The 57671-nt window shown below is 71.7% G+C and carries 52 protein-coding genes (1 of these 52 only partly in view); 28 read left to right on the top strand and 24 right to left on the bottom strand.

Annotation, left to right across the window (positions count from 1 at the left end; all coding sequences use genetic code 11):
• The 4 genes from trmB to Aut01nite_RS08415 all read right to left on the bottom strand — a co-directional run.
• Window positions 1-270, bottom strand: the 5' end (the start) of a protein-coding gene (gene trmB / locus Aut01nite_RS08430; RefSeq protein WP_043526046.1) for a tRNA (guanosine(46)-N7)-methyltransferase TrmB. It extends 411 nt beyond the left edge of the window; 270 of the gene's 681 nt are visible here — the first part of the coding sequence; it begins with the start codon at window positions 268-270; the stop codon falls past the left edge of the window.
• Between the two features lie 359 nt (window positions 271-629).
• Window positions 630-1349, bottom strand: coding sequence for a TolB family protein (locus Aut01nite_RS43325; protein ID WP_236642752.1), 720 nt, complete (start codon window positions 1347-1349; stop codon window positions 630-632).
• A 1076-nt stretch (window positions 1350-2425) separates the two neighbouring features.
• Entirely contained in the window at window positions 2426-3391 is a 966-nt protein-coding gene (locus Aut01nite_RS08420) for a DMT family transporter (RefSeq protein WP_052163846.1), read from the bottom strand.
• A 381-nt stretch (window positions 3392-3772) separates the two neighbouring features.
• Window positions 3773-4387 (bottom strand): hypothetical protein, encoded by a 615-nt coding sequence (locus tag Aut01nite_RS08415; RefSeq protein ID WP_052163854.1) that lies wholly within the window; start codon window positions 4385-4387, stop codon window positions 3773-3775.
• Window positions 4388-4648: 261 nt separating this feature from the next.
• Here Aut01nite_RS08415 and Aut01nite_RS08410 point away from each other — a divergent pair, with 261 nt between their 5' ends.
• Window positions 4649-5290, top strand: coding sequence for a DUF4240 domain-containing protein (locus Aut01nite_RS08410; RefSeq protein WP_161790651.1), 642 nt, complete (start codon window positions 4649-4651; stop codon window positions 5288-5290).
• Between the two features lie 450 nt (window positions 5291-5740).
• Here the strand turns inward: Aut01nite_RS08410 and Aut01nite_RS08405 are convergent, their stop codons facing one another.
• Window positions 5741-6646, bottom strand: a complete 906-nt coding sequence (locus tag Aut01nite_RS08405) for a proteasome assembly chaperone family protein (protein WP_043526042.1) — start codon at window positions 6644-6646, stop codon at window positions 5741-5743.
• A 259-nt stretch (window positions 6647-6905) separates the two neighbouring features.
• Between Aut01nite_RS08405 and Aut01nite_RS08400 the strand changes: the two genes are divergently transcribed.
• The 5 genes from Aut01nite_RS08400 to Aut01nite_RS08380 are packed head-to-tail and all read left to right on the top strand — an operon-like array spanning window position 6906 to window position 10913.
• Complete coding sequence (locus Aut01nite_RS08400; RefSeq protein ID WP_083999118.1) at window positions 6906-7511, top strand: EcsC family protein; 606 nt, start codon at window positions 6906-6908, stop codon at window positions 7509-7511.
• 31 nt (window positions 7512-7542) lie between these two features.
• Window positions 7543-8127: a fibronectin type III domain-containing protein gene (locus Aut01nite_RS08395; RefSeq protein ID WP_043526039.1), complete on the top strand. Its 585-nt coding sequence runs from the start codon at window positions 7543-7545 to the stop codon at window positions 8125-8127.
• Window positions 8128-8161: 34 nt separating this feature from the next.
• Window positions 8162-9745, top strand: a complete 1584-nt coding sequence (locus Aut01nite_RS08390) for a Na+/H+ antiporter (protein ID WP_043526037.1) — start codon at window positions 8162-8164, stop codon at window positions 9743-9745.
• Entirely contained in the window at window positions 9742-10005 is a 264-nt protein-coding gene (locus Aut01nite_RS08385; RefSeq protein WP_043526035.1) for a UBP-type zinc finger domain-containing protein, read from the top strand. Before Aut01nite_RS08390 ends, Aut01nite_RS08385 begins: the two co-directional genes overlap by 4 nt.
• A complete protein-coding gene (locus Aut01nite_RS08380) occupies window positions 10002-10913 on the top strand; it encodes a ketopantoate reductase family protein (protein WP_043526034.1) in 912 nt (303 codons plus the stop codon). The genes Aut01nite_RS08385 and Aut01nite_RS08380 overlap by 4 nt, the downstream gene beginning before the upstream one ends.
• A 167-nt stretch (window positions 10914-11080) precedes the next feature.
• Here Aut01nite_RS08380 and Aut01nite_RS08375 read toward each other — a convergent pair whose 3' ends face one another.
• From Aut01nite_RS08375 to Aut01nite_RS08365, 3 genes are all read right to left on the bottom strand, one after another.
• Window positions 11081-11440: a hypothetical protein gene (locus Aut01nite_RS08375; protein WP_043526032.1), complete on the bottom strand. Its 360-nt coding sequence runs from the start codon at window positions 11438-11440 to the stop codon at window positions 11081-11083.
• Between the two features lie 71 nt (window positions 11441-11511).
• Window positions 11512-12765 (bottom strand): glycosyltransferase family 4 protein, encoded by a 1254-nt coding sequence (locus Aut01nite_RS08370; protein WP_043526030.1) that lies wholly within the window; start codon window positions 12763-12765, stop codon window positions 11512-11514.
• A gap of 88 nt (window positions 12766-12853) precedes the next feature.
• Window positions 12854-14722 carry an amylo-alpha-1,6-glucosidase gene (locus Aut01nite_RS08365; protein ID WP_083999116.1) on the bottom strand — a complete coding sequence of 623 codons (1869 nt, stop codon included), beginning with the start codon at window positions 14720-14722 and terminating at the stop codon, window positions 12854-12856.
• Between the two features lie 205 nt (window positions 14723-14927).
• Between Aut01nite_RS08365 and glgX the strand changes: the two genes are divergently transcribed.
• The 8 genes from glgX to Aut01nite_RS08325 all read left to right on the top strand — a co-directional run bounded on the left by glgX (window position 14928) and on the right by Aut01nite_RS08325 (window position 27461).
• Window positions 14928-17039: a glycogen debranching protein GlgX gene (gene glgX, locus Aut01nite_RS08360; protein WP_043526028.1), complete on the top strand. Its 2112-nt coding sequence runs from the start codon at window positions 14928-14930 to the stop codon at window positions 17037-17039.
• Window positions 17039-19306, top strand: a complete 2268-nt coding sequence (gene treY, locus Aut01nite_RS08355) for a malto-oligosyltrehalose synthase (protein WP_043526027.1) — start codon at window positions 17039-17041, stop codon at window positions 19304-19306. The genes glgX and treY overlap by 1 nt, the downstream gene beginning before the upstream one ends.
• Window positions 19303-21030, top strand: coding sequence for a malto-oligosyltrehalose trehalohydrolase (treZ, locus tag Aut01nite_RS08350; RefSeq protein ID WP_043526025.1), 1728 nt, complete (start codon window positions 19303-19305; stop codon window positions 21028-21030). Before treY ends, treZ begins: the two co-directional genes overlap by 4 nt.
• A gap of 97 nt (window positions 21031-21127) precedes the next feature.
• Window positions 21128-21511, top strand: a complete 384-nt coding sequence (yidD, locus tag Aut01nite_RS08345) for a membrane protein insertion efficiency factor YidD (RefSeq protein WP_236642751.1) — start codon at window positions 21128-21130, stop codon at window positions 21509-21511.
• A 45-nt stretch (window positions 21512-21556) separates the two neighbouring features.
• Complete coding sequence (locus Aut01nite_RS08340; RefSeq protein WP_052163844.1) at window positions 21557-22741, top strand: transporter substrate-binding domain-containing protein; 1185 nt, start codon at window positions 21557-21559, stop codon at window positions 22739-22741.
• The gene (locus tag Aut01nite_RS08335; RefSeq protein WP_043526022.1) at window positions 22738-23778 is read left to right on the top strand and encodes a hypothetical protein; all 1041 of its coding nucleotides are present in this window, start codon (window positions 22738-22740) and stop codon (window positions 23776-23778) included. Before Aut01nite_RS08340 ends, Aut01nite_RS08335 begins: the two co-directional genes overlap by 4 nt.
• 81 nt (window positions 23779-23859) lie before the next feature.
• Window positions 23860-24582: a PP2C family protein-serine/threonine phosphatase gene (locus Aut01nite_RS08330; RefSeq protein ID WP_043526020.1), complete on the top strand. Its 723-nt coding sequence runs from the start codon at window positions 23860-23862 to the stop codon at window positions 24580-24582.
• 47 nt (window positions 24583-24629) lie between these two features.
• The gene (locus Aut01nite_RS08325) at window positions 24630-27461 is read left to right on the top strand and encodes a putative bifunctional diguanylate cyclase/phosphodiesterase (protein WP_239124597.1); all 2832 of its coding nucleotides are present in this window, start codon (window positions 24630-24632) and stop codon (window positions 27459-27461) included.
• Between the two features lie 819 nt (window positions 27462-28280).
• Here Aut01nite_RS08325 and Aut01nite_RS08320 read toward each other — a convergent pair.
• Window positions 28281-31112, bottom strand: coding sequence for an ATP-dependent RNA helicase (locus Aut01nite_RS08320; RefSeq protein ID WP_173476691.1), 2832 nt, complete (start codon window positions 31110-31112; stop codon window positions 28281-28283).
• 321 nt (window positions 31113-31433) lie between these two features.
• On the opposite strand from Aut01nite_RS08320, the gene uraD reads away from it, so the two are divergent.
• The 7 genes from uraD to Aut01nite_RS08285 all read left to right on the top strand — a co-directional run bounded on the left by uraD (window position 31434) and on the right by Aut01nite_RS08285 (window position 38204).
• Window positions 31434-31940: a 2-oxo-4-hydroxy-4-carboxy-5-ureidoimidazoline decarboxylase gene (gene uraD / locus Aut01nite_RS08315; protein WP_043526018.1), complete on the top strand. Its 507-nt coding sequence runs from the start codon at window positions 31434-31436 to the stop codon at window positions 31938-31940.
• Window positions 31930-32292 (top strand): hydroxyisourate hydrolase, encoded by a 363-nt coding sequence (gene uraH / locus Aut01nite_RS08310; protein WP_052163842.1) that lies wholly within the window; start codon window positions 31930-31932, stop codon window positions 32290-32292. The genes uraD and uraH overlap by 11 nt, the downstream gene beginning before the upstream one ends.
• Window positions 32293-32305: 13 nt before the next feature.
• Entirely contained in the window at window positions 32306-33157 is an 852-nt protein-coding gene (gene pucL / locus Aut01nite_RS08305) for a factor-independent urate hydroxylase (RefSeq protein ID WP_236642756.1), read from the top strand.
• Window positions 33154-34506, top strand: coding sequence for an 8-oxoguanine deaminase (locus Aut01nite_RS08300; RefSeq protein ID WP_043526015.1), 1353 nt, complete (start codon window positions 33154-33156; stop codon window positions 34504-34506). Before pucL ends, Aut01nite_RS08300 begins: the two co-directional genes overlap by 4 nt.
• A gap of 89 nt (window positions 34507-34595) precedes the next feature.
• Entirely contained in the window at window positions 34596-36143 is a 1548-nt protein-coding gene (aceB, locus tag Aut01nite_RS08295; RefSeq protein ID WP_043526013.1) for a malate synthase A, read from the top strand.
• A gap of 205 nt (window positions 36144-36348) precedes the next feature.
• Window positions 36349-37485, top strand: a complete 1137-nt coding sequence (locus Aut01nite_RS08290) for a DUF6986 family protein (protein WP_043526011.1) — start codon at window positions 36349-36351, stop codon at window positions 37483-37485.
• Window positions 37486-37526: 41 nt separating this feature from the next.
• Entirely contained in the window at window positions 37527-38204 is a 678-nt protein-coding gene (locus Aut01nite_RS08285; RefSeq protein ID WP_063958783.1) for a hypothetical protein, read from the top strand.
• A gap of 34 nt (window positions 38205-38238) precedes the next feature.
• Here the strand turns inward: Aut01nite_RS08285 and Aut01nite_RS08280 are convergent, their stop codons facing one another.
• The gene (locus Aut01nite_RS08280) at window positions 38239-38574 is read right to left on the bottom strand and encodes a hypothetical protein (protein ID WP_152628753.1); all 336 of its coding nucleotides are present in this window, start codon (window positions 38572-38574) and stop codon (window positions 38239-38241) included.
• A 265-nt stretch (window positions 38575-38839) separates the two neighbouring features.
• On the opposite strand from Aut01nite_RS08280, the gene Aut01nite_RS43320 reads away from it, so the two are divergent.
• Complete coding sequence (locus Aut01nite_RS43320) at window positions 38840-39019, top strand: hypothetical protein (RefSeq protein WP_236642749.1); 180 nt, start codon at window positions 38840-38842, stop codon at window positions 39017-39019.
• A 47-nt stretch (window positions 39020-39066) separates the two neighbouring features.
• Here Aut01nite_RS43320 and Aut01nite_RS08270 read toward each other — a convergent pair whose 3' ends face one another.
• Window positions 39067-39486, bottom strand: a complete 420-nt coding sequence (locus tag Aut01nite_RS08270; protein WP_043526008.1) for a glutaredoxin family protein — start codon at window positions 39484-39486, stop codon at window positions 39067-39069.
• A 93-nt stretch (window positions 39487-39579) separates the two neighbouring features.
• Between Aut01nite_RS08270 and allB the strand changes: the two genes are divergently transcribed.
• The 4 genes from allB to Aut01nite_RS08250 are packed head-to-tail and all read left to right on the top strand — an operon-like array spanning window position 39580 to window position 44132.
• Complete coding sequence (allB, locus tag Aut01nite_RS08265) at window positions 39580-40890, top strand: allantoinase AllB (RefSeq protein ID WP_043526006.1); 1311 nt, start codon at window positions 39580-39582, stop codon at window positions 40888-40890.
• Window positions 40890-41861, top strand: coding sequence for an allantoicase (alc, locus tag Aut01nite_RS08260; protein WP_043526005.1), 972 nt, complete (start codon window positions 40890-40892; stop codon window positions 41859-41861). Before allB ends, alc begins: the two co-directional genes overlap by 1 nt.
• Window positions 41858-42988: a phosphotransferase family protein gene (locus Aut01nite_RS08255; protein ID WP_043526003.1), complete on the top strand. Its 1131-nt coding sequence runs from the start codon at window positions 41858-41860 to the stop codon at window positions 42986-42988. The genes alc and Aut01nite_RS08255 overlap by 4 nt, the downstream gene beginning before the upstream one ends.
• Before the next feature lie 49 nt (window positions 42989-43037).
• Window positions 43038-44132 carry a protein-L-isoaspartate O-methyltransferase family protein gene (locus tag Aut01nite_RS08250; protein ID WP_043526111.1) on the top strand — a complete coding sequence of 365 codons (1095 nt, stop codon included), beginning with the start codon at window positions 43038-43040 and terminating at the stop codon, window positions 44130-44132.
• A 51-nt stretch (window positions 44133-44183) separates the two neighbouring features.
• Here the strand turns inward: Aut01nite_RS08250 and Aut01nite_RS08245 are convergent, their stop codons facing one another.
• The 3 genes from Aut01nite_RS08245 to Aut01nite_RS08235 all read right to left on the bottom strand — a co-directional run bounded on the left by Aut01nite_RS08245 (window position 44184) and on the right by Aut01nite_RS08235 (window position 47861).
• Window positions 44184-44825: a response regulator transcription factor gene (locus Aut01nite_RS08245; RefSeq protein WP_043526001.1), complete on the bottom strand. Its 642-nt coding sequence runs from the start codon at window positions 44823-44825 to the stop codon at window positions 44184-44186.
• 79 nt (window positions 44826-44904) lie between these two features.
• Complete coding sequence (locus tag Aut01nite_RS08240) at window positions 44905-46185, bottom strand: sensor histidine kinase (RefSeq protein ID WP_043526000.1); 1281 nt, start codon at window positions 46183-46185, stop codon at window positions 44905-44907.
• A 92-nt stretch (window positions 46186-46277) separates the two neighbouring features.
• Window positions 46278-47861 carry a phospholipase D family protein gene (locus tag Aut01nite_RS08235; RefSeq protein WP_043525998.1) on the bottom strand — a complete coding sequence of 528 codons (1584 nt, stop codon included), beginning with the start codon at window positions 47859-47861 and terminating at the stop codon, window positions 46278-46280.
• 98 nt (window positions 47862-47959) lie between these two features.
• Here Aut01nite_RS08235 and Aut01nite_RS44235 point away from each other — a divergent pair, with 98 nt between their 5' ends.
• The gene (locus Aut01nite_RS44235; protein WP_268871712.1) at window positions 47960-48085 is read left to right on the top strand and encodes a hypothetical protein; all 126 of its coding nucleotides are present in this window, start codon (window positions 47960-47962) and stop codon (window positions 48083-48085) included.
• 109 nt (window positions 48086-48194) lie between these two features.
• On the opposite strand, the gene Aut01nite_RS08230 is transcribed toward Aut01nite_RS44235, so the two are convergent.
• The 5 genes from Aut01nite_RS08230 to Aut01nite_RS08210 all read right to left on the bottom strand — a co-directional run bounded on the left by Aut01nite_RS08230 (window position 48195) and on the right by Aut01nite_RS08210 (window position 52692).
• Window positions 48195-49499 (bottom strand): hypothetical protein, encoded by a 1305-nt coding sequence (locus Aut01nite_RS08230; protein ID WP_204037473.1) that lies wholly within the window; start codon window positions 49497-49499, stop codon window positions 48195-48197.
• Window positions 49496-49996: a hypothetical protein gene (locus Aut01nite_RS08225; protein WP_201775530.1), complete on the bottom strand. Its 501-nt coding sequence runs from the start codon at window positions 49994-49996 to the stop codon at window positions 49496-49498. Before Aut01nite_RS08225 ends, Aut01nite_RS08230 begins: the two co-directional genes overlap by 4 nt.
• An 88-nt stretch (window positions 49997-50084) precedes the next feature.
• Window positions 50085-51281, bottom strand: coding sequence for an aminopeptidase (locus tag Aut01nite_RS08220; RefSeq protein WP_043525995.1), 1197 nt, complete (start codon window positions 51279-51281; stop codon window positions 50085-50087).
• Window positions 51282-51295: 14 nt separating this feature from the next.
• Window positions 51296-52246 carry a pirin family protein gene (locus tag Aut01nite_RS08215; RefSeq protein ID WP_043526109.1) on the bottom strand — a complete coding sequence of 317 codons (951 nt, stop codon included), beginning with the start codon at window positions 52244-52246 and terminating at the stop codon, window positions 51296-51298.
• Window positions 52247-52251: 5 nt separating this feature from the next.
• Window positions 52252-52692, bottom strand: coding sequence for a MarR family winged helix-turn-helix transcriptional regulator (locus tag Aut01nite_RS08210; protein ID WP_043525994.1), 441 nt, complete (start codon window positions 52690-52692; stop codon window positions 52252-52254).
• A gap of 71 nt (window positions 52693-52763) precedes the next feature.
• On the opposite strand from Aut01nite_RS08210, the gene Aut01nite_RS08205 reads away from it, so the two are divergent.
• Window positions 52764-53231 (top strand): GNAT family N-acetyltransferase, encoded by a 468-nt coding sequence (locus tag Aut01nite_RS08205; RefSeq protein ID WP_043525992.1) that lies wholly within the window; start codon window positions 52764-52766, stop codon window positions 53229-53231.
• Between the two features lie 149 nt (window positions 53232-53380).
• Here the strand turns inward: Aut01nite_RS08205 and Aut01nite_RS44230 are convergent, their stop codons facing one another.
• From Aut01nite_RS44230 to Aut01nite_RS08180, 5 genes are all read right to left on the bottom strand, one after another.
• On the bottom strand, window positions 53381-54037 hold the full coding sequence (locus Aut01nite_RS44230) for a Clp protease N-terminal domain-containing protein (RefSeq protein WP_043525991.1): 657 nt from the start codon (window positions 54035-54037) through the stop codon (window positions 53381-53383).
• Between the two features lies 1 nt (window position 54038).
• On the bottom strand, window positions 54039-54275 hold the full coding sequence (locus Aut01nite_RS08195) for a hypothetical protein (RefSeq protein WP_043525989.1): 237 nt from the start codon (window positions 54273-54275) through the stop codon (window positions 54039-54041).
• A 105-nt stretch (window positions 54276-54380) separates the two neighbouring features.
• Window positions 54381-54584 (bottom strand): DUF3072 domain-containing protein, encoded by a 204-nt coding sequence (locus tag Aut01nite_RS08190; protein WP_043525988.1) that lies wholly within the window; start codon window positions 54582-54584, stop codon window positions 54381-54383.
• 984 nt (window positions 54585-55568) lie between these two features.
• The gene (locus Aut01nite_RS08185) at window positions 55569-56285 is read right to left on the bottom strand and encodes a VOC family protein (RefSeq protein ID WP_236642748.1); all 717 of its coding nucleotides are present in this window, start codon (window positions 56283-56285) and stop codon (window positions 55569-55571) included.
• Between the two features lie 144 nt (window positions 56286-56429).
• On the bottom strand, window positions 56430-57668 hold the full coding sequence (locus Aut01nite_RS08180) for a cation:proton antiporter (RefSeq protein WP_236642747.1): 1239 nt from the start codon (window positions 57666-57668) through the stop codon (window positions 56430-56432).
• Between the last annotated feature and the right edge of the window lie 3 nt (window positions 57669-57671).

Here is a 57671-nt window from a genome sequence, read left to right as displayed (position 1 = left end):
CACCTCGACCCCGAGATAGCCGCGCTGCGGATCCGCCGCCGCCATCGCCGCGGTCGCATCCCCCATCCCGAAGCCGATCTCCAGCACCACCGGCGCCTCCCGCCCGAACAATCCGGCGAGATCCAGCGGAGTCCGATCACCATCGGTCACGGTCAGCCCGTACCGCGGCCACAACAGCGCGTGCGCGTCCGCATGCCGGCTGCTCATCCGCCCACGACGCGGATGAAAAGTGCGAATGGGCCTGGTTGCGGCAATCTCGGTCTCACTCATGGCGGCCCCACGATAGAACCCCGACCCCTCAACAGCGAAATCCTCCGGTACGCAGTGAGCCGCCCCTCGCCGGACCACAACGCCCGTGACCACCGCGCGCGGCAGGCGCGACACCGGACCGACCGGCGACCACCGGGCGGTAGCGGCTCTCACCGCTACTTCCTCCGGTCCCTCACCGCGCTCACACCACCGCCCAGGCTCACCGGGCCACCCCTGCTCACACCGCCGCCGCCGGAGCACACCGGGTCACCCTGCTCACATCACCGCCTTTCCCGCCGCCCCGCCCGGGGCCACCTGGTCTCCTGCCGCCCTGCCCAGGCGCACCGGGGTTCCTCGTCCTCCGCTGCCGGCGGCCAGGTTCAGCGAGTGACCGGTTGGACGCTGGGCTGAGACCCGGATCGGAACGGTGTGCGCTTCCCCGTCGTCAGGCACAGCACGGTCACCCAGGAACCGCCGGCGTTCTGCCCGGTCACGACGGCCCGGTTCGCATCGACGTAGGAGAGCTCCCGGTCCAGCGCCGTGCCGACGGTCCGCTTCCTCCCGCTCGCGACGTCATACTCCACCAGATGCACCGGCTCGTTCTCCGCCGCCGTCTCACCCTCCTGGTAGGCCGTCCAGGACAACTTCGCCGAATCCGCCCGCCAGCTCGGCACCACCGCGAACCCGCTGTTCTGCAGGCCCCCACCCCCGTAGGCGGCGACGGTCTTCTCCGCCCCGTCCCCGACGGTCCCGATACTGAGACAGGCGTCGTACGTGGATTCGCAGTCCCCACCCCGGAACGCGATCCGGGTCCCGTCCGGCGACCACGCCACCGCATCGTCGTACCGGAGCCGTTCGCTCAGTGACGCCTCGGCGTCCCCCGCCGGCGCCTCCTCCTCCGGCAGTTCCTCACCCCGGCAGTCCCGCGGGAACAGCACCTCGGGTTTCGCGCCGGCCCCCGTCGCCGCGATCCGGTAGACCCCCGGCCCACCCGTGCACGACAGTGACGCGAACGCGACCCACTTCCCGTCCGGCGACCAGGACGGCCCCGCCGCGTACCGGCTGCCGACCTGCCGCTGCCCGCTGCCGTCCGCGTTCATCACCCAGAGCCGCCGCCCTTTCAGAAACGCGATTCGCCTCCCATCCGGCGCCCACCGCGGCCGGCTGTGCCCCCCACCGCTGGTCAGCCTCTTCTCACCGGTTCCCTGATCGACGTACACATCCCCCCGCCGCACATAGGCCACCCGCCCCCGAAGGCCCACCGCCGCCCCATCGACCCCGCCGATTCCCGCCCCAGTCCGATCTTCTCCGCCCACTCCCACCAAACGCCCATCCACCCCGCTCAAGCCCGCGGCAGTCCCGTTCACCCCCCTCACGCCCGCGGCGTGAGCCATCGCCTTGCTCATGTCCACGGCGTGCACCGCCACCGCTGGAAGAACCGAACCCCCGGCACCCAGCGCCACTGCCAGTGCCACATTTCCCGCAACACGACCGATCGTCATGGCCGAACGCCCCCCGAGGTCCCGCCTTCATCACCTACACCTGGAGTCATCGTCGCAACCGGTCTGCACCTAAGCCGTTCCCACGCCGATACCCACAGAATCTGCCCTCCCGGAGTGACCCGACCCCGGAAGCCAAGCCAAAGGCCCCGATCCGACCCGCCCGCTCGCTGCAGCGGAGGATCCTCGGTCGACGGGCAGAAACCCCGGCTGGTCGTCACGGCTGTCTCAAAGGGCGGGAGACAGCCGTGAGAACCAGCCGGAAAGCCCGGCTGGTCGTCACTGCTGACCCCGCTGGCTGATGCGCCGACCCTCTTGTCGATCGTGGAGATTGCGCTGTCCGCGCCACCACGCGTTTACCGGATCCAACCCAGCGGACGAAAACCCACCCGCCCGCGACGGATTCACCCTTCCACCCTTCCGCGCGAGATCTTGTGAGTTTCGGGCGAACCGATTCACCACAACCTCACAAGATCGACAACCGGCGGGCAAGCAAATTGGCCGGCAGGGTGACTGCTGCCTCGAAGCCTGTGGGACAGCTCTGACGACCGGCCGGAAAACCTCGGCTGGTTCTCATGGCCGGCTCAAGCGGCGCGAGACGGCAGTGCGAACCAGCCGGGCAGGATCCGCCGCTGCACGGACGGTCCGGCGGCGGCGGAACGGTGCCGTCTGCGGGCCTATCCGCGTTCGGACGCCGCCGGGATGGCGGGCTGCTCCGTGGCGGGGCCGGCGTTCAGGTACAACGTGGCGACCGCCCCGAGGAGCAGCAGACCACCGACGATCGTCATGGTTCCGAGCGGTTCGTCGATCAGCAGTACCGCCAGGAGGGCGGCGGTCAGAGGCTCGAGCAGGGTGACCACCACGGCGACACTGCCGGAGAGACGGCGCAGGCCGGTGTAGAACAGCGCGTACGCCAGGGCGGTGGTGATCGCTCCCGCGTAGAGCAGCAGCGCGATCGGCGTGAGCCGGGGAGTGAACGTCAAACCCTCGACCGCGGCGAGCGGCAGGATCGCCACCGCCCCGACCGTGCAGGACAGCGTGGTCAGGGTCAGCGGTTCCATGCCCTGGGTGGTGTGCCTGCTCAGGCCGGTGGATGCGGCATAGACGACACCCGACCCGATCGCCGCCAGCAACCCGAGACCGGCCGCGGCGGTGACGCCCGGTCCGGTGGTGGCCCCGGCGATCAGCACCAGGCCGGCGATCGCAGCCGCCGACGCGATGATCGAGGGTGTGCCGGGCCGCTGCCGGGTGTGCAGGGTCTCCCAGGCGCTCAGCAGCACGGGAGCGATTCCGAGGCTGACCACGGTGGCGATGCTGACGCCGCCGAGCCGTACCGCCAGAAAATAGAGCGCCTGATAGGACGCGAGCCCGACACCCGCCGCGATCACCGCCACCGGCGCGGCCCGGAACGCGGCACCGATCCGTTTGCCCGCCGGAACCCCGATGAGCAGCAGAACCACGGCTGCCACCGCGAGCCGATAGAACCCGATGGCCAGCGCCCCGAGCCCGGTGCTCCCGGCAACCACCTGAACGACGACTCCCGTGGTGCCCCAGAGGATCCCGGTGACGGACACCTGCAGCAGGCTCAGCCGGGCACCGGCGGACGCAGGGGAGAGAAGAGACGAGAGATACGAGTTGAACACGTGCGCTCCGAAAGAAGTGAGTCGTCGACAACCGGCGACGGAGCGCAAGACGGAACAGCCGATCGAGTCATGCCCGATCAGCGCGACAGCGCTCCGCTCAGGAGCGCGGCGGCGGTAGTACGCCAGGAAACGGACTCACGCCAGGCAGCTTAACGTGCACCCCCGGCCGGCCTCGCCACCCCAACGGGGGTGCCTGCTCGCGTGGCAGTGCTGCGCGTGGTGGGGAGGGTGGCGGCACAGTGCGGCGTGTGGCGGCAAGGCGCCGCGGTGGGAGGTGGCGGCACAGGGCGGTGTGGCAGTGCTGCGCCGTGGTGGGGAGGGGGCACAGGGTGATGTGGCGGGAAGGCGCCGTGCCCCCGTGGAGGGCACGGCGCGAACGGGTCAGGCGGCTGGTCTGGCGGTGGCGGCCCACATCGCGGTGAAGGCTGCGGCCTCGCCGGCCAGCCAGCTCTCGATGTCGGCGGGGCGGGCGGCCTGGTCGATGCGGTGGGCGACGCCGCGGCGCAGGTCGACCAGGACCGGCTCGGCGTTGGGCAGGATCTGGTCCATGTGGCGGGCCATCAGGTGGAGCATCGCGGTGGTGGCCTCCGGGCTCGGCGGCTCCTCGTCGAAGTGCAGGCGGACGGCTTCCCGGCGCCCGTCGGCGAAGCGCAGGCCGAAATGCGGGTTGATCTTCACGGCGAGCGGGCCGACAGTGGCGATGGCGTCCCGGGTCTGGGCGAGGTCGACCTGCTCGGGGTCGCCGAGCGAGGTCAGGTAGGTGCGAGCGCCGGAGCGCAGCGCCTCGTAGAGCGGCTTCCAGCGATCTTTCACCACATCGACCACGCCGCCGAGGTAGCTGCCGCCGGTGCGGAACGCGATGTCCGCCTTGAGTGCTTTCACCAGCTGGCCGTGCGGGTTGAAACCGCTCCGCCGCTCCCGCTGCCGCCGGAGCCCGCCGACGAACGTGGCCTTGGCCGGACCGGTGCGGGAGACATACCGGGTGAAGCCCAGCATCGTCGCATAGGGAGGGATCACAGGCACGGGGGTGGTGGTCGAGATCGTCACGTCGTCTCCTCACTCGCACTGCGGAAATCCGGGCAGGACCGGACCTCCAGGGCCCGAAGATCCGCAGCTCAGGTCCCCTGTTTCGTACATACATTCTAATCGACGGGTACGACATTCCCAACGCGAATGCGCGCCGTCCGTGGTCCCGTCCGTCGATGGACGGCCAGTCCGATCGAAGGCGGCCATCGGCGTCGCCGTGTCCGCTCGACGGTGGCCGGCGATCCGGCGAACGGCGTATCCCGGGCGCCGGCGGCGAGGCTTACGATCATGCGATCGGGGACGGGGGCGTGCATGGACATCGACGGTTTCTGGGCGGTCATCGAAGGCTCGGGGCGGGGCACCGATCCCATGGAGCGGGGAGAGCGGATCGAGAGGGTGCTGGCCGGGCTGAGCGTGGAGGATCTGCTCGACTTCCACGATCACCTCGACGAGCAGATGAGCCGGGTCAGCGGCGACTTGATGGGCGAGGCTGCCACCCTGATCCTGTGTGGCTGCGGCGACGACAGTTTCTTCCGGTTCCAAGCGTGGCTTGTCGGTCTGGGACGGGACACCCTGGGCCGGGTGGCCGGCGACCCGGACCTGCTGGCTGACGAACCCGAAGTGCGACGGCTGGCCGAACGGCATCCGCGAGACTGGACGAACGAGGAGTACCCCTGGTTCGAGGAACTCGAGTTCGCCGCCGTCCACGAGTACGAGCGGCGCGAACTGGATCCGGGCGATATCTACCACGCGCTGAGGGCCCGCCACGACGCAGACGCCACGCCACGCCGAGACCGCGAGTCGGACGACCGTGACCCGGATGAGGCGCTGCCCCGGCTGACCGCCATGTTCGGGGGCCGGATATGGGATTGACCCGGTAACCGTCGGCGTTCACCGACGTCGGTCCACCTGTCGCTCGACACCGACTGAACCCGGCCATCGGCGGGGCCGCGTTCAGTCGAAGACGGCCGGATGCGCCAGGCCGCCACGGAGACCGACAGCTTTCACTCGCGGCCGAAGTCGGCCGGGACCTCGATCGCCTTCGCTCTGAAAGCACTGTCCAGCACGTCACCGTCGAGCAGGCCGTCGAAGTCGTCGCCGGTCGGCCACGAGTCGGAGTCCTCGCCCTTGAGCTACGGCCGAGGATCTCTTCCAGAAGGCCGGCAGCCGGAGTCGGCCCGAAATAGCGCAGGGCTTCGACTGCCCGCCTGAACCGGAAAGGTTCGTTGACCTCCAAGGCGAAGGCCAGGCCTCTGCCCGGGCCGGTGCAGGGCCTGGCCGGTGTCCCGGGCGGCGAGGCCACCCGGGAAGTGGCGGCTGGGGCTAGCCGTCGTCGCGGCTCTGTTCGGCGAGGAAGCGTTCCAGTTCGGCGCCCAGCTCCTCGGCGGTCGGCAGCGGGGTGTCCGTGCCGGCGAGCAGGTTTCCCTGCCGGCCGCGGAGGAACGCGTCGTACTGCGCCTCCAGTGAGGTCACCAGGCGGGCCGCCTGCTCGTCGTCCGCGATCTGCTTGTCGACCTCCTCGCGGACCAGTTTCGCCGACTCCCGGAGCGTCCCGGTCGGCAGCGCCAGTCCGGTGACCGTCGACACCGAGTCGAGCAGCACCTCCGCCGCGGACGGATATCCGGTCTGGGCGAGGTAGTGCGGGACGTGGGCCGCGTACCCCAGAGCGTCTCGCCCGGACTGACCGAGCCGGAACTCCAGCAGGTTCCCCACGCTGGCGGGCACCTGCACCCGCTGCAGCCAGGACTCGTGCTCGCCGAGGAGTCGCTTGTCGGTGGCGTGCGCGGTGACGCCGACCGGCCGGGTGTGCGGCACGGCCATCGGAATCGCGTTGAGCCCCACCGTGACGCTGACGCCGAGGTCGTCGATCAGGGCCGTCACCGCTTTGATGAACCGCTCCCAATGGAGGTCCGGTTCCGGTCCGGCGAGCAGCAGGAACGGGGTGCCGAGCTGGTCCTTGACCAGGTGCAGCGCGAGGACCGGCTCCTCGTAGCTCTCGAAGTGGTCGGCCACGAAGATCATCGGAGGCCGGCGGGACCGGTAGTCCAGCAGTTGGTCGAGGTCGAACGTGGCGATGACCTCGCTCTCCAGGTTGTCCAGCAGATTCTCTCTGGCCAGCTGGATCGCGCTTCCCGCGTCGACGAAACCGGTCAGCGCCTGGATGAGCACCGGGCCGTCCAGAGCCGGCAGGTCACCGGTCACCTCGTAGAGCCCGTGTGGGTCGAGCACGCTGCGAACCTCCCTGTGAACGGCGGCCCGCTGTCGCGGGCCTCTCCGGCGGTAACAGCCGGCCGGCGGCCTTCATTCCGGCAGGCTCCCATTTTCCCGTACGGCAGGGGCCTGTGATGCTGACCACCCCGTACTGCCGGGGGACGTGCGCGCACCCCGCACAATGGCGATCAGATCTATCCCCGCCCCCTCGGAGTGATCTTTGACGAAGGAACTCGCAACAGAGACCTCGACCCCTCCCGGCACGCTGTGGGCCCGGATGAAAGCCGACCCGCAGTACGCCCCTGAGCACCTCGCTCTCGAAGCGGTCCGCCGGCTCGGCCCGGAGGCCGCCGAGTGGCACGCCCGGATGCGCGCGGAACGTCCCGGCGCCACCGCGGACGAACTGGCCACGCTCGCCGTCCGGCACTTCACCACCCTGGCCCGGGTGTCCGGCGCGGTGTCCGGCGCGGCCGGCCTGCCCGGCGCCGTGCTCGACGTGGGTGTGCTCGCCTGGACCCAGGCCCGGATGGTGCTGCACGTGGCGGCCGCCTACGGCGCCGACCCGGCGGCCTCCGAGCGCGCCACCGACCTGCTGGTGCTGCAACGGGTGCACCGGGCCGCCGAGACCGCCCGGACCGCGCTCGGCGTCGCGGCCGGACGGGAGCGCGCCAGCCGCGTCTTCACCGGTGACTCCGGCCGGCCGCTCGGTGGCGTGCTGGTCCGGTTGAGCCTGAAACTGGCGCAGATGGCCGGCGTCCGCGCCGCGAAGAAGGTGTTCGCCAAGATGGTGCCGGGTGCCGGCATCGTCCTGGGCACCTGGGCCAACTCGGCGGCGACCAAGGAGCTGGCCCGGCGCGCGGGCGAGCATTACCGCAAGGGCTAAGAATCCGCGGCGGCGGCCCGAAACACCAGTCGTGCTGGGATATCGGAAGTCCGCCGCCCTGACCCTGATCGCGCTGCCGCTGCTGCTGGGCGCGTGCTCGTCCTCCTCGGGGCGCACCGAGGAGGACACCGACAGGTCGGGCGCGAACTGGATCGTGGTCTCCGAGGGCAACGCGACCCCGTCGCCCTCGGAGACGATGGGCACGGCCTCGCCGACGCCGTCGACGACCCTGCCCGCGCTGCCGACGGGGACCGCCACCCCGACGGCGGCGCCCGATCCGAGCTGCACCCCGCGCCGCCAGACCACCATGATCAACGGAGTGGGTGTCGTGCCGTCCAGCACCAGCGCGGTGGTCACCTGGTACCACCCGGGCGGCTCGGACATCGTCGACTACCGGATCACCGCGATCAGCCAGGACCTCCGGGTCGGCGCGCAGGAGGAGGTCGGCTGGACCCGCAGCGCCCCGGAGGTGTGCGGGGAGGTCAGCGCCACCGTCTCCGGGCTGTCGGCCGGTACCCCGTACGTCTTCTCGGTCGACGTGGTGAAGACCCGCAAGGGGATGGACGGCACCTACACCACCACGGTCGCGCGATCCGGCGTGGTCAGCACCACGTAGGGAACCGGCCGGGGCAGTCTCTAAGCTTCCCGGCATGGAGACCATCGTCGACACGGTCGTTCTCGTCGGGATCTCCGTGGTCGGAGCGGCACTGGCCCGGCGACTCGGGTTCGTGGCGCCCCTCGTCCTGCTCGTCGCGGGGCTCGGCCTGTCGTATGTGCCCGGGTTCCCGGAGGCGCATCTCGAGCCGGAGCTGGTGCTGATCGGCATCCTCCCGCCGCTGCTGTACGTGGCGGCCCTGCAGACCTCGGTGCCCGCGTTCCGGCTGGCTCTGCGGCCCATCCTGCTGCTCGCGGTGGGCCTGGTGGTGCTGACCGCGCTGGTGGTCGGCTCCCTCGTACATCTGCTGCTCCCCGCGGTGCCGCTCTCCGCCTGTGTGGCGCTCGGCGCGATCGTCGCGCCGCCGGACGCGGTCTCCGCGACCGCGATCGCCCGCCGGGTGGGCCTGCCGCGCCGGGTCGTCACGATCCTGGAGGGCGAGAGCCTGCTGAACGACGCGACCGCCCTGGTGATGGTGCGGGTCGCGGTCGGTGCGCTGGCCGGCGGCGCGATCGGGTTCTGGGACATCTCCGTCGCCGTGGTCCGGACGGCCGGCGGCGGCCTGCTGATCGGGCTGGCGTTCGCGGTCGGCGCGGCCTGGCTGCACCGGAAGATCGTCGACCCGCTGCTGGACGACGCGGTGGCGTTGCTCACCCCGTTCGTGGTGGTGGTGGTGGTCGCGGAGAGCCTGCACACCTCCAGCGTGGTGGCGGTCGTCATCGCCGGCCTCTATCTCGGGCACCGCTTCCCCTACCTGTTGTCGGCGTCGTCCCGGCTGCAGATGGACGCGGTCTGGCGCCTGGTCAACTTCCTGCTGGAGGGTGTGGTCTTCCTCCTGGTCGGCCTGCAGTTGCGGACGGTGGTCAGCACCATCGAGACGGACATGGCCACGACCGTGCAGGTAACCGCCGTGGTCTTCGGCTCGTTGCTGCTGATCCGGTTCCTCTGGATGTACCCGGCGACCTATCTGGCGAGGCTCATCCCGCGGATCCGTAACCGGGAGGAGCGGCCGCCGGCGAGCGTGCCGACCGTGATCGCCTGGGCCGGGATGCGCGGCGTGGTGACCCTGGCCGCCGCGCAGACCCTGCCGGAGCCCACCGCCGACGGCACCGTCCCGGAGTACCCGCGTGAGCTGTTCGTCTTCGTCGCCTTCGCGGTCATCGTGCTGACCCTGCTGCTCCAGGGCACCACGCTGCCGTGGCTGGCCCGGCGTCTCGGCGTGCAGGAGGACAGCAGCGCCCAGGACGCCCTGGCCGAGGCCGGGGTGCAGCATCAGGCCGGCCGGGCCGCGCTGGAGGCGCTCGACGCGCACGCCGGGAGCGCCCCGCCGTCGGTGGTGGACCGGCTGCGCGGACTGGTGGAGAGCCGGGGCAACAACGCCTGGGAACGGCTCGGCAGCCAGGAGCGGGAAACCCCGTCGGCGGCGTACGGTCGTCTCCGCCGGGAGATGATCAGAGCGGAACGGCACGTCTTCAAGATCGCCCGGAACGAGGGGCGGATCCCCGAGGAGGTGCTGACCCGCGCCCAGCGCGAACTGGACCTGGAAGAGTCCCAGCTGCAACGGAGTGAGGACCATTGATCTGCCAGCACCTCAAGGACGCGACCGAGCCGGCGCCGCTGAGCGCCTACGAGGACGGCTGCCGGCAGTGCCATGACATCGGCAACCACAACTGGGTGCACCTGCGCCTCTGCCTGAACTGCGGGCTGGTCGCCTGCTGCGACTCGTCGCCGGGCCGGCACATGTCCGCGCACCACGCCGCGGAGCGGCATCCGGTGATGCGCTCGTTCGAGCCGGGGGAGACCTGGCGCTGGTGCTACGACGACGAGCAGCTGGGATGAGGATCCTGGTGGTCGGCGCCGGGGCGACCGGCGGATACTTCGGCGGCCGCCTCGCGCAGGTCGGCCGGGATGTCACCTTCCTGGTCCGGCCGGGCCGGGCCGGGGTGCTCGCCGACCGTGGCCTGCGGATCAAGGGGCCGGACGGTGAGACGGTGCTGCGGCCGCGCACGATCACCGAGGCCGACGGGCACTACGACGTGGTGCTGATCGCGGTGAAGAGCTATTCGCTGGAGCCGGCGCTGGCCGCCGCGCTGCCCGCGGCCGGCCCGCGGACCGTGGTGATCCCTCTGCTCAACGGCATGCGGCACATCGAGGCGCTGGTCCGGCGGTTCGGTTCGGACCGGGCCTGGGGCGGTGTCTGCATGATCAACGCGACGCTCGACGAGGAGGGCGACGTGGTGCAGATGAACGGCCTGCACCGGCTGTCGTTCGGCCCGCTCGGCGGCGATGCCGACGCCGACGATCGTCTGCTCGCGGTCACCGATGCGCTGACCGGCGCCGGATTCGACGCCCGGGCCAGCGCCACGATCGTGCAGGAACTGTGGGACAAGTGGGTGCTGCTGGCCACCCTCGGCGCGGCCACCACGCTGATGCGCGCCTCGATCGGGGCGATCAACCGGGCGCCCGGCGGGCCGGAGTTCCTGCACGCGCTCGCCGCCGAGGCCACCGCGGTCGCCGAGGCGTCCGGCCATCCGATCCGCGGCAAGGGCGCGGCCATGCTGGAGGCCACGATCGCGACGACCGAGCCGGCCACCTCGTCGATGTACCGCGATCTGACCCAGGGGCTCCCGGTCGAAGCCGACGCGATCGTCGGCGACCTGGTCACCAAGGCGGCCGGCCACGGCATCCCGGTCCCGCTGCTCGCCGCGGCCTACACCGGCCTCTCCGCCTACGCGGCGGGCCGCTGACCGGCCGGTCCGCCGCGATGGTCGATGCGGGCTTCTCGGCTTCCGGTCACTTCTCCCGATGCGGTACGGCAAGTAGAGGGCGCCGTGGCGGTCCGTGCGAGGTGGGCGGTTCACCGGACCGTTGCGCGGCGAGCGGGCTGAGGCGGTGGCCGCGGCCCGTGGCGGGGTCAGCTGTGGGCGATGATGACGCCGGTCAGTGCGCAGCCGAGGTTGACGAGGTAGCCGAGGGTGAGGCCGAGGGCACGGAAGCGGGGACCCGCGATCATGCCCGCTCCGCCCACCACGATGGCGGCGATGCTGCCGTAGATCGGGATGTTGCCGGCGAGTTGCTGCCCGTGCGCGGAGCAGATCAGGTCGGGGTCGTCCGGGCCGCACGAGTCGCTCGAGATCACCAGCAGCCAGGACAGCATGGTGGCGCCGCAGGGCCACACCATCAGGCCGCCCAGGGCCAGCGCGAGGGCGGTCTCCCGGGCCGCGCGGGGCATGCCGAGTTCTTCCTCGTCGTCTCTCTCCAGGGGTTCGGTCACATCGACCGACCTTAAAGAGTGCGCGCCACCCGCCGTCCCGGCGCGACCGGGACGGCGGGGAGGAGGGCCGGTCAGCCGGCGGAGTGGGCGGTGCTGGGGGAGGGGATGCGGGCGAGGACGTGTTCGGCCTCGCGGGAGACGCGGCCGGCGTCGTGGGCGCGGGCGCCGGCGTAGACGGTGGCGGTTCCGGCGGCGATGGCGGGCCAGTTGAAGTCGTCGCGGACCCGGTCCCGGGCACGCAGGGCCAGCGACCGGGCGTAGTCGCGGTCGGCGAGGACGCTGTCGACCGCCTCGGCCAGCGCGTACGGGTCGCCGGGTGGGAAGGTCACGCCGGTCACGCCGTGGTCGACGATCTCGGCGAGACCTCCGGTGGCGGCGACCGCGACCGGTGTCCCGGCGGCCGACGCCTCCAGGGCGACCATGCCGAACGGCTCGTAGATGCTCGGTACCACGTAGCAGTCGGAGGCGCCCATCAGCGCGGTCAGCTCGTGGCCGCCGAGGAACCCGGCGAAGCTCACCTCGGGTGCGCCGGCGGCCAGGGCTTCCAGCTCCGCCCGGTACGGGCCGTCGCCGGCGATCACCACGCGCAGGCCGGGGAACCGGTCGCGCAGCGCGGGCAGGGCCGCCAGCAGCAGTTGCACGCCCTTCTCGTAGACGAGCCGGCCGGCGTAGCTGATCAGCGGGCCGTCCCCGGCGTACCGGGTGCGGGCCGCGGCGACCGCCCGGGGCCGGGCTCGCCAGCGCAGCGTGTCGACGCCGTTGTAGACCACGTCGACACGGTCCGCGGGTACGCCGAACAGGCGGGTGATCTCCCGTTTCATGTAGTCCGAGCAGACGATCACGCGGTCGGCCTGGTCGGCGAGCCAGCGTTCGATGTCGTCGATGGTGCGGTTGTGCGGGTGCGGCAGATGGCCCTGGTGGCGGCCGGACTCGGTGGCGTGGATGGTGGCGACCAGCGGCACGTCCAGGTGGTCGCGCACGGTCATCGCGGTGTGCGCGACCAGCCAGTCGTGGGCGTGCACCACGTCGAAGCCGCCGGTCCGGCAGGCGCGCAGGGCGGCCCGGGTCAGCGTGTGGTTGAAGGCGACCGCCCAGGCGAGCAGGTCACCGCCGGTCACCGGGAAGGCGGGCGGGTCGTCGGGGGCGCGGACCACCCGGACGCCCTCGCTGTACTCCTCCAGCAGCGCGCCCGGGGTGTGCCGGGTGACCACGGTGACCTCGTGCCCGGCCCGTGCCAGGGTGGTGGCCAGCGCGTGCACGTGCCGGCCCAGGCCGCCCACCAGCAGTGGCGGGTATTCCCAGCTCAGCATCAGGATCCGGGTCATCGGGCGGCGCCTCCTCGTGCCTTCCGGCGGCGTGTGGGGTTCGGCCGTCGTGCGCGCCCGGAACCCACCCGCGGTCGGTGTCGACTGTTCACTCGTAGCGCCGTTTCACGCGCAGCACCTCGGCGACCGAGCGGGCGGAGAACGGCGGGCCGGCGGCCCGGTGCGGGGCGTCGCCGTGGGCGGTCTCGCCCAGCGACCCGAGGCCGGCTTCGCTCAGGTGCGCGTCCAGGCCGGTGAGCAGGCCCTCCACCGGGAGGCCGGCGGCGACGCAGGCGTCGGCGTACGGGCCGATCAGCCACGTCCAGACGGTGCCCTGGTGGTGGGCGATGTCCAGGCCGGCGGGCTGGCGGGGCTGATAGCCGTACTCGGCGGGGGCCAGGGTGCGCAGGCCGAGCGGGGTGAGCAGGGACTCACCGGCGGCCCGGACGGCGTTCGCGGCGTGGCCGCGCATCGGCGCGTGCGGCAAGGACCAGGCCAGCAGTTGGTGCGGGCGCAGCGACGGGTCGTCGTGGTGGGTTCCGGCGCCGAGCGGATAGATCGCGGCCGGGCCCTCGACGACGTCGTAGAGCCAGCCCTCGGGGGCCGGGAAACGGGACCGGAAGGAGGCGTGGGCAAGGGTGTGCCGGGTCCGTGGCTCGGTGTCGTCCCGGCCGGTCTCGGCGAGCAGGTCGCACATCGCGGCCAGAGCGTTCACCCACAGCGCGTTGATCTCCACGGGTTTGCCGGCCCGCGGAGTCTCGACGTCGGGGGCGGTGGCGGGGGACAGGCGCAGCAGGCCGTCGGCGGGGTCGATGGTGAGCGGGCCGGTGCCGCCGAGGTGGTGGCGCAGCAGCCGGCCGAGCGGTGCGGCGAGCCGGTTGGCCAGGTCCCCGTCACCGGTCCGGGTCACGTGCCGGTCCACCGCGTGCACCAGCCACAGCGGAGCGTCGAGCGCGTCGTGCCGCAGCCACGGCCCGGCCGGGACGCGCATCGCCCGGGTGGCCGCGCGGGTCCGGGCGATCAGCAGTTCACGGCCCTCGTCGACGCGGCCGGTGTCGAGGAACAGCCCCTCGTACGCGGCCATCGTGTCGGCGAGGTAGCGGCCGTTGCCCGGATAGCCGGAGACCACATCGGGTCCGTCGGCGGCCCGGACGATGAACCGGTCGGCGGCGAGAGCGAGCGTGGCGGCGTACCCCTCGGTCTTGGCCAGGGTGATGAGCCGGTGAGCGCGCTCGCGCTCGGCGGCGACGACCACGGACGGCGCCGGCGGCTCCGCGGCGAGGTCGCCCGCCCAGGCCGAGATCTCGCACATGCCGCCGGCCTCCACCTGCCGGGAGAAGGTGCCGGCGTGCCAGAGGTCCTCGATGTCGTCGCCGGTGCGCACGCCGAGGTGCCAGAGGCCGGCGGGCTGCCAGCCGGGTCCGTGCAGCCGGTAGGCGCGGTCGATCACCGCCCCGCCGGAGACCTGTTCGACGGTGAGTGGGGCGTGCGCCGCACGGCGAGTGCTGTGTGTGGTTCGCCACGTGCACATCGCGGCGACGGCGAGGCCGACGGGCGCGGGAGCGGAGACGACCCGGTCCACGACGGCGAGGCAGTGGTGGCCGTGGCGCATCGCGAGCTCACGTTCGACGACTACGTCGCCGATCCGCCACCGCCAGCGTGGCAGGCCGTCGACCAGGGCGAACGTCTCCAGATGGCGGTGCCCGGCAGGGTCGGTGGCGCCGGCCTCCCAGCGGTGTGTGCCGAGCGCGACCTTGGTGCCGGAGGGGAGGGTGACGGTGAGGTCGAGCGACACGAGGCCGACGTGATCAGAAACGGTCAGAAGGGCGTGCTCGCGGCGGGTGCGCAACCCGCTGACAGTGCCACTGGCGTACCCACCGAGACCGTCCGTCACCAGCCATTCCCGGCCGCCACCTGCATCGACGGCAAGCGAGCCGCAGACCTGCGGCCCAAAGATGATCTGATCATTCCGCGGCACGATGCCTCAAATGCTCAATTTTGATCGCCTTAAACCCCCGGAGGGGGAGATGTCAACGGCTAACCGGACAGTCGGGCCGCCTCCGGCGGCGGCGTCCGAGAGAATGACCTGACGCGGCCGGGCAGGGTTAATCCGTCCCTCCGATGGGCATGCACGGCCCGCAAGGCCGCGGACAACTGGACGGCCGAGGGGGCAGGAGCACGGTATGCAGGTCTGGCCTGGTCATCGGTACCCGCTGGGCGCTACGTACGACGGAACTGGCACGAATTTCGCGATCTTCTCCGAGGTGGCAGAAGCGGTCGAGCTGTGTCTGTTCGACCCGTCGGGCAACGAGCGGAAGGTGCTGTTGCACGAGCAGGACGCGTTCGTCTGGCACGCGTACCTGCCGGGGGTGGAGCCGGGGCAGCGGTACGGCTACCGGGTCTACGGCCCGTACGAGCCGCACCGGGGACTCCGGTGCAACCCGCACAAGCTGCTGCTCGACCCGTACGCGCGGGCGGTCGACTCGGACATCGACTGGCATCCGTCGCTGTACGCGTACGACTTCAACAACCCGGATCAGATGTCGGAACTGGACTCGGGCCCGTACATGCCCAAGGGCGTGGTGGTGAACCCGTACTTCGACTGGGGCAACGACCGCCGCCCGGACATCCCGTACCACCACTCGGTGATCTACGAGACCCACGTCAAGGGACTCACCCAGCGGCACCCGGAGATCCCGCGGGACATGCGCGGCACGTACTCGGCGATCGGGCATCCGGCGATCATCGAGCACCTCAAGAGCCTCGGCGTGACGGCTGTCGAGCTGATGCCGGTGCACTCGTTCGTGCACGACAACCGGCTGCACGACCTGGGGCTGCGCAACTACTGGGGTTACAACACGCTCAGCTTCTTCGCGCCGTACCACGGTTACTCCGCGATGGGCTCGCTCGGCCAGCAGACCCAGGAGTTCCGGGGCATGGTCAAGGCCCTGCACGCGGCCGGCATGGAGGTCATCCTCGATGTGGTCTACAACCACACCGCCGAGGGCAACCACCTGGGGCCGACGCTGTCGCTCAAGGGCATCGACAACCGGACCTACTACCGGCTGGTGGACGATCAACCCCAGTTCTACATGGACTACACGGGTACGGGTAACAGCCTGAACGTGCGCAGCCCGCAGAGCCTCCAGCTGATCATGGACTCGCTGCGCTACTGGGTGACCGAGATGCACGTCGACGGTTTCCGGTTCGACCTGGCGTCCACCCTGGCCCGCGAGTTCTACGACGTGGACCGGCTGAGCACGTTCTTCGAGGTGGTGCAGCAGGACCCGATCGTCGGCCAGGTGAAGCTGATCGCCGAGCCGTGGGACGTCGGGCCGGGCGGCTACCAGGTCGGCAACTTCCCGCCGAACTGGACCGAGTGGAACGGCAAGTACCGGGACACGGTCCGGGACTTCTGGCGCGGCGAGCCCGCCACCCTGGCCGAGTTCGCGTCCCGGATCACCGGGTCGGCCGACCTCTACCAGGACGACGGCCGCAAGCCCTTCCACTCGATCAACTTCGTGACGGCGCACGACGGATTCACGCTCAACGACCTGGTCACGTACAACGACAAGCACAACGAGGCCAACGGCGAGGAGAACCGGGACGGCGAGAGCCACAACCGGTCCTGGAACTGCGGCATCGAGGGCCCCGCCAAGGACGAGGCGGTGCTCGCGCTGCGGGCCCGGCAGCGGCGCAACTTCCTGGCCACGCTGATGCTCAGCCAGGGCGTCCCGATGATCTCGCACGGCGACGAGCTGAGCCGCACCCAGCAGGGCAACAACAACGCCTACTGCCAGGACAACGAGATCTCCTGGATCGACTGGGAGAACGCCGACGAACAGCTGCTGGAGTTCACCCGCAAGCTGACCGCGTTCCGGCACCGGCACCAGGTGTTCCAGCGCCGCCGATTCTTCACCGGCCTGCCGGTGACCGCCCGCGGCGGCGGCGACCCGCTCCCGGACCTGGAGTGGTTCACCCCGGACGGCAGGCAGATGGCCGGTGACGACTGGGGCAACGACTTCGGCCGGGCGGTCGCGCTGTTCGTCAACGGCGAGGGCATCCGCGAGCGCGGCCAGTACGGCCAGCGTCACGTGGACAGCTCGTTCCTGCTGTTCTTCAACGCGCACGACGCGCCGCTCGAGTTCACCACGCCCCCCGCCGAGTACGGGGAGAAGTGGGAGAAGGTCATCGAAACCGCCGACCCGTCCCCGGATCATCCGTCCGTCGTCGAGGCCGGACACACGATCTGGGTGCCGGACCGTTCCCTCATCGTGCTCGACAGGACGGTGTAATGCGCCCGAGCAGTACTTACCGAGTCCAGGTCCGTCCCGACTTCCCTCTGAAGGCCACCGCTGAGATCGCCGACTACCTCGCCGATCTCGGGGTGAGCCACCTCTACTCGGCTCCGCTGCTGACCGCGGCGCCCGGCTCCGAACACGGCTACGACGTGGTGGACCACTCGCGGGTCAGCCCGGCGCTCGGTGGCGCCGAGGGGCTGTCCACGCTGCACCAGGCCCTGAAGTCGGCGAACCTCGGCCTGGTCGTCGACATCGTCCCCAACCATGCCGGGGTGGCGGTGCCGCACACCAACCCGAGCTGGTGGGACGTGCTGAGGAACGGCCGGGAGTCGGAGTTCGCCGGCTACTACGACATCGACTGGGAGCGCGGGCGGATCCTGCTCCCGGTCCTGGCGGACAGCCCGGACGCGCTCGACGACCTCCGTGTGGAGGACGGCGAGCTGCGCTACTTCGACAAGCGCTATCCGATCGCCGACGGCACCGGCGAGGGGACGGCCCGCGAGGTCCACGACCGGCAGCACTACGAGCTGGTCAACTGGACCCGCGGCGACACCGAGATCAACTACCGGCGGTTCTTCGCCATCACCGACCTGGCCGGGCTGCGCGTCGAGGACCCGGACGTCTTCGCCGCCACCCACGCCGAGATCCTTCGCTGGTACCACGAGGGCATCGCGCAGGGCATCCGGGTCGACCACCCGGACGGGCTGCGCAACCCCGGTGAGTACTTCAACCGGCTCCGCAACGCCGCCCCGGACGCCTGGATCGTGGTCGAGAAGATCCTCGAACCGGGCGAGCAGATGCCCGCCTGGCCGGTCGCCGGCACCACCGGGTACGACGCGATGGCCGAGGTCAACGGCGTCTTCGTCGACCCCGGCACGGAAGCCTTCTTCGACACCCTCGACCACTATCTGACCGGCGGCACCACGTCCTGGCAGGACCTGGTGCACCAGGCCAAGCACGACGTCGCCACCAAGGTGCTGGCGGCCGAGCTGGGCCGGCTCGCCCGGCTGGCGCCCGAGATCGAGGGCGCCGACCGGGCGCTCGCCGAACTCGCCGCCTGTTTCCCGGTCTACCGCTCCTACCTGCCGGCCGGCAGCCGGCATCTGGCGGTCGCCCGGTCCGAGGCGGGACGCCGGCGGCCCCACCTGATCACCGCGCTGGACCAGGTCACCAGTCGGCTGCGCAACCCCGCCGACGAGCTGGCCGTCCGGTTCCAGCAGTTCACCGGCGCGGTGATGGCCAAGGGCGTGGAGGACAACGCGTTCTACCGGTGGACCCGGTTCGTGGCCCGCAACGAGGTCGGCAACGACCCGGCCAAGTTCGGCGTCACCGTCGACGAGTTCCACGACTTCGCCGACCAGCGGTCGTCGGAATGGCCGGACACCATGACGTCCCTCGCCACCCACGACACCAAACGCGGCGAGGACGTGCGGGCCCGGCTCGCGGTCCTCTCCGAGGTGCCGGGCGACTGGACCGAGGTGGTACGCCGGTGGGTCCGCTTCGCTCCGCTCCCGGACCCGGCGCTGGCCCATCTGATCTGGCAGGTCGCGGTCGCCGCGTGGCCGGTCTCCCGAGAGCGGCTTCAGGCGTACGCCCAGAAGGCCGCCCGGGAGGCCGGAACCGGAACGTCCTGGCTGAAGCCCGACGAGGTCTTCGAAACGGCCCTGCGGCAGATGATCGACAAGATCTACGACGACCCGGCCCTGCACCGGGAGGTCGCCGACTTCGCCGCCTCCATCACGCCGCCCGGCTGGTCGAACTCGCTCAGCCAGAAGCTCGTGCAGCTCACCATGCCCGGCGTCCCCGACGTCTATCAGGGCACCGAGCTGTGGGACCACTCGCTCGTCGACCCGGACAACCGCCGTCCCGTCGACTTCGCGCAGCGCCGTGAGCTGCTCGGCCGCATCGACGACGGCTGGCTGCCCCCGGTGGACGAGACCGGCGCGGCCAAACTGCTGGTCACCAGCCGGATCCTGCGCCTGCGCCGGCAGCGTCCCGAGCTGTTCGCCGGATACCGCCCGGTCTACGCCGAGGGACGCGTGCCGGAACACGTCGTCGCCTTCGACCGTGGCGGGGTGGTGGCGGTCGCCACCCGGCTGCCGGTGGGATTGTCACGGCACGGCGGTTGGGGGGACACCGCGCTGTCACTCGACGGACACAGTTGGACGGAAGTGTTCACGAATACCAGCTACGGTGGGAATCGTCTGACGGTGGCCGAGCTGCTCCACACCTATCCCGTCGCTCTCCTGGTGAAAGAATGACTGTCTTCTCGGTCTGGGCGCCGGAAAAGCCCGTCAAGCTCCGCCTGGGCGACCGGGACTTCGCGATGGAGGCCGGCGAGGACGGCTGGTGGCACGTCGACGTCCCCGACCCGGACGTCACCGACTACGGGTTCATCCTCCCCGACCAGGAGAAACCGCTTCCCGACCCGCGGTCGCCCTGGCAGCCGGACGGTGTGCACGGCCTCAGCCGGGTCTACGACCACTCCGCGTTCGCCTGGACCGACCAGGGGTGGACCGGACGGCAGCTGCCCGGCTCGGTGCTCTACGAGCTGCACATCGGCACGTTCACCCCGGAGGGCACCTTCGACTCCGCGATCGAGCGCCTCGACCACCTCGTCGACCTCGGTGTCGACCTGGTCGAGCTGCTGCCGGTCAACGCGTTCAACGGCACCTACAACTGGGGTTACGACGGGGTCTGCTGGTTCGCCCCGCACGAGGCGTACGGCGGGCCCGACGGTCTGAAGCGGTTCGTCGACGCGGCGCACGCCAAGGGCCTCGGCGTGGTGCTCGACGTGGTCTACAACCACTTCGGGCCCAGCGGCGCCTACGCGCCGATGTTCGCGCCCTACCTGAGCAGCGGCAGCAACGCCTGGGGCAGCTCGGTCAACCTGGACGGGCCCGGCTCGGAGGAGGTCCGGCGCTACATCGTGGACAGCGTGCTGATGTGGCTGCGCGACTACCACATCGACGGCCTGCGGCTGGACGCCGTGCACGCGCTGCACGACGAGGGCGCCGTCCACCTGCTCGAGCAGATGGCGGTCGAGGTGGAGACCCTCTCCACCGAGCTGCGCCGGCCACTGTCGCTGATCGCCGAGTCGGACCTCAACGACGCGAAACTGATCACCCCACGCGAAGCCGGGGGGTACGGGCTGCACGCCCAGTGGGACGACGACGTCCACCACGCCCTGCACACGCTGCTCACCGGGGAGCGGCAGGGCTACTACGGGGACTTCGGGTCGCTCGACTGCTTGCGTACGGTGCTCGAAGGCGCCTTCTTCCACGCCGGCACCTGGTCGTCGTTCCGGGGACGGCGGCACGGTCGGCCGGTCGACCGGCAGCGCACAGCCGGCCACCGGTTCGTCACCTTCCTGCAGAACCACGACCAGATCGGCAACCGGGCGATCGGCGACCGGCTCACCGCCACCCTGTCGCCCGGCCTGCTCAAGGTCGGCGCCACCCTGCTGCTCACCTCGCCGTTCACCCCGATGCTCTTCATGGGTGAGGAGTGGGCCGCCAGCAGTCCCTGGCAGTACTTCACCTCCCACCCCGAGCCCGACCTGGCCGCCGCCGTGCAGAACGGGCGGCGCAAGGAGTTCGCCGCACACGGCTGGTCCGAGGCCGAAGTGCCCGACCCGCAGGACCCGGCGACCTTCGAGCGGTCCAAGCTGGACTGGTCCGAGCCGGGCAAGCCGGGGCACGCCGAGATCCTCGAGCTGTACCGCAAGCTGATCAGGCTGCGCCGGAGCACGCCCGGGCTCAGCGATCCCTGGCTGCACAAGGTCGAGGTGTGGCACGGCGACCAGCACGTGGTGATCCGGCGCGGGCCGACCGTGGTCGCGGCGAACCTCGCGGAGACGCCGCAGACGGTGAGCGTCCGGGCGCTGCCGCGGTCGGTGCTGCTGGCCACCTCACCCGGCGTCATCGTCGAACGGGACCGGCTGGTGCTCCCGCCGGAGAGCGCGGCGGTGGTCTCCGTCCGCTGACGTGGTTCCGGCCGAGGCCGCGCGGGCTCCGTTCCGCGTGGCCCCGGCCGCCCATCCGTCGACTTTCATCTGGCGGGTGTGAGCGATCATGTGATCCGTGAGCGTGTGGAAGTCGCGGAAGCGGAAGAAAAAGAAGAACTCGAGCACCTGCGACCCGGGCTGTGACAGCCCGAGTTGCGACTGCGACATCCCGGGCTGCGACTGCTTCTCGCTGAGCATGATGATGCGGTTCACGGCTCTGCTGGCCCGTACCCCCGCTCGGGGATCTCTCGGGGAACGGGCCGTGACGCGCGCCATCCGCGGCTACCGCGTCGTCTCCCCGCGCCTGCCCACCCGCTGTCGTTACCGGCCCACGTGCAGCGCCTATGCCCTTCAGGCCATCGACAAGCATGGACTCGCCGCCGGCCTGCGGCTGACCGCGGCCCGGCTGGCACGATGCCGTCCGGGTGTCCCCTACGGTACGGGGGATCCCGTTCCCTGAGATTGTCGTGCACCATGACCTGTCTGAGGACGGAAGGACGGGTGCATGGCCGAATACGACAACGGCGACGAGACGGTACGGCGGCCGGCGCCGCCGCCGGTGTCGTGGCGGTTGCCTCGGCAGTTCGCGCCGGAGCTGATCCGGATGCTGCTGCGCAGCCCGCCACCGCCGCCGCCCGGCGCGCCCGAGGCGACCGCCGAGGAGATCGCCTCGGCGAACATCGCCCAGCAGGACGTGATCGAGGAGGTCTTCTCCGAGGTCGAGCGGGAGCTGGTGGACGACCGGGAGTACCGGTTCAAGGCGTGGCGGCTGGCCGGCCTCGGGCTGCTGATCGTGCTGACCCTGGCGGTGGCCCTGGGGCGGCTGCTGGTCGGCGGGCCGCCGTCGGTGGCCGAACTGCGCGCGCAAGCCGGAGTCGACACGTGGCCGGTGCTGCGGATCGGGGTCAAGGACGACCAGTACGGCACCGCGTACTACGACCAGGAGAAGAGGATCTGGTCCGGGTTCGACATCGACGTGGCCTACATGATCGCCGAGGACCTCGGGTTCCGCCGGGCCGACGTGCGCTTCTACGGCCTGGAGAGCGAGGACCGGGCCCGCATGCAGGCCGCCGACCCGACCACCGGTGACCGGGTGCCGGTCCAGCTGGTGATCGCCAGTTACAGCATCACGACGGACCGGAAGAGCGCGGGCGTACGGTTCTCCCAGCCCTACCTGTACACCGAGCAGTCGGTGATCACGCTGAAGGGTCATCGGCCCGTCTCCGCGTTGCAGGATCTGGAGAACCAGCGGGTCTGCACCCTCTCCACCTCCACCAGCCAGACCGCGCTGGACAAGGCCAAGGCGAAGGTGACCCAGAAGAACCGGGTCCGGGAGTGCTTCGCCGCGCTGGACGCGGGCGACGTGGAGGCGGTCAGCACCGACGCGGCCATCCTGGCCGGCTGGAAGCACGAGTTCCCCGACAAGTACGAGCACTGGGATCTGGGCCTGGAGTCCAACGAACGGTGGGGCGTCAACGTCGGGGAGAACCCGGCTCTGGAGACCCTCGTCAACCTGACCCTCTACCGCTCCTTCGCCGATCCTGAGGACAGCCGGTGGGAGAAGGCGTACGAGAAGAATCTGCAGTCCGAGATCGACCCGAAGAAGAAGACCCCGGTCGCGGTCGGGGAACAGCCGCGGGTGGAACGGCCCGAGGTGGGCTTCCTGCCGTGGGAGGACCCGCTGGGATGAGCGACTTCGAGATCCACAGCGGCGCGGTGTCCAAGGAGCGGGCGCTGCCCCGGCAACGCTACCGGGCCGAGCTCAACTGGCTGCTCGCCGTGCTGCCGGGGTTCCCGCTGCTGCTGCTGGTGCTGCGACTGTGGTACCTGAGCCGCCAGGACCTGCCGACGATGCTGCTGCTGGTGCAGTACATCAACCCGCTCGGCATGCTCGGCGCGCTCTTCATCACCCTCAGCTGGACCATCCCGGCGGCCATCCTGCTGATCCGGGTGCTCGGCGGCATCGCCCTGGTCAGCGTGCCCGGGCGGACCGCCACGTCGTTCCTCGCGGTGGCCGCGCTGCGGATGCCCGGCTGGGTCGTGGTGATCGCCGTCGGAATCGCCGCCTTCACCTGGCAGCTGCGCATGCTGCCGCTGCTGATGATGCTGGTCGTGGCGATCCTCGGGCTGACCGCGGTGCAGGGCGAACAGGGCGAGCCGTGGGTGATGCGGTGGATCACGCTGGGGGTGCCGATCCTCACCGCGATCCTGGTGTGGATCTTCGTGTGGCCGGGAGTGGTCGCGGCGGTACGGGCCGGGGATTACGCGACGGCCGTACTGCTGGCGGCTCCTCCGCTCTTCGGCCCGGCCCTCACCGGGCCCGTCCCGGAACGCTGGGCCCGGATCGCCACCCAATGGCCGGCCGTCGCGGTCGCCTTCGCCATGCCGTTCATGGTCGGCGTCGCCTTCCTGCGCGCGCCGGTGCTGCCGGACAGCGCCATCGAGGTGGTCACCGCGGGAGAGCCGGTACGGGTGGTGCGCGGCCAGCTCATCGCGGTCGACGACACCTCCACCACGATGCTCGAATCCACCGGGCAGGTCACCTTCATCCCCAACGGCGAGGTCCGGTCGAAGACCCTGTGTCCCCAGGCGGACGACACCCCGCACAGTGGCCTGACGGTCCGCGGCTGGCCGGTCGAGGCGCCGGCGCTGGAGTGGATCGCACCGACGCGGCCGGTGGCCGAGATCGATCCGAGGTGCCTGGGACGGCCGCGTGACCGGGGTTGAGTGTATTTTCAGCAACGACATGTGCGACATGCCGCCCACCACGTGCAGACAGGTTGGCGCCGACCTGGCAGGCTGCACGCCATGACCTTGTACCTCCGGTGGGCGGCCGTCACCGACCAAGGACACGTCCGGAGCAACAACGAGGACTGTCACTTCGCCAGTGATCAGCTCCTCGTCGTCGCCGACGGCATGGGCGGCATGGCCGCCGGCGATCTGGCCAGCCGGATCGCCATCGAAGCCATGGTCTCGCTCAACACGTTCATCCCCACCGAGCACCAGATGGACGCCCTGCACCGGGCCCTCGAGCTCGCCAACGGCCGGATCGCGGAGCAGGTGGCCGCCGACCCGTCGCTCCAGGGCATGGGGACCACGCTGACGGCGGTCCTCTTCAACGGCGAGCGCGCGGCGATGGCCCACGTCGGCGACTCCCGGGCCTACCTGCTGCGCGCCGGCCGGCTCAACCAGCTCACCAAGGACGACACGTACGTCCAGATGCTCGTCGACCAGGGTCTGATCAAGCCGGAGGAGGCCGCCGCCCACCCGCGGCGGGCCGTCGTCACCCGGGTCCTCCAGGGCGAGCCGGTCACCCCCGCCTACGTCATCGTGGAGCCGCAGCGCGGCGACCGCTGGCTGCTGTGCAGCGACGGTCTCACCGGTGTGGTCCCGGACCCTATCCTCGAAGAGGAACTGCGGACGACCCCGGACCCGAAGTCGTGTGCGGAGCGGCTCATCGATCTCGCTCTGCGTGGCGGCGGGCCGGACAACGTCACCGTGATCATCGCTGACGTGACCTCCGGGGACTGAGCAGGTATTTTACTCCGGCCGCATCCCGCGCGGCCCGGAACTTGGTGGTGATCACGACGGCGCGACTGCTCGGCACGCTGGCGTTCACCCTGGGTGTGGTCGCCATCGGCGAACTCGTCCTCGGCACGCCCCGCCTCTTCACCGACACGGCGCAACTGGTGGCCGGCCTCCTCGCGGCCCTCGTCTGCCTGAACGTGGGACGCGGCCGGGCCGGCATGCCGCGGCGCTGGCGACTGCTCGCCGGCGGAGGACTGCTCGTCTGGTCGGCGAACCGGCTCTGGTGGGTCGTCCAGGACGTCACCGGACTCGACCGGGACCGGTTCACCGACGTCGGCCTCTTCGTACTGCCCGCCTGCATGCTGATCGGGCTGCTCGGGGCGGTGCACACCCGGCCGCGTACGGTGCCCACCTCCCCGGCGCGCGACCAGATCGCCCTCGTCATCGACAGCGTGCTGATCACCGGATCGGTGCTCGCCCTCGGCTGGTCGGTGCTGCCGGTCTCGCCCGGGCTCCCGCTCTTCCAACTGCTCTACCTCGTCGCCGACCTGGTGCTGTTCACCATGGTCCTGCTCCTGCTCACCACCCGGCCCGACTCGCCGGCCGGCCGGCGGCCGCTGCGGCTCGTCGGGTCGGCGCTGCTCGCCTTCGGGGTGGCCGACACCGTTCGGCTGCTCGGGACCGGGCCACTGTGGCTGGAAGGACTCGGGCATCTGCTCGGGCCCGCGTTCCTGGCGATGGCGGCGCTCAGCCCCACCCGCCCGGCGCACTCCTACTCCACGGCCGATCATCTGGAGCGTGACTGGTTCCGGCTGCTCCTGCCGTACGGCCCGGTGATCGTGGTCGGGATCGTGCTGGTGGCCCGCACCGCCACCGGGGGATCGCTGACGCCGTTCGAGGCGTACCTCGGCTGGCTGGGTCTCGCCCTCGTGGTGACCCGCCAGATGATCACCATCGTGGACAACACGGTCCTCTTCGACCGGGTCGCCACCGCCCAGCGGCGGCTGCACCACCAGGCCTACCACGACCCGCTCACCGGGCTCGCGAACCGGGCGCTCTTCCGGGAACGCCTCGTACTCGCGATCGACGCCCACCAGAAACGGGGAACCCCGGTCGCGGTGCTCTTCGCCGACCTGGACGACTTCAAACTGATCAACGACACGTTCGGGCACGCGGTCGGCGACCGGGTGCTGCAGGCCATCGGCGAACGGATGCGGGCCGGCGTCCGGTCCCAGGACCTGGTGGCGCGGCTCGGCGGCGACGAGTTCGCCATCGTGCTGGACCAGAGCGGGCTGGGAGTCCCGGCGCCCCGGCGCCGCGTCCGATGGCGCCGCCGCGACGATGCGGGGCTGCGGCAGCGACGCTATGTGCTTTCCGCAGCGGGGGTACGGGTCTCCGAGGCCGCCTTCGACGACGCCTCCACCACCGCTTCCGTCGCCGTGCCCGCTACGGGGTCCCCCTCGGCCTCCGCTGCTTCTGCTTCCGGTTCTGCGCCGGCTTCCGCTCCCGCTTCGGGTTCTGCTTCCCCTCCCGCTTCGGGTTCTGCTTCCCTTGCAGCCGCTGCTTCGTCCACCCCCTCTACCGTTCCCCCTTCGTCCTCGTCCGTCGCTGCCTCGGCCTCCCCGCCATCTGTCTCCGCCGCTTCTTCGCCCTCTCCGCCGCGTGTCTCCGCGGTTTCGTCGGCGGCCTCGCCGGCTGTTTCCGCGGTTTCGTCGGCGGCCTCGCCGGCTGTTTCCGCGGTTTCGTCGGCCGCCCCGCAGTCTGCCTCCGCGGTTTCCTCGGCTTCCCCGCAGTCTGACTCCGCCGGGCACGAGGACAGCCGCTCGGCAGGTGGGGACGCGGCCGGGCCGATGATGGACGCGGAGTCGTGGGCCGCTGAGGCGGAGGCGATCGGGCAGCGGGTGCTTGCCACCCTCCGGGAGCCGTACGTGCTCGACGGCCGCGCGATCACCGTCGGCGTCAGCATCGGGCTGGTCACCGCCGAACCCGGCGACCGTCTCTCCGCCGACATCCTGCTGCGCCGCGCGGACGCCGCCATGTACGCGGTGAAACGCCGTGGCAAGGGCGACCTGATCCGTTACACCGGCCCGCGCGACTCCGGCCCGCACGCCGACCTGCCACAACTGCTGGCGGGCGCACTGTCCGGCGGATCCCCGGCCGCCGCCGGGTTCGACGTCCACTACCAGCCGATCGTGCGGCTCCGCGACGGCGTGACGGTGGCCGTGGAGGCGCTGGCCCGCTGGACCGATCCGGTGGCCGGCCCGGTGCACCCGGACGTCTTCGTCACGATGGCCGAACGCACCGGCCTGGTCGCGGCGATCGACGACTTCGTCCTGGACCGGGCCTGCGCCGACGCCCGCACCCTGGAAGCGTTGCACGGCCGCCCCATCGACGTGCACGTCAACGTCTCGGCCGGCCGGCTCGCCGGACAGAGCCTGGAAGCCGCCGTACGGGCCGCGCTGACCCGGCACCGGCTCCCCGCCGAACGCCTGATCATCGAGATCACCGAGACCCTGCGGATCCCCGACCTGCCCTATGCCGCCGCACTCGTCGAACGTTTGCGATCCCTGGGTGTACGGGTGGCGCTCGACGACTTCGGCAGCGGCTACAACGCCCTCGCCCAGTTGCACGCCATCCCGGTCGACATCGTCAAACTCGACTCCACCCTGACCGACGTGGACGTCTCCCCGGACCGGGCCGGCGCCCTGTGCCGGTCGGTCCTGCGCATCTGCGCCGAACTGGGCGTCACCGTCGTCGCCGAAGGGCTGGAGACCGAGGAACGTGCCCGCGCCATGGCCGCCCTGGGCAGTCCGCTCGGGCAGGGCTACCTCTACGGCGCCCCGGCCCCTCTGGTCCGCCCGGACCAGACCCCCGAACCCTGACCAGCCCGCTAGCCCTTCCCTTGCCGCGATCTTGGACGATTCCCCACCGTTTCCGGTGGGGAATCGTCCAAGATCGCGGCGGGGTGGAGTGCTGCCGGGCTCATCCGCTGGAGCTTGACGCAGGCGGGCGAGAAGACCGACCGGAACGCTCGCATCCAGGCGAGTGTCGGAGACGTCCGCGGCGGCAGCGGAGCATCCGGTACTCCCGCAAGATCGCCGGCCTTGTCTCAGGCACGCGATACCGATGCGAAGCGCACCGGGCCACAGGCGCCATGGCCAGCCGGGGCTGGGATCGGGTCGTGGGTGTCCACGCGGCCGGGCTGTGGCGTTCGTGTGGCCAGCCGGGGTTGGGATCGGGCCGTAAGTGTCCACGCGGCCGGGCTGTCGCGTTTGCGCGGCCAGCTGGGGTTGGGATCGGGTCGTGGGTGTCCACGCGGCCGGGCTGCCGCGTTCGTGTTGCCAGCTGGGGTTCGGATCGGGTCGTAAGTGTCCACGGGGCCGTTCGGCTCGGGTAGCCGACTGCTCAATCTTGATACCTATGCGCCTACCGCTACTTGTGGGACTGCAGATGCCGACGTGAGCGGCCGAGAAGATTCGGCGGGACCACAAGCTCTCAAGGTTCGCACGCTGGCAGGGGCCCGGGCGGTGGCGGTGGGCCGGGCGTCGGCGGCGCGGCGGGCGTTGGCGGTGCGCCTGGCGTTGGCGGTGCGCCTGGCGTTGGCGGCGGGCGTTGGCGGCGGGCGTTGGCGGCGCGGCGGGCGTTGGCCATGCCCCTGGCGTTGGCGGGCGGCGGTCGGTGGTGGTGGGCGGGATCGTGGGTCAGCGGGAGCGGGGGTTGGCGCGACGGGTCGGCTCGGCGGTGGTCGGGTCCTCAGGCCACGGATGGCGGGGGTAGCGGCCCCGCATCTCCGCGCGAACCTGTGGATATCCCTGTCTCCAGAAGGACGCGAGGTCCCGGGTGACCGCCACCGGCCGCCCGGCCGGGGACAGCAGGTGCAGCAGGACCGGGATCCGGCCGTCGGCCAGGCGCGGCGCGTCCCGCCAGCCGAACGCCTCCTGCACCTTCACCGCCAGCACCGGCGCGGCCGGATCGCTGTAGTCGACCCGAACCTGCGACCCGCTCGGCACCGGCAACCGCTCCGGAACGACCTCGTCCAGCCGGCCCGCCACCGACCACGGCATCAGCCGCCGCAGCCCACCCGCCACGTCCAGTCTCGCCAGATCGGATCGTCGCCGTGCCGTGCCGAGGTCCAGCCACTCCTCGGCCCTCTCCAGCAACGCGGTGTCGGACACGTCCGGCCACGGCTCCCCGAGGGCCGCGTGTGCGAAGGCCAGACGGTTGCGCAGCTCCTCGGCGTTACGGCTCCAGGTGAGCAGCCCCAACCCTTCGGCGCGCAGGCCGGCGACCAGCGCCTCGCGCAGTCGCGCCGGATCGGGGTCGGCGAGCCGGCTGGCGGCCAGGGTAATCGCGCCCAACCGCCGGACCCGGCGGGCCACCACGTCACCGTCGATCCAGCCGATCTCGGTGTCCTCGGCGAGCAGGGACGCGGCCACCTCGCGGGCGGTCTCCTCGTCGAGCGGCGCGGCACCGCGGATCCGTGCCACCGGTGCGCCGGGTGGCCGGTCCGCGCTCGCCACCGCCAGCCACGACGCACCGGCCAGCGAACTCCCGGCGGGTAGCTCGGCCGCGGTGCCACCGGCCATCAGGTAGGTGCGCCCACCCGGCTCCCGAACCTTCGCGACCCGCTCGGGGTACGCCAGCCCGACCACCAGCCCCGCCGCCAGATCATCGGTCAGCCGCCCGCCACCTCCGCTCGCGCTGGCCGTGCCGGCCGTGCCGCCTCCGCCGGCCGTGCTGCCTCCGGCCGTGCCGCCTCCGCCCGTGCCGCCCGTGCTGCCTCCGCCCCCGCCGGCCGTGCCGCCTCGGGCCGTGCTGCCTCCGGCCGTGCCGCCCGTGCCGGCCGTGCCGGCCGTGCCGCCTCGGGCCGTGCCGCCCGTGCCGGCCGTGCCGCCTCGGGCCGTGCCGTCCGCGCCGGCTGTGCCGGTCGGGTTGCCTCCGGCCGTGCCGGCCGGAGCGGCGCCCTCGGCCGGGCCGGGGCCGGTGGAGCGGGTGACGGCGTTCGTCAGGCGGCGGACTTCGGCCCGCCAGGTGGGGTCGTTGCTGTTGCGGGCGTTACGCCATGAGGTGACGACGTCGCCGGCGTTGTCGCGGGTGTCGTCGAGGACGGCGACGACCTCGGCGGTGCGGCGGACGCCGAGGACGGCCGCGCCGTCCAGCAGCGCGCGGGCCAGCCGGGGATGCAGGCCGGCTCCGGCGAGAGCACGGCCGCGGTCGGTGACCCGGCCGTCGGGGCCGAGCGCGCCGAGGTCGTGCAGGGTGGCCGTGGCGACCCGCAGCGCACCGGCGGGTGGCGGGTCGGGCAGGGCGAGGCCCGTCCCGTCCGGGTGGCCCCACAACGCCAGGTCGAGGGCGAAACCGGTCAGGTCGGCGGCTGCGATCTCCGGTTCGGGCTGGGCCGGCAGGCGATCGTGCAGGGCCGGGGACCAGCATCGGTAGACACGGCCGGGCGCCTCCCGGCCGGCTCGCCCGGCCCGCTGCTCGGCGGCGGAACGGGAGACCGGAACCGTGGCGAGGGCGCCCAGGCCACGGGCGTGATCCATCCGCGGGACCCGGCTGAGCCCGGCGTCGACCACCGCGCGCACGCCGGGAACGGTCAGGCTGCTCTCCGCGACGGCGGTGGCCAGTACCACCCGGCGGCGGGGGCCGGCGCGCAGCGCCGCGTCCTGTGCCGAGCCGGACTGGCGGCCGTGCAGGGTGACCACGTCCGCGTCGGGGAGACCCCGGAGGCGCCCGGCGACCGTCTCGATCTCGCGGGCGCCCGGCAGGAAGCACAGCACGTCGCCGTCGCCCTCGGCCAGCGCCCGCCGGACCGTCGCGGCGACGTGGTCGAGGAGGCGCGGATCGACCCGCAGACCGTGCGGTGGGGTGATCTGGCCGGACGGCGGCGCCCAGATCACGTCGACGGGGTGGGCGCGGGCGTACGCGGTGAGCACCGGCGCGGGAGGGCCGTCACCGCCCAGCACCGCGGCGAGCCGGTCGGCGTCGGCGGTGGCGGAGGTGGCCAGCAGGCGAAGGTCGGGGCGCAGCGCCGCCCGGATCTCGACCAGGAAGGCGAGCGCCAGATCGGAGTCGAGGTGCCGCTCGTGGCACTCGTCGAGGATCACGGCGGTCACCCCGGCCATCTCGGGGTCGCTCTGCAGCCGCCGGACCAGCAGGCCGGTGGTCACCACCTCGACGACCGTCTCCCGGGAGACCTGCCGCTCGCCGCGCACCGCGAAACCGACCCGCTGCCCGGCACGCTCACCGAGCAGCGCGGCCATCCGGCGTGCGGCAGCCCGGGCAGCGACCCGGCGCGGCTCGGCCACGATCACCCGCCCACCGGATTCGCCCCGACCGCCAGGGCCGCCGCCGGGGTCGGCCGGACCGGCCAGGGCGAGCGGGACCAGCGTGGTCTTGCCGGTGCCGGGCGGCGCCACCAGAACCGCGGCACCGGCCTCGGCGAGCGTGGCGGCGACCTCGGGCAGCACCGGCCGGACCGGGAGATCGGGCAGTCGGTCGGCAGGGATCAGCACGCGCCAAGTCTGGCCCATGCCTCTGACACTTTCCGCGACCGTCCACAGCCACGCCTGATCGCCGCCGCGCCTGTGGCAGGGGCACCGGCGTGGTGGAGGAGCGCCCGGTCACTTCTTGATCACGACTGGGTCGCGGGCGGATCGCGGGGCCTCACGGCCCACCGCGCGGCGTCCCGGGCGGTCCGCGCAGGTCGCCACGGTTATCCACAGGCACGCGGAATCTCCGGCGATTTCGTGGCAGGGTGGCGTGACGAGCGAGGAGTGTTAATTCTTCAGTCCGTCCGTGCGTGTCGCCGGGCCGGGCTGCTTGACTGATCGACATCGACGAGGGGGTGACCGATGGGTGCGGTGGAGACCTTCAACGCTCTGCCCGAGGAGCGTCTGAGGGCGGAGCTGCTCGCCTGCTGCGCGGCGCCTGCCTGGGGCGCGGCGATCGCCGCCAAGAGACCTTTCCCGGACCGGGCCGGCCTGCTCGCCGCGGCCGACGCCGCGGGTCGAGGCCTGTCCTGGGAGGACGTGCTGGCCGGGCTGTCCGCGCATCCGCGGATCGGTGAGCGTGCCGCCGGCGACTCCCAGGAGGCGGCCTGGTCGCGCACGGAGCAGTCGGCCGCGGCGCAGACCGCCGACGACACGACCAGGGCCGCGCTGGTCGAGGCGAACAGGGCGTATGAGGAGCGGTTCGGCCACGTCTTCCTGATCTTCGCGAGCGGGCGGTCGCAGGCCGAGATCCTGGCCGCCGCGCGGGAGCGCCTGGGCAACGACGAGGCGGCCGAGCGGGCCGTGGTGACCGGCGAGCTGCGGCAGATCGCGTTGCTCCGGCTGGAGCGGGTGCTCGATGCCCTCTGACGACGGCACCGCTGCCGCGTTCCACGCGCGGATCTCCACGCACATCCTGGACACCGTGACCGGCGACCCGGCGCGGGATGTCTACGTCCGCCTGGAGCGGCGTGACTCCGACGGCTGGCTGGCCGTCGGGGAGGGCCGCACCGACGACGACGGCCGCCTGCGCTTCGAGGTGCCGATGCACGACTGGCAGGCCGGCGGTTATCGCCTCTTCTTCTACGTGGAGCCCTATCTGGGCGGCGACTGCTTCTTCCCGGAGATCACTGTGGCCTTCCACGTCCACGATCCGGAACGCCACTATCACGTGCCGCTGCTGCTGAGCCGGTACGGCTACACCACCTACCGAGGGAGCTGAACCGTTGGGGATCGTGCTCGGACCGAACCGCTACGGCAAGGCGGAGACCCGTCTGGTGCAGGTGCACCGGGACGGTGAGACGCACGGCCTGGTGGATTTCAACGTCAGCATCGCGCTCTCCGGCGACCTGACCGCGACGCACCTGACCGGCGACAATTCCGGTGTCCTGCCGACCGACACGATGAAGAACACGGTGTACGCGTTCGCCAGGGAGCACGGCGCCGGTGAGCCGGAGGCTTTCGCGCTGCTGCTGGCCCGGCACTTCGTCGCGACGCAGCCGCAGGTGCAGGGTGCGACGGTGTCGATCGAGTCGTTCGCCTGGGACCGGCTGGGCCCGCACTCGTTCCGCAAGCGGGGCGACTTCACCCGTACCACTGTGGTGTCGGTGTCGGAGACCGCAACCCAGGTCGTCTCCGGTGTGTCCGGCCTGGTGTTGCTGAATTCGACGGATTCGGAGTTCCACGGCTTCGTCGAGGACGGTTACACCACGCTGAAACCGGCCACCGACCGGATCCTGGCCACCGCCGTGGACGCGCGCTGGCGGCATGCGGGTGACGGCGGCGACTGGGCGGTGTCGTTCCAGGGGGCGCTGGACGCGTTGCTGGCGGCGTTCGTGGCGACCTACAGCTATTCGTTGCAGCAGACTCTCTACGCGATGGGCTCGAAGCTGCTGGAGGCTCGTCCGGAGGTGGCCGAGGTGCGGCTGGCCCTGCCGAACAAGCATCACTATCCGGCCGACCTGTCGCCGTTCGGGCTGGACAATCCGAACGAGGTGTTCATCGCCGGTGACCGGCCGTACGGATTGATCGAAGGCAGTGTGGTCCGTGACGACGCGCCTCCGGCGACCGCGGGGTGGTGGCTGTGATCCTCATCGAGAACGCGGCGATCGCCACCGTCGACGGTGGCGGCCGGGAGTTCACCGACGGGCATGTGCTGGTGGGGGACGACGGCCGGATCGCCGCGGTCGGCGCCGGCCGGTTCTCCGGGGACACCGGGCACAGCAGGAGGATCGACGGCAGCGGCTGCCTGGTCACGCCCGGTCTGGTCAACACCCATCACCATCTCTACCAGTGGGCCACCCGCGGCCTGGCCCTGGACGAGACGCTCTTCGGCTGGCTCACCACGCTGTACCCGATCTGGGGCCGGCTCGACGCCGAGATCGTCGGGGCCGCCGCCGGCGCCGGGCTGGGCTGGCTCGCCCTGTCCGGCTGCACCCTGTCGATGGACCACCACTACGTCTTCCCCCGTGACGGCGGCGACGTCCTGGAGGCCGAGATCGAGGCCGCCCGGCGGCTCGGCCTGCGGTTCCATCCGACCCGCGGCTCGATGGACCTGAGCCGTAAGGACGGTGGCCTGCCGCCGGACAACGTGGTCGAGGAGACCGACGAGGCGCTGGCCGCCACCGAGGCGGCCATCGACCGCTGGCACGACCCGTCGCCGGACGCGATGCTGCAGATCGCGGTCGCGCCGTGCTCGCCGTTCTCGGTCACCACCCGGCTGATGGAGGAGTCGGCGGTGCTGGCCCGGCGCAAGGGGGTGCGGCTGCACACCCACCTGGCCGAGACCGACGACGAGGAGGAGTTCTGCCTCAAGCAGTTCGGCTGCACCCCGGTGGAGTACGCGGAACGCGTCGGCTGGCTCGGCGGCGACGTCTGGCTGGCGCACGGCGTGCACCTGGACGACTCGGCGATCGCCAAGCTGGGCACGACCGGTACGGGTGTGGCCCACTGCCCGAGCTCGAACGCCCGTCTCGGCACCGGCCCGGCCCGGGTGCGTGAGCTGCTCGACCACGGCGTACCGGTCGGGCTGGGTGTCGACGGGGCCGCATCGCAGGAGGTGTCGCAGCTCGGCGCCGAGTTGCGGCAGGCGCTCTACACCGCGCGCCAGCGCGGTGGCCCGCAGGCGATGAACGCGCGGCAGGCGCTGCGGCTCGGCACCATGGGCGGCGCCGAGTGCCTGGGCCGGCAGGACGACCTCGGTTCGATCGAGGTGGGCAAGCTGGCCGACCTGGTGCTGTGGCGGCTCGACGGGCTGGGCCACGACGGCATCGACGATCGGGTGGCGGCGCTGGTCTTCGGCCCGCCGGCGCCGGTCGAGCTGTCGCTGGTGGGCGGCCGCCCGGTGGTCGAGCGCGGGGAACTGGTCAACGCCGACGCCGAGACTCTCGCCGCGGAGGCCCGCCGGGCACACCGGCGACTGTTGGAAAGCCCATAGCAATACCTCGTTACAGGCGACCACGGAGACCGTGAATAATGCTCGATTACGGTACGGGGGAGTAACCACACTGAGAGGAATCGTCAACGATGACCGAGATCCTGTCCGACGAGGCCGTGGCGTTCGTCGCCGACCTGAACCGGCGATTCCGGCCTCGCCGTAACGAGCTCCTCCAGGCGCGTGCCGCGCGCCGCGCGGAGATCGCCGCCGGCGCCACGCTGGGCTTCCTGGCGGAGACGGCGGACATCCGCGCGGCCGAGTGGTCGGCCCCGCCGGCGCCCGCCGACCTGCAGGACCGGCGGGTGGAGATCACCGGGCCGACCGAGCGGAAGATGACGATCAACGCGCTGAACTCGGGCGCCAAAGTGTGGCTGGCCGACCTGGAGGACGCCAACACCCCGCACTGGTCGAACGTGGTCGACGGTCAACAGAACCTCTACGACGCGATCCGGCGGACCATCACCCTTTCGACGCCGAAGAAGACGTACGAGCTGAACGGCGGGCCGTACCCGACGATCGTGATGCGGCCGCGTGGCTGGCACCTCGACGAACGGCACCTGCCGGTGGACGGCGAGCCGGCCGTCGGCGCGCTCGTCGACTTCGGGCTCTACTTCTTCCACAACGCGAAGGAGCTGCTGGAGCGCGGCAGCGGGCCGTACTTCTATCTGCCCAAGATGGAGTCCCACAAGGAAGCCGCCCTCTGGAACGACGTCTTCACGTACGCGCAGGAGGCCCTGGGCATCCCGGTCGGCACCATCCGCGCCACCGTGCTGATCGAGACCATTCCGGCCGCGTTCGAGATGGAGGAGATCCTGCACGCGCTGCGGCCGCATATCTCCGGTCTCAACGCGGGCCGCTGGGACTACCTGTTCAGCATCATCAAGTACTTCCGGGACAACCCGAACATGATCCTCCCGGACCGGGCCGCCGTGACGATGACCGCGCCGTTCATGCGCGCCTACACCGAGCTGCTCGTCTCCACCTGCCACAAGCGGGGCGCGTTCGCCATGGGCGGCATGGCCGCGTTCATCCCGAGCCGCCGCGACCCGGCGGTCAACGAGGTCGCCCTGACCAAGGTCCGCGAGGACAAGGAGCGCGAGGCCGGCGACGGTTTCGACGGCTCCTGGGTGGCCCATCCCGACCTGGTGCCGGTCTGCAAGGAGATCTTCGACCGGGTGCTCGGCGACAAGCCCAACCAGCTCGCCAAGAAGCGGCCGGACGTCGCGGTGGACGCCGCCGACCTGCTGCACGTGGCCGGGACCGGCGGCGCGGTCACCCGGGCCGGCCTGCACAACAACGTCAACGTCGCCCTCCAGTACCTGGAGGCGTGGCTGCGCGGGAACGGCGCGGTCGCCATCCACAACCTGATGGAGGACGCCGCCACCGCGGAGATCTCCCGGTCCCAGGTCTGGCAGTGGATCCACAACGGCGTGAAGCTCGAGGACGACACCCCGATCACCGCCGAGCTGGTCGGGCAGATCGAGGACGAGGAGCTCGCCACGATCCGGGCGGCGGTCGGCGACGAGGCGTGGACGTCGGGGCGGTACGACGACGCCCGCAAGCTGTTCGAACGGGTCGCGCTCGCCGACGACTTCGCGGACTTCCTGACCAGCGCGGCGTACGACTCCATCGACTGAGCGGCAGGGACCGGGACGGGCGCGGAACGCGCGCTCGTGGGTAGCCCCGGAGGGGTGCCGTGCGAACGGCACTCCCCGGGGTGGCTTTCCCGGCGCGACGAGGCCGGCCCGCCGGAGCCGGTGCAACGGAAGGCCGGCACGACGCCGGCCGGCACGACGCCGGCCGGCACGACGCCGGCCGGCACGACGAGAGAGGTACGGCAGGATGCGGCTGAGCGGCCAGGACTACCACGAGATCGACGCGAGCCTCGCCGCGCACGACGCCTTCCTGCAGGCCCGCTACCCCGGCGAACGTCCCGGCCGGCAGCCCGTGCACACCGTCTACCTCCCCGCCGACCGGCTGGACGGCTTCCGGGACTGGGGCACGATCGCCCTCGACGCGATGGACCGGCACGACTTCCCGTGGCCCGACCCGGCGGTCCGGGCCAAGCTCACGGCCGAGCCGATCGAGGATCTGCGCGTCGACTTCGAGGACGGTTACGGCGTCCGCGACGACGACCAGGAGGACGCCGCCGTCCGCAAGGCGGTGGCGATCCTCGCCGACGGCCCGCGGCCACCGTTCCTCGGCATCCGGATCAAGTCCCTGGAGGCGGCCACCCGGCATCGTTGCCTGCGCACGCTGGACCTCTTCCTGGACACCTACCAGGATCTCTTCACGATCACCCTGCCCAAGGTCAGCGGTCCGGACCAGGTCCGGGCGATGGTCACCCTCTGCGAGAGGCTCGAGCGGTCGTACGGGTTGAGCACCGGCGCCCTGACCTTCGAGATCCAGATAGAGCTGCCGTCCGCCGTGCTCGCCGCCGACGGCTCCGCCACCGTGGCACGCCTGATCACCGCCGCCGCCGGCCGGTGCACGGGGCTGCACTACGGCACCTACGACTACAGCGCGGCCGCCGGTGTCGCCGCCGCGTACCAGTCGATGGAGCATCCGGCCGCCGACCACGCCAAGGCCGTCATGCAGGCCGCCGCCGCCCAGACCGGGGTGCGCCTCTCCGACGGCTCCACCAACATCCTCCCGGTCGGCGACACCGCGGCGGTGCACGCCGCCTGGCAGTTGCACCGGCGTCTGGTCCGCCGCTCCCTGGAACGCGGCTTCTACCAGGGCTGGGATCTGCATCCCGCCCAGCTTCCCACCCGGTACGCGGCGACCTTCGCGTTCTTCCGCGACGGCCGGGACGCCGCCGTGACCCGGTTGCGCCGGTACCTGGACCGGCAGGACAGCGGGATCGCCGACGAGCCGGCCACCGCGCGGGCGCTCGCCGGATACCTGGTGCGCGGCCTGGACTGCGGCGCACTCGACGACGCGGGGTTCCCCCGAGAACAGCTCACCGCCCTGGCCTGAGCGGCATCATTCTCGGTACGGGGTCGTCAGGGGAGGGCGCCATGGGCTATCACACCGAGTTCACCGGGCAGGTCGCGATCGTGCCTCCGCTGAATCCGCACGAGGTCGAATATCTCGACCGGTTCGCCGAGACCCGGCACCTGCACCGCGAACACGGCCCCTATGTCGTCGACGGGCGTGGGCTCCGGGCCGGCGACGTCCTCGACCCGGAACGGCCGCCACCGGAGCTCCCCGGCCACTGGTGCCACTGGACGCCGTCGGCGGCCGGTGACGCGGTGCTGTGGAACGGGTCGGAGAAGTTCCGTCATGCCGAGATCTGGCTCGCCTACCTCATCGACACCTTCCTGAAGCCGGGCGCCGCGGTCACGGCGGAGCTGTCCGATCCGGTGGTGGACCGGTTCTATCCGCCGGCTTTCGAGCACTTCACTTTCGACCATGTGCTGAACGGGGTGATTCACGCGGAGGGGGAGGAACCCGACGACCTGTGGCGTATCGACGTGCGCGACAACGTCGTGCACGTGGTCCACGCCGTCGAGTTCCCCGGCTATGACGAGATCGACCCGCGGGACCCGGCGGAGTGGACGCCGGTGCAGTGGGCGGAGTACGAGGCGCGGGCCCTGCGCAACCATCTCTATGTCGTCGACGGCGGCGAGGTCCGCGCTCTCGGCCCCGCCCGGGACTGGGGTTTCGCGCCGGTCGGCGGCAGGCCGGGAGCCTGACGCCGAGCGGAGGCCGGGTGCCCGGGGGAGCGGCTCAGACGACGACGGAGAACCAGGGGACCATCAGCAGCGCGCCGAGGGTCAGCCAGGTGGCGGCGTCGTCGTTGCCCCGGCCGGCGATCCGGACCGCCTGGTAGAGCAGGGCGCCGATGGCCGCGGCCAGGGCGGCGGCCGCGATGATCCGGGCGGTGCCGGGCTGGGTGAACCACTCCGGGGCGAGGCTGATCAGTGAGACGGGGGAGAGGACGGCCAGGCCGGCGAAGGCGAGCACCAGCACGCCGAGGAGGGCGACCGTGATGCCGAGCAGGATGGTGCTGGGACCGTCGTCCACATCGGCGGGTTCGACGGTCAGGGGATTGCGGTGCGTCACGCCGGTCACCTTCCGTGATGGTCCTCGATCGTGATGTCCGACCATAGCGGGTGTGCCTGATTCCAGGAGCGTCGAACTTTTCCGGGCTGTCTCGAGTACTACCGGGCACATCGCCGCAACCTGGGAGGACGTTGTGCGGGAACGATCAGTGGAGCCGATCACGGCCACGCGTGTCACCACATCGGACGACTCCGCGCCGTGCGCGGAACACACCGGTGAGCGACCGTCGTGGTCGTGCCGGGTGTGCGGACGGCCATGGCCCTGCGTGACGGCGCGGGCCTCGCTGGCGACCGGCGGTGACCTCCTCATGCTGACCATGTACATGTGGGGGCATCTGGACCGGGCGGTGGGCGACCTGCCCCACGAGGAGCCCGCGGAGCTGTTCGAACGGTTCCTCGGCTGGGCGGGTTCGCTGCCGGTCAGGGCCGGGGCGCTGCCGGGGTGAGCTGTCCGCGCAGCGAGGACGCTCCGAAGTGACGTGGGCGCGGCCGGTCAGGGCTGGGGCGCTGCCGGGGTGAGCTGTCCGCGCAGCCAGGACGGGTCCGGGTTGACGTGGGCGCGGCCGCCGATCACGACGGTCGGCACGGTCTCGTCGCCGCCGGTGATCTCGCGGACGGTGGCGGCGGCGGACGGGTCGGCCCAGATGTCGACCCAGCGCAGCCGGGCCGCGTCGGGGCCGAGGCGGGCCCGCATCTGCAGGCAGAAGCGACATCCGGGACGCCAGTAGACGACCGGGCGGCCGTCGTCGGCCGACGCGCGGGGGAAGATCAGCGGGGAGAGCACGAACGCGTAACCCAGGAAGAGGGCCAGCAGGAGCGTGGCGGACCCGGGCGCGCCGTCAGAGAACCGGACGGCCGCGACGAGCAGGCCACACAGGGCCGCCAGGACAGCCAGACGCCACCGTCGCATCATGGAACGGGAGGGTACCGGAGTGGCCGCACGCGTCGATATGCCGGAGCGCCCGATGAGACCCGCTGTGAAACATATCGCCGATAGGGTCGGATCATGGTTGATCTTGTAGTGCGGTCCCGCCGGGTGGTGACGCCGGAGGGCGAGCGCCCGGCGGCGGTCCTGGTCGAGGACGGGAAGATCGCGGCGGTGCTGCCCTACGGCGCCGAGGCGGCCGCGGCCGAGGACGCCGATCTCGGGGACATGGCGTTGCTGCCGGGGCTGGTGGACACCCATGTGCACGTCAACGAGCCGGGCCGCACCGAGTGGGAGGGCTTCGCCACGGCGACCAGGGCGGCCGCGGCCGGCGGTGTCACCACGATCATCGACATGCCGCTGAACAGCCTGCCGCCGACCGTGGACACCGGGGCGCTGAAGATCAAAAAGGCGGCCGCGGCCGGGCAGTGCCACGTCGACGTCGGTTTCTGGGGCGGGGCGATCCCCGGCAACGCCGGCGACCTGCCGGGGCTGCACGAGGCCGGGGTCTTCGGCTTCAAGGCGTTCCTGGCCGACTCCGGGGTGCCCGAGTTCCCGCCGGTCGACGCCGGTCAGCTGGCCGGGGCGATGAACGCGGCGGACGCCCTGTTCGTGATCCACGCCGAGGACCCGGATCATCTCGCGGAGGCGGCGAGCTCCGCGGCGTACGCCGATTTCCTCGCCTCCCGGCCACCGGACGCCGAGCACGCCGCGGTCGCCACCGCGATCGCCGTGGCCCGTGCCGCCGGCCGCCGCGTGCACATCCTGCATCTCTCCGCGGCCTCCGCGCTGCCGCTGATCGCGGCAGCCAGAGCCGACGGGGTACGGGTGACGGCCGAGACCTGCCCGCACTACCTGACCCTGGACGCGGCCGACATCCCGGACGGCGCGACCGAGTTCAAATGCTGCCCGCCGATCAGGGACACCGCGAACGCCGACCGGCTCTGGGAGGCGCTCGCCGACGGCCTGATCACCTGCGTGGTCAGTGACCACTCGCCGTGCACGCCCGACCTGAAACGCCGGGACACCGGCGACTTCGCGGCGGCCTGGGGCGGCATCGCGTCGGTTCAGCTCGGTCTTCCGGTGATCTGGACCGCGGCGGCGCAGCGCGGGCATACCCTCGCGGACGTGGTGAAGTGGATGGCGCGCCGGCCCGCCGATCTGGTGGGATTGCGGAGCAAGGGCCGGATCGCGGTGGGAGCCGATGCCGATCTGGTGGCTTTCGAACCGGACGAGGAGTTCGTCGTCGACGCGCATGCCCTGCACCACCGGAACCCGGTCACCCCGTACGCCGGAAAGAGGTTGCGCGGCGTGGTGCGCCGGACCTGGCTGCGCGGGCGGACCGTGACCGGCGACGAAGCCGGCGGCATCTTTCTGGCAAGGGGGAACTGATGGAGTTCAGCGCGCTGCCCGATCTGGCGTCGCGGGCGTTCGGCGGCGGTGTCGTGTACTGCAACGACGAGTTCTTCGCCGCCGCGGATCACCTGGTCCTGCCGGATCCGCCCGGGCACGCGCCGAAGACGTTCGACCACAAGGGGCAGGTCTACGACGGCTGGGAGACCCGCCGCCGCCGGACGCCCGGCCACGACTTCGCGGTGATCCGGCTAGGGGCGCCCGGCGTCATCCACGGCGTCGACATCGACACGGCGTTCTTCACCGGCAACTACCCGCCGTTCGCGTCGGTGGAGGCGGTGGAGCTGCCCGGCTATCCCGGCCCGGACGAGCTGGCCGACGCCGAGTGGGTGGAGATCCTGCCGAGATCCGAGCTCAAGGGCGACGGCCGCAACCTTTACCCGGTGGAGACCCGCCGCCGTTTCACCCACGTGCGGCTCAACATCCTTCCCGACGGCGGCGTCGCCCGGCTGCGGGTGCACGGCGAGGTGGTGCCCGACCCGGACCTGCTGCCGAAGGTGTTCGACGTGGCCGCCGCCGAGTACGGCGCCACCGTCGTGGACTGCAGCAACATGTTCTACGGCAACCCGGCACGGATGCTGATGCCCGGTCTGGCCCGCAACATGGGCGACGGATGGGAGACGTCCCGGCGCCGTGACGACGGCAACGACTGGGTGCTGGTCCGGCTCGCCGCCCCGGCCGTGCTGAAGTTCGCCGACCTGGACACCAGCCACTTCAAGGGCAACGCTCCGGGCTGGGCGACCCTCACCGGCTTCGACGACCAGGGCGCGTCCTTCGAGCTGCTGCCGCGGACGGCGCTGCGGCCGGACACCCCGCACCGGTTCCGTCTCGACGACGGGCCCGAGGTCACGCAGGTCCGGCTGGACGTCTTCCCGGACGGCGGCATGGCCCGGCTGCGCCTGCTCGGCAGGGCCGACCGGGCCTACCTGCGGGCCAGGCTGGGCCGGTGAGCCGGACCGTCTCGCTGATCCTCGCCGACCCGGCGGGGGAGGTGCTCGGCACGCTGCCGCCGTTCACCGTCGCGACGCCGTGGTGGCAGGAGGTCGCCGACGTGGTGGCCGCAGCCGGGACCGACGTCACCGTGCTGCGGCTGCTGCACGGTGACCGGCCCGCCCCGCCCGGCGGGCACGTCACGTACCTGGCGATGACCACGCGACGGCCGGACGGGCTGGGACCGGCCGACGTCGATCTCGCCGATCACCCGTTGCGGGCGGCGTACGCGAGACCGGAGGGCGTGACGGCGTCGCTGTCCTGGGCGGCCGGCGCCCTGGACCGGATCGGGCTGACCGGGACCGTCGCCCGGCAGCAGCGCACCTGGAACCTGTCGGGGATCTGGCGGTTCGACGGCCCCGACGGCGAGCCGGTGGCCTGGCTCAAGCAGGTGCCGCCGTTCTTCCGGCACGAGCCGGGCGTGCTGCGGGCGGTCGACGAGGTGTCGCCGGGGCTGGTGCCCTACGTGCTGGCGGCCGGCGACGAGGGCCGGATGCTGCTCGCGCACGTGCCCGGCCAGGACCGTTACGACGGTGGGCCGGAACTCTGCACCGAGATCGTGCAGGCGCTGCACCCGGTGCAGCGGCACTTCGCCGATCAGGTGGGCGTCCTCCGCTCGCTGGGGGTTCCGGGCGACGGGCTGGACCGGCTGCCCGAGATCGCGAGGCCGTTCCTGGCCGGGATCGACGGCCTGCCGGAACTCCTCGACGACCTGCCGCGCCGCCTCGCCGAGGTGGCCGCCTGCGGGCTGCCGGACACCCTCGTGCACGGCGACCTGCACACCGGCAACGTCCGTACCGGCGACGGCGGCCCCACCATCGTGGACTGGGGCGACGCGCTGATCGGGAACCCGGCCTACGACATCCTGCGGCTCACCGACGACCCCGCGGTCGTGCGGGTGTGGGCGGGACTCTGGCCGGGCTGCGACGCGCTGCGGGCGGCTGAGCTGCTGCGGCCGGTGGCACGGTTGCGGTCCGCGGTGGCCTACGCCGGCTTCCTGGCGAACATCGAGCCCTCCGAACGGCCGTACCACGAGCGGGACGTCCCGGACCGGTTGCGTGCCGCGGTCCACGCCGCCCGGCGATGACATCGACGGATCTCACCGTACGAGCGTGGTGTTCCGTACCGTGTCGACTATGGAAGAAGCCCGCCGGCGCTACCTCGACCTGATCCGGACCGACGGCGCCCCGTTGTCGCCGGCGCTGGCCGAGGCCTTCGCCACGGTGCCCCGTGAGGTGTTCGTGGCCGACGGCTTCCACCGCCGCGACGGCCGCCGGGTCCTGCCCGCCGACCCGGAGTACCTGCCCACCGTCTACAGCGACGACGTGCTCGTCACCAAGATGAACGGCGGCGTCCCGGTCAGCTCGTCCAGCCAGCCGTCGCTGATGGCCACCATGATCGAGGCGCTCGAGGTGCGGCCCGGCATGCGCGTCCTGGAGATCGGCGCGGGCACCGGTTACAACGCCGCGCTTCTCGCCTCGCTCGGCGCGGTGGTGACCACGGTGGACGTTCAGCCCGACATCGCGGCCCGCGCACGGTCCGCCCTGGCCAGGGCGGGCATTGCGGGGGTACGGGTGGAAGCCGCCGACGGATACACCGGAGGTCCGGCCGAACGTTACGACCGGATCATCGTGACCGTCGGTGTCGCCGGGGTCTCCCCGCACTGGCTGGACCGGCTCGAACCGGACGGCCGCGCCGTCGTCCCCGTCGAGCACGCCGGTGTGCACCCGGTCCTCGACGTGCGCCCGGCGCCGCTCGCCGCCCGGGTCGTCTGTTCCGCCGGTTTCATGAGCGCGGCCGGCCCGCTGACCGCCCGGCATCCCCGCAGCCATCCGGAGCCCGCCGTCGCTCTCGCCGACCTCACCGAGACGTCGCCGGCCCGCTGGCGGCCGCCGCTGAACGCCCAGGCCTACCGCGATCTGTGGTACGCCGCCGGCGTCTGGCACCACCGGGTCAGTCACGCCTCGATCACCGGCCGTGACCTGAGTTACCTGGCCGTCCTCGACGAGTCCGGCACGTCCGGCGCGGTCGTCCTGGCCGACGGCGCGATCCTCGCCTCCGGCCCGTCCGCCGACCGTTACACCGCGGTCGGCACGGCCCTCTCCGACCGCTGGTGGTCGCTGGGCCGCCCGCCGATGACCGCCTGGCAGGTCACCCTGTCCCTGACCGGCGACCCCACCACCCCCATCTGGGCTCCGTCCGCCTGGAGACTCGACGATGCCGCGTGGTGACGTGCGGCTCGACGCGGGGCGCGGGTCACCACGGACACCGACGCGGGGCGGTCAGCGGGCGCGGAGGTAGGTGAGGACGGCGAGGACGCGGCGGTTGGTGTCGTCGGTCGGCGGCAGGCCCAGTTTGGCCAGGATGTTGCCGACGTGCTTGCTGACGGCCGGCTCACTGATGAACAGGGCCGCCGCGATGGCCGAGTTGGAACGGCCCTCGGCGATCAGGGCGAGCACCTCCCGCTCCCGGCCGGAGAGACCAGCGAGCGGATCCTGCGGCCGGCTGATCAGCCGGCGGACCACGTCCGGGTCGACGACCGTGCCACCGCCGACCACGCCGCGCAGCGCCGCCACGAACTCGACGATGTCGGCGACCCGGTCCTTGAGCAGGTAACCGACACCGTCGCCGGTGCCGATCAGGTCGGCGGCGTACTCCTGCTGCACGTACTGGCTGAGCACCACGACGGGCAGCCCGGGATGGTCCTGGCGCAGGCGTACCGCGGCCCGCAGTCCCTCGTCCTGGAAGGACGGCGGCATCTTGATGTCGGTGATCACCAGGTCCGGCTGGTGCTCCTTCACCGCGGTGATCAGCTCGGCCGCGTCCCCGACCGCGGCCACCACCTCGAACCCGAACCGGACCAGCACCCCGACCAGCCCCTCGCGCAGCAGCACCCCGTCCTCGGCGATCACGACCCGGGTCATGGGGCGACCCCCGTCCCCGCGCACCGCGGGCGCGCGGCGCTCCCGGCGCGCGTCCGCGTGGTGGGCGCCGGTGGTGTGGTCACAGCTCCACCCGCAGCAGGGTGGGGCCGCCGGCCGGGCTGGCCAGGAACAGCCGGCCGCCGGCCGCCGCGACCCGGTCCGCCAGCCCGGTCAGGCCGGTGCCCCGGGCCGGGTCGGCGCCGCCACGGCCGTCGTCCTGGATCTCCAGCACGATGCCGTCGCCGGAGCGGGTCAGCCGGATCGACGCCGAGGTGGCGACGGCGTGCTTGGCCACGTTCGTCAGGGCCTCCGCGGCCACGAAGTACGCGGTCGTCTCGATCCGCTCGGGCAGCCGATCGAGGACGTCGGCCGCGGACACCGACACCGGAACCGGTGAGTTCGCCGCCAGATCCCAGAGCGCGGCCGGCAGACCCAGATCGGTCAGGGTCTGCGGGCGGATGCCGTGCACCAGGTCACGCAGCACCACCATCAGCTCCTTGGCCTGGGCGTGCGCCTGCACCAGCGGTCCAGCGGCCGGCGAGTCCTCCGGGACGTCCAGCCGGGCCATCCCGAGTTGCAGGGTGAGGCTGGTCAGCCGGTGCTGGGCGCCGTCGTGCAGGTCACGCTCGATCCGGCGGCGCTCGGCGTCGAACGCGTCGGCCAGCCGGGCCCGGGACTGCGCCACCTCGATGAGCCGGTCGCGCAGCCCGTCACTGCCGCCGAGCAGCCGCCGGGCCAGCGCGTCGTGCGCCGCGGCGACCAGGCCCAGCAGGTAGAGGAAGGCCGGGATCAGGACGATGCCGAGCAGGCAGAGCGGGATCGAGCCGGCCCCGCCGTCGATCACGACGTCGCCCAGGGTCCACTCGGAGAGGCCGGGACTCAGCAGCAGCATCAGCTCGAGCAGGAGCAACAGGGTGCCCGCGAGGTACAGCGGCGGCGCCAGCACGGCCAGCAGCAGCGTGTAGAGAACGGCCCGCCAGGTGGACTCCTCCCGGTACCGCGCGGCCAGCCAGGCGACCGGGTTGACGGCCGAGGGGTGCCGGGGAACGGCGAGCGGGCGCGGGTCGATCCACCGGAGCCGCTGCCGCTCCAGGGCGGCGAGCGGCAGCGCCACCAGTGGCGCGCCGAAGACCAGCAGGATCGCCCCGAGCGCCATCAGCACGACGACGGGCAGGCGCGGTGGCTGCCCGTCGCCGATGCTCTGGGCGGCCACCACCCAGGGGATGACGAGCACCCAGAAGCAGAAGGCGATCGGCGCGGCGATCACGGCCGTGGCGGTCAGGAACAGGGCCGACCGGTAGGGCCAGGACGACATCAGGTAGCGGCGGTCTCGCAGATGGTTTCCAACGTGGTCGGTCACCGGCTCACCGTAACCAGCGGACCGGGTCCCGCCCCAGCCGTTCAGCTACCGCTTCACAGGTATACCCAGCCATACCTCGCCGCGCGCCGCGGTCACCAGGTGCCGGCCCGGCGCTCCCGCCACGGGCGGCCGTCCGGGTCGTAGACCAGGCGATATGCGGGAATCGCCCACAACCGCTGATGCCACGGGAGCCGCTCGGTCTGGTGCGGGATCAGGCGGCCCGGCGGACGCGGCCCGGTACGCCCACCGTCGACCCACTCCTTCAGCCGGTCGGCCGCCGAGGTCATCGCCTCGACCGCGGACGCCGGGTCGAGCAGATCCTCGTCGTCGCCGTCGGCCCGGTCCAGATGCTCGCGCATCAGGGCCAGGCGCAGGTCCCGAGCGAACCGGCGGGCGCCGTCACCGAGCCCCGCCGGGTCGGCCGGCTCCCGCTCGTCCCGGGCCTCGTCGAGGACCGCGCAGGACAGCTCGCTGTCGTGGGTCCACGAGCGACGGTTGAAGTTGTCGCTGCCCACGCTGCACCAGACGTCGTCGGCCACACAGACCTTGGCGTGTACGTAGATCGGCGTGCCGGCGTGGTTCTCCAGGTCGAAGACGTGCACCCGGTCGCCCGCCGCCTGCCGGCACAGCTCCACGGCCTGCTCGCGCCCGACCAGGTTGGGCGGCAGCGCGAACCCGCCGTCCACGTCCGGGCAGCGGGGGACGACGGCGATCAGATGCAGTTCCGGGTTGTCGTGCATCGTGTCGGCGAACAGCTGGGCGACCTCCTTCGACCACAGGTACTGGTCCTCCAGGTAGATCAGCCGGCGGGCCCGCTTGATCGCCTTGGTGTAGCCGCGGGCCACACTGCGTTCGCCGAGCTTCGCGAACCCGTACGCCGGGCGCATCGCCGGATAGGTTCGCAGCACCTGCACGGTCTGCGTGCCGCACTCCGGCGGGTCCGGCGGCTGCGGCGGGAGCCGGTCGGCCCGCATGTCCTCGTGCCGCAGCATGTCGGTGACCGTGGACACCGGCCCGTACTGGTCCAGCGGGGCCGGGTCGTTCCACCGCTCCCGGAACGACAGGTCGAGCGCGCCGACGACCGGGCCGCGCAGGGCCAGCTGGATGTCGTGCCAGGGCGGGTTCGGCCCGTACGCCGGCGACATCCGCACCGCCTGCGGGTCACCGTGGTGGTCGGCGTCGTCGCGGCGGCTGTGGCACAGATCGATGCCGCCGGCGAAGGCGATGTCCCGCTCCGGATGACGCGGATGCCGCAGCACGACCAGCTTCTGATGGTGCGAACCGCCGCGGCGGACCCGCTGGTCCAGCAGCACCTCACCGCCGGCCGCCTCGATGTCGTCGCTGAGGGTGCGGTTCTCCTCCTCGCTGTAGGCGAGCTTGTCCATATGGGACCGCCAGAGCAGACCTTTCACCACGACACCGCGCTTGGCCGCGGCGGCGAACAACTCGGCGACGGTCGGCCCGCCGTCACTGGTCCGCTCGTCGGGGTCACCTCGCCAGTCGGTGAAGAACAGGTGGTCGCCAGGCTCCAGCGCCTCGACCTCGGTCACCAACCGATCGAAGTAATTTTGCCCGTGGATAAGTGGTTCGACCGTGTTTCCGGTGTTCCATGTGGGTATGGAGGTGTCCGGGTTGCCGCGTTCGGCACTGGTGAGAAGCCATTCCTGCGGCGGCACTGCAGCCCCTTCGAGGTCGACGACGCCCTCACCGTAAGCCTCCTGACCGTCGCCCGCATCCGGAGCGGTCATCCTCGACCCCGCGGAGGAATGGACAGATGAGCAGTGAGCCCCTGACCGCCACGCCGGTCACCGAAAACGCCGACACCGCTGAGAAGGGCCTGCTCATCGCGGTCCTGCTGCTCGTTCTCCTAGGCACCGCCGCGATGCTGATGATGTCCTGACCGACCCGGCCGGTGGCGCCGGAGACCCGCCGCGGAACGCGTGACGAACCGCACGGCATGCCGCCCGTTCAGCCGAACGGGCGGCATGCCGGTCACGCGGTCACACCCATCACTGATCTCGCCGTGGACCGATCTCATCGATCCATCTCTGGAACTCGGACGGAACGCGCCGTTCCGGATACTCGGCGAGCACCGGCCCCGGAACGGCCGGCGCCTCCGAAGCCACCGGCGCGAAGGGCAAACCGTCGGCCAGGGTTGGTGGAGGGCTGAGAGATACGCCGTCGGCCAAGGTTTGCGGAGTGCTGAGTGGCATGCCGTCGGCCAGGGTCGGCGGAGGGGGCAGGGGTACGCCGTCGGCCAGGGTCGGCGGAGGGATCAGGGGTACGCCGTCGGCCAGGGCCGGTGTGACGGCGAGGGGAGTGCCCGGGCTGAGGGCCGCACCGATCGCCGCGAAGATCGGATCGATGAATCGCGGGGCCTCGGTGCGGAGGGGGAGCTCGAACGGCCGGCCGATCTCGGCCAGACCGTCCGCCGGGACGGCCGGTGGGATCGCGGGCTTCTCGGGCGCCGGCGGTGGCGCGGGAACCTCCGGGATCGTCCGTTCCCGCGCGACGGGGGCGAGTGGCTCGGGCTTCTCCGGAACCGGCGGTACCGGAATGTCACGGTTCGCCCGTTCCTGCGCCGGTGGAGCGAGCTGCTCAGGATCCCTCGCCCGAACCGGCGAAACCCCGGAGCCACTGCCCGAAGTGCCGCCACCGCCCGAAGTGCCGCCACCGCCCGAAGCAGCGCCCTCGCCGGAAGCGGAGCCCCCGCCGGAGGGGCCACCGGATGAGCCGCCGTGCGAAGGACCGCCCGCCGGAGCCGGTCTCGAGGGCGGACGGGACGCGGGCCCCGTACCCCCGCCAGGTTTTCTCGTCCCTCCGGGAAGACAGGACCGGATCACGGTACGCGTCTCCTCGTCCAGCCGGTTCGCCTTCACCTCCAGGTCGTTCAACTGCGCGTCATAGTCCTTGATCCACCCGGAGACCCGGGCCGCCAGCATCGGGTCCGGAATGCTCGGCCCGCTGTACCGGGTGGTCCCGCTCTGCAGGTCGACCGTGATGTTCCGGCCCGCGCACTCGTCGACGATCGCGCCCAGCATCCCCTGCAGCCGCACCACCGTGTCGGCGTGGGTCCGCAGCGCCCCGCTGATCTTCCGGCACGGCTCGTAGGCGGCGTTCATCTCGTTGCGCAACTCCACCGCGCGTTTCGCGGCGTCCGTCCCGCTCGGCCACACCGTCGGCAGCGGCCGGGACTCGGCGGTGAACTCGTCCAGCCGCGCATCCACCGCCGCCGCGATGTTCCCCCAGGACTCCGCGGCGCTGGTGAACGCGTCGGCGTTGGTCTCCCGCAGCATCCGAAGCGTGATCGTCACGACTCCACCGCCGGTGACGGTGAGGGCTCCGGCGACGGAGACGGTGACGGTTGCGGCGAGGGGGAAGGCGAGGGAGACGGTTGCGGTTGCGGCGAGGGGGAAGGCGAGGGAGACGGTTGCGGTTGCGGGGAGGGCGAGGGAGAAGGCGACGGAGACGGTTGCGGCGAAGGAGACGGCGACAGTACGGGCCTCGACCCGGCCGACGGGACCTGATTGTGGTGGGCCGCCGCCAGATCCGCCGCCCGGAAGTCGTCCGCCGTGGCGACCAGGTCGTCACCGAAGGCCCGCACCCGCTGGGACACCCCGTTCAGGTGAGCCGACCAGCCCGCCGCCGCCTCGGCGAGCGCCGCCGCGGCGCCCCAGCCGGTGGCCGGCCCGGCCACCGTGAGGCGGCCGAGTTCCCGCTCGACCGAATCGTCGACGCAGGTCACCGGTGTGGCGATGTCGGTGCCGGTCTTGCGTAACCCATCGATGTCGACGTGCAGTTGCGGTGGCAACGTCCGACCTCCCCCGTGCGTTGATCGCTGCCCGGAGAGACTAGTCCGGTCTGGCATCCCCGCGGGGGGCCACCACGCCGGATCGGATCTAGAGCACCCAGGCGTCGTCACGGATGATGTCGACGGTGCCCTTCGGGCCGGTGCCGGTCACCGTGATGCCCTCGCCGCCGATCACCACGTCGGTGTGCACGGCCGACTGGTTGAGACCGATCGCCTCGCGTTCGGCGGGGCTCATCTCCAGCCCGCCGGCCGCCGCGAACGGGAAGCTCCCGCCCCACGCGACGTGACAGGCCGCGTTCTCGTCGAAGAGGGTGTTGTGGAAGACGATCCCGGCCTTGGCGATCCGGCTCTCGGCGTCCACCAGGGACACCTCGCCCAGGTAGCGGGCACCGGGGTCGGTCTCCAACTGCGCCTCGACGATGTCGGCGCCGGACTCGGCGGAGACGGCGACGATCCGCCCGCCGGAGAACTCCAGCCGCAGCCCGAGGACCAGCCGGCCGTTGAGCACCAGCGGTTTCGTCACCTGGATCACGCCCTCGGCGGTCCGCCGGTCGGGGCTGGTGAAGACCTCCTCGGTGGGGATGTTCGGCAGGTACGCCACACCGGCGGCGTCGACCATGCCGCCGCCGATCCAGCGGCAGCCGGGGATCAGGCCGACGGTGAGGTCGGTGCCACCGCTCGTGTATCGCACCGAGGTCAGCTCCAGCGCGTCGAGCGCGGCGCCGCGCTCCGCGAGGGTCGCCGAACGCCGTCGCCACTCGCCCACCGGATCGGCGGAGTCGAGGCGCATCGCCGTGCCGACCGCCTCCCACAGGCGCTCGGTGTCCGGCTCGCCGAACACCTGCCGGGCCCAGCCGGGGTTGGGCGCGCCCACCGCGGTCCAGCGCAACCGGCCCAGCACGGCCTCGCGCATCAGCCGGCTCTCCTCGGCCGGGAAGGCCGCCGCTTTCGCCGGGTCGGCGCCGTCGAGCACGTGCGGGTCGGGGTCGCCGAGCAGGCTGATCGAGGCGATGCCCTGATCGGACCACTCCCGGATGCGTTGCAGGGCCCAGCCCCGGCTGGCGGTCAGGGTCTCCAGGGAGGCGTGGTCGACGGCGGAGCGGCGGATCCGCCCGTCCGACCACAGTGGTTCGACCCAGGCGGCGCCGGCCGCGTAGGCCGCCTCGACCACCGCGCGGGCGATCTCCAGGTGGGCGGTGTCGGTGCGCAGGATGACGCCCTGGCCGGGCTGGACGTTGATGCCAGCCCGGACCACGACGTCGGCGAACTGCCGGATCCGGTCCATACCGGCCAGCGTAATCAATCCGTGTGCGGCACGCGGGTCGCCGGGATGACCCCGAGCCGGCCCTTCTGGTAGTCCTCGAAGGCCTGCTTCAGCTCGTCGCGGGTGTTCATGACGAACGGCCCGTAGTGCGCGATCGGCTCCCGGATCGGCTGCCCGCCCATGATGAAGAGATCGAGCTCGGTCCTCGCCTCGACCCGGATCGCCTCGCCGGGCCCGTGGGTGGCGAGCTGGCCCAGCGTGATCGGGCGCATCCCGGTGCCGACCCAGCCGTCGCCGGACAGTGCGTAGACGAGCGCGTTGTAATCGGTCTGCCAGGGCAGGTCGAGCCGCGCGCCGGGCTGCATGGTGACGTGCGCCAGGTTGATCGGAGTGAACGTCGACCCGGGCCCGCTGTGCCCGGCGACGGTGCCCGCGATCACCCGGATCAGCGCGCCACCGTCCGCAGTGGTCAGCAGCGCCGCCGCCTTGCCCCGGATGTCCTGGTATTTCGGGTCGATCATCTTGGCGGCCCGCGGCAGGTTGACCCAGAGCTGCAGCCCGTGGAACAGGCCACCGCTCATCACCAGGTGCTCCGGCGGGGCCTCGAGGTGCAGGATGCCCGACCCGGCCGTCATCCACTGGGTGTCGCTGTTGCTGATCGAGCCGCCGCCACCCAGCGAGTCCTGGTGATCCATGATCCCGTCGATCATGTAGGTGACGGTCTCGAACCCGCGGTGCGGGTGCCATGGCGTGCCCTTGGGCTCGCCGGGTCCATAGTCGACCGAGCCCATCTGGTCCAGGTGGATGAACGGGTCGAGCTCGGTCGTCGGCACCCCGGCGAAGGCCCGGCGCACCGGGAACCCCTCACCCTCGTACCCCTGGGGTGCGGTGGTCAGCCGTTTCACGTCCCGGAACTCGGTCATGACCGGGTCCAGCCGCGGCAGCCGGGGGAGAACGAGGACGTCGTCGACGGTGATGGCGGGCATGGCGATCACACCTTCCTGATCTTGGCGAAGACGCGGCCGATGACAGCCAGTTCCTCGTCGTCGAGATGATCGATGAAACTCCGGCGAACGGTCTCCAGATGGGCGGGGGCCGCGTCCCTCAGCGCGGTGAGTCCCTCCGGGGTGAGCACGGCCTCCTGCCCGCGCCCGTCGTCGGAACAGCTCTCCTTGCGCACCAGACCTCGCTTGATCATGGAGGAGATCTGGTAGGTGACCCGGCTCGGTGACAGCACCAGTCGGCTGGCCAGCTCGCCCATCCGGATCCGGTGCTCCGGCGCCTCGGCGAGCGCGACCAGGACGTGATAGTCGTTCATGCTCAGGCCGGTGGCGGCGCGCAACTCGTCCTCGAGGCGGGTGTGCAGGGCCCACGAGCTCTCGATGAAGGTGCGCCAGTGCGCCAGTTGCGTCCGGGTCAGCGGTTCGGCCATGCCCGGAACCATACTCTTTCAAATCTGAAACTTCAAATCTGAAAGAGAAGGGCCCCGATTAAGGTACGGATGTGAAGATCCGCCGAGCCACCCCCGCCGACGCCGCCGAGCTCGTCCGCCTCCGCGCGGTCATGCTGCGCACCATGGGCAACAATCCGGACTGGAACGACGATTGGCGCGAACCGGCCCGTGAGTCCCTGGTCCGCCGGCTCGGTGCCGCCGAGCCCACCCTCGGCGCGTTCGTCGTCGACCGTCCCGGCGGCAGTGGGCTCGCCGCCTGCGCGGTCGGCCTCGTCGAGGAGCGCCTCGGCAACCCGTTCAACCCGGGCGGCCGGGTCGGTTACGTCTTCAACGTCGTCACCGACGAGGACATGCGCCGCCGCGGATGCTCCCGTGCCTGCATGGAGGCGCTGCTGGAGTGGTTCCGTGACCAGGGCGTCCGTGCCGCCGATCTCCGGGCTTCGCCCGACGGCGAGCCCCTCTACGCTTCGCTCGGATTCGTCCGCACGCCCGACCCCGCGATGCGACTGCGCCTCTAGACCCTTTCCGCGGTACGCCCGTAGCGGCCTGCCGTGACACCCGAAGCCCTCCGGCTGGTTCTCCGTGCTGTCTCACGGCCGTTGAGACAGCACTCAGCACCAGCCGGAGGCTTCCTGGCGCGGGGCTCCCGCTCGGCCCCGAAACCGGGTCAGGCCGCGGGTGCCCGGAGGGAGCGGGTCAAGTCGTCGCGGAGCGCGTCGAAGTCGACGCCACGTTCGGCGAGGATGAGGGCGGCCAGGCCCTGCCCCTCGCGCAGGATGCCCAGGAGGATGTGCTCGGGCGCGATGAAGTTCTGTTTGAGCCGGATGGCCTCACGCAAGGAGAGTTCGAGCGCCTTCTTGTTCCGCGGGGAGAACGGGACGTGCCCGGACGTCGCCGACGAGAACCGCCCGAGTAAGCCCTTCTTCTTCGGCGCCGGCCGGACGAGCTGCAGAGCCCCGGTGCCGAAGTTCTCCTCGATCGCGGCGCGCACCGCCTCCAGGTCGATGCCGATCGCCTTGAGCGCCGCGGCGTCCTCCGCGTCCCGGTCGAGGATCGCTTTCGCCTCGCTCCGGTCCCCGGCGTGCCGGATGATCGCCGCCCGGACGTAGTCCCGGTCGACGCCGGCCTCCCGCAGCACCCGCGCGGCGCCGTTGCCGACGCGGTAGCCGCCGCCGGCGCCCGCTCCGTCGCCGCCGGTCATGTCGACGGTGGTCAGCGCGAGGAGGGTGTGCTCGGTGCCGATCGGCCGGTGGCCGAGCTCGCGGGCCTGCGCCTGGGCGTCGATCACGACAGCGCGGGCGGCCTTGGTGAATCGCTCGAACATCTCAGTCCTCCCGTGGGTCAGGCATCGGCAGCAGGCGAGCGTGCTTCTTGTGCACGCCCTGGCGGGTCACTTCGAGCGCGTCGGCGATCTCCTGCCAGGACCAGCCCTTGGCCCGGGCGTTCGCCACCTGCAGTCGCTCCAGGCCCTCCAACAGCCGTCGTAGCGCCACGACCGCTCGCAATCCGACCCGGGGGTCGGTGCTGCCCGCGGCGGCGGCGAGGTCGGTAGCTTCCGTCATGCCGTCAACCTATGTTGACACGCTCGCGCTGTCAACCCTAGTTGACGGGCCGGGCATGAAAAGGGCCGGCCCGAAGGCCGGCCCGGAATGCCGATGCCGGTGCGGTCAGGCGCCCCGGCCGGTCTTCTCCTGCAACTCGTCGATCTTGCGGGAGGCGTCGGCCTTGGTCAGCCCGTCCGGGACCTCCTCCTGCGCCTCGGAGGCCAGGGTGTGCAGGTAGGACTCCTGTGCGCCGGTCGCCGGCTGGTCCCCGGTGGTCCAGTCGTCCGGGTCCTTGATGGTGTTGCCGGCGTTCGTCTGGTCGGCCATGGCGGTGCCCTTCCGTCGAAATCTCGAACGCCTGTGCCATTACCCGCCGGCGGCCGTTCCATGCCCGGCGACGATCACGTCATTCCGCCGGGGGACCCGGTCGCGGCCGGGCGCCCGGCTTCGTGCCGGCCGTGATCGATACGGTCGTCCGAGGTCCGCGAGTGCGCCCGCAGCCGCCCGCCCCGACCGTACTGCCCATCACCCTGATCGACTGGTTGTCAGTGCTGTCTCGACGCCGTCGAGACAGTCATCCGTGCCCTTGCGACGCCCGTGCCGTGCGTGAAGTCGGCCGCTGGGCGCGGTTGGCATAACATCTTCGATCACGGCATGAGCTGCGGTGATGGCCGGCTTTCGAGTCAGCACTGACAACCAGCCGGCCGATTGCTTACCCGTCGTTGTCGATCTTGCGAGGTCGTGGTGAATCGGTTCGCCCGAAACTCACTAGATCTCGCGCGCAGGGGTTGAGGGGGCGAATCCGTCGCCGGCGGGCGGGTTTTCGTCCGCTGGGGTGGATCTGGTGAGCGCGCGGTGGCGCGGACAGCGCAATCTCCACGATTGGCAACGCGGCGGCGAATGGGTTGGCGGGGTCAGCACTGACAACCAGCCGGCCTTCCGCCCGGCACGAGGCTGCGCTGTGACGCCTCTGCCCGAATCGCGACGGGGAAGCCGGGGCCGGATGCGGCGCCGGCCCGCCCGTGCCGGGAAGGGGTTGGGTGGGGAGAGCGTGTTGGCTGCGAGGTGTGGCCCTGATCGGGCCCGTACCGGGAAGGGGCTGGGAAGCGCGTTGGCTGCGAGGTGCGGCGCTGACCGCGCTCGTACCGGGAAGGGCTGGGAGGGCATTGGCTGCGAGGTGCGGCGCTGGCCCCGCCCGTACCGGGGAAGGGGCCGAGAGAGCGTGCCGGCCGCGAGTGGGCGGCGAACGCGGAGAGGCCGACCCCGGAGGGTCGGCCTCTTCCGCGTGATGCTTGGTGTTATCTGTTTCGGTCAGTCCCAAGCGGGCAGGGTGCCCAGGGAGACGGTCAGCTCGACCGGGTGGTGCACCGGCGCCGCCACCGTGAACCGGGCGCCGAACGGGTCCCGCAGCTCGGCGACGGCGGCCATCCCGAACTCCGACGGCTCGCTGATGACCGCGCCGCCCATCAGCTCGCAGTGGTCCGCGGCCGCCTGAATGTCCTCGACCTGGAACGCCGCACGCCACCAGGCGCCGCGGTAGCCCGGAGCGAGGCCGGCGACGGCGTCGTGGGCCTGGTTGAGCCATTCGCCGGAACCGAACTGCTGGTTCAGCAGCCAGCCGAACGCGGAGCCGTAGAAACGGGCCGCGCCGTCCGGGTCGTCGGTGATCAGTTCCGGCCACGACATCGTGCCCGGTTCGCCGCCGGCCTGAGCGCCGGCGAAGTCGTGACCCTGCCACAGGCCGATGATGGCGCCGTTCGGGTCGGCGACGATCGCGCGCCGCCCCCCGTGCGCCTCGGCCGGGTGGCTCAGGCAGTGGCCGCCGGAGAGGGCGACCTGTTCGAGCGTCTCCTCGAGGTCGGGTGTGCTCAGGTGGGTGAGCCAGCCGTCCGGCCGGTCGAGCCGGCTGCGGGTGAGGCCGGCCACAGCGCGCCCTCCGAGCTTGAACCGATCACCCATCGACTCCCAGCCGAACAACTCTCCGTAGAACTGTGCCGCGCGTGCGGGGTCCGCACTCGCCAGTTCCACCCAGCAAGGTGTCAAGGGTGCATAGCCTCTGATCCGCATGAGCCGCTCCATGGTGGACATCCCCAGTTGCCTCGGTACTCTACGGCACTGATAACGCTTCGTCACCACCGACCGGTTCATTGTCCGGTTTAGAACAGAATAAAACTACTCTTTGTAAGCAGCTGAGTGATCCAGGTGACGCATGACCGGCGTTGCCGCTACTCCGTGCAGCACTACGGACACGACGACGACGAACGCCGCAGTCGCCCAGACGAGAGCCTCGCCGGGGAAATCGGCATGTGTGACTGCATACGCTAGGTAATAGAACGTGCCGATGCCACGGATACCGAACGTGGCGATCACCCAGTGTTCCGAGGTGCTTCCCGGCGCCCCGCGCAGCGCCGCGAAAGCCACCAGTGGACGGATCACGAAGATCAGCGTGAGACCGGCCAGCGCGGCCTGCCACGTCAGCGGCTCCAGCAGGCCGCCGACCACCGCGCCGCCGAGGAGCAGCAGCAACAGCACGGTCAGCAGCCGCTCCACCTGCTCGGCGAAATCGTGCAGGACCTGGTGATACTCGTGGGACCGCTCGGCCGCCCGGATGGCCCGCGCCGCCACGAACACCGCGAGGAACCCGTAACCCCCGAGAACCTCGACCATGCCGTACGCCAGGAAGGTCACCGCCAGGGCGAGGAAGCCCTCCGAGTGGTGCGCCAGCCGCAACGCGTCCCGTTTGGCCCGGAAGAACAGCCTGCCCAGCAGTTTTCCGATCACCAGGCCGCCGACGAACCCCACCGCGACCTTGTAGACCACGTCTTGGAGCACCCAGTCGCTCAGCCAGCCGGCCGGATCCAGCCCGTGCGCGGCGATCGCGATCGCCGCGTAGACGAACGGGAACGCCAGCCCGTCGTTCAGCCCCGCCTCGGAGGTGAGTGCGAACCGCACCTCGTCCTCCGAGTCCTCCTCACCGGTCGGCTCGCCCACCTGCACGTCCGAGGCGAGCACCGGATCGGTCGGTGCCATCGCCGCGCCCAGCAGCAGCGCCGACGCCGGCACCAGACCGGCCCACCACCAGCCGAGCAACGCCATCGCCGCGATCGTCACCGGCATCGCGACGATCAGCAGGCGGCCGGTCGACGCCCAGCGGCGGCGGCCGAACGGGCGGTCGATCTTGAGACCGGCGCCCATCAGCGCGACGATCACGCCGACCTCGGTGAGGTGCTCGGTCAGTTTCGGATGTGCCAGCGGGTCGGCTTCCGGCAGGCCCAGCGGCAGGCCGAAAACGATCAGGCCCAGCGCGAGGAACGCCATCGGCATCGACAGTGGCCGGCGCTCCAGCAGGCGGGGCAGGATGCCGGCCAGCAGAGCGGCGGCACCGAACAGGGCATACAGCACATCGGACACCGG

This window comes from Actinoplanes utahensis, assembly GCF_016862455.1.
GTDB classification, from domain to species: Bacteria; Actinomycetota; Actinomycetes; order Mycobacteriales; family Micromonosporaceae; genus Actinoplanes; species Actinoplanes utahensis.
Note: the sequence above shows the minus strand (reverse complement) of the source record. Positions and strands in the feature narration are given on the sequence as shown.

Coding starts and splice junctions, on each gene's coding strand:
- Aut01nite_RS43325 (WP_236642752.1), bottom strand. CDS start 1,349: ATGAACGCGGACGGCAGCGGGCAGCGGCAGGTCGGCAGCCGGTACGCG.
- Aut01nite_RS08415 (WP_052163854.1), bottom strand. CDS start 4,387: ATGCTGGGCTTCACCCGGTATGTCTCCCGCACCGGTCCGGCCAAGGCC.
- Aut01nite_RS08400 (WP_083999118.1), top strand. CDS start 6,906: ATGAAAGCCGACCCGCAGTACGCCCCTGAGCACCTCGCTCTCGAAGCG.
- Aut01nite_RS08390 (WP_043526037.1), top strand. CDS start 8,162: ATGGAGACCATCGTCGACACGGTCGTTCTCGTCGGGATCTCCGTGGTC.
- Aut01nite_RS08380 (WP_043526034.1), top strand. CDS start 10,002: ATGAGGATCCTGGTGGTCGGCGCCGGGGCGACCGGCGGATACTTCGGC.
- Aut01nite_RS08370 (WP_043526030.1), bottom strand. CDS start 12,765: ATGACCCGGATCCTGATGCTGAGCTGGGAATACCCGCCACTGCTGGTG.
- glgX (WP_043526028.1), top strand. CDS start 14,928: ATGCAGGTCTGGCCTGGTCATCGGTACCCGCTGGGCGCTACGTACGAC.
- treY (WP_043526027.1), top strand. CDS start 17,039: ATGCGCCCGAGCAGTACTTACCGAGTCCAGGTCCGTCCCGACTTCCCT.
- treZ (WP_043526025.1), top strand. CDS start 19,303: ATGACTGTCTTCTCGGTCTGGGCGCCGGAAAAGCCCGTCAAGCTCCGC.
- Aut01nite_RS08340 (WP_052163844.1), top strand. CDS start 21,557: ATGGCCGAATACGACAACGGCGACGAGACGGTACGGCGGCCGGCGCCG.
- Aut01nite_RS08335 (WP_043526022.1), top strand. CDS start 22,738: ATGAGCGACTTCGAGATCCACAGCGGCGCGGTGTCCAAGGAGCGGGCG.
- Aut01nite_RS08330 (WP_043526020.1), top strand. CDS start 23,860: ATGACCTTGTACCTCCGGTGGGCGGCCGTCACCGACCAAGGACACGTC.
- Aut01nite_RS08320 (WP_173476691.1), bottom strand. CDS start 31,112: ATGGGCCAGACTTGGCGCGTGCTGATCCCTGCCGACCGACTGCCCGAT.
- uraD (WP_043526018.1), top strand. CDS start 31,434: ATGGGTGCGGTGGAGACCTTCAACGCTCTGCCCGAGGAGCGTCTGAGG.
- uraH (WP_052163842.1), top strand. CDS start 31,930: ATGCCCTCTGACGACGGCACCGCTGCCGCGTTCCACGCGCGGATCTCC.
- aceB (WP_043526013.1), top strand. CDS start 34,596: ATGACCGAGATCCTGTCCGACGAGGCCGTGGCGTTCGTCGCCGACCTG.
- Aut01nite_RS08290 (WP_043526011.1), top strand. CDS start 36,349: ATGCGGCTGAGCGGCCAGGACTACCACGAGATCGACGCGAGCCTCGCC.
- Aut01nite_RS08285 (WP_063958783.1), top strand. CDS start 37,527: ATGGGCTATCACACCGAGTTCACCGGGCAGGTCGCGATCGTGCCTCCG.
- Aut01nite_RS08270 (WP_043526008.1), bottom strand. CDS start 39,486: ATGATGCGACGGTGGCGTCTGGCTGTCCTGGCGGCCCTGTGTGGCCTG.
- allB (WP_043526006.1), top strand. CDS start 39,580: ATGGTTGATCTTGTAGTGCGGTCCCGCCGGGTGGTGACGCCGGAGGGC.
- alc (WP_043526005.1), top strand. CDS start 40,890: ATGGAGTTCAGCGCGCTGCCCGATCTGGCGTCGCGGGCGTTCGGCGGC.
- Aut01nite_RS08250 (WP_043526111.1), top strand. CDS start 43,038: ATGGAAGAAGCCCGCCGGCGCTACCTCGACCTGATCCGGACCGACGGC.
- Aut01nite_RS08245 (WP_043526001.1), bottom strand. CDS start 44,825: ATGACCCGGGTCGTGATCGCCGAGGACGGGGTGCTGCTGCGCGAGGGG.
- Aut01nite_RS44235 (WP_268871712.1), top strand. CDS start 47,960: ATGAGCAGTGAGCCCCTGACCGCCACGCCGGTCACCGAAAACGCCGAC.
- Aut01nite_RS08220 (WP_043525995.1), bottom strand. CDS start 51,281: ATGGACCGGATCCGGCAGTTCGCCGACGTCGTGGTCCGGGCTGGCATC.
- Aut01nite_RS08215 (WP_043526109.1), bottom strand. CDS start 52,246: ATGCCCGCCATCACCGTCGACGACGTCCTCGTTCTCCCCCGGCTGCCG.
- Aut01nite_RS08210 (WP_043525994.1), bottom strand. CDS start 52,692: ATGGCCGAACCGCTGACCCGGACGCAACTGGCGCACTGGCGCACCTTC.
- Aut01nite_RS44230 (WP_043525991.1), bottom strand. CDS start 54,037: ATGTTCGAGCGATTCACCAAGGCCGCCCGCGCTGTCGTGATCGACGCC.
- Aut01nite_RS08195 (WP_043525989.1), bottom strand. CDS start 54,275: ATGACGGAAGCTACCGACCTCGCCGCCGCCGCGGGCAGCACCGACCCC.
- Aut01nite_RS08190 (WP_043525988.1), bottom strand. CDS start 54,584: ATGGCCGACCAGACGAACGCCGGCAACACCATCAAGGACCCGGACGAC.